This window comes from Gramella sp. AN32, from assembly GCF_023718305.1.
GTDB classification, from domain to species: domain Bacteria; phylum Bacteroidota; class Bacteroidia; order Flavobacteriales; family Flavobacteriaceae; genus Christiangramia; species Christiangramia antarctica.
Genome location: NZ_QEYO01000003.1, coordinates 173,015 through 230,685, shown reverse-complemented (window position 1 = coordinate 230,685; position 57,671 = coordinate 173,015). Strand labels below are relative to the sequence as shown.

Below are 57,671 nucleotides of genomic sequence, written 5' to 3'. Positions count from 1 at the left end.
TTTTTCTTTCATCAGCATTTTATTTTGATTAAAATGTGCTTATTTGAGTGCTTCCTTATTTTCTCAATTTTCGGCATCATTATTATTTTTGATGACAAAACGATGACGGTCTTAAGTCTTAGTATTACTGCTCTAAGAAGATTCTGTCATCATTCATCAAAAAATGAAGAAATAATTAGTCTTATTTTCTCAGCAGCACATCAAAAAAATGATGAAACGATGCCAATCCCCGAAACCTCCCGAGAACTCAGGGAATTCCATGTCATCACTTTGTCATCAATTCATCATTTTCACTTTTATTTCTCTGATTCAGGCTGAACTCTGATCTTCAAAATGATCCAGAAATAAAAGTTTTATTTATAGTGAAATAGCGTCCTTTGGTAGTGGGTAGGTTGGAGCTGCCGTTTTCCCACAACGTAAACTTTTCATAGCGGTTCGAGTTGGATGTATTTTCAAGTTTCCAATCCTGCTTTAGGATTTTTCTGATCTGGGTCAAATCAGTTCTTAGCCTGGTTTTACTAAGCGCATTTAACGCGTCCATGGGGCATAGATTTATTTCCTGAAGATCATGCTCTTCCATGACCATTAATAAAATACTGGCCAGCTCTTTCTCCACACGGTTTCGGTTATTCTGAACCAGTTTAAAGAGAGCTGGAGTTTCGATTTGTTTTTGGGGTAAACCACATTCGGGTTTGATGTGTGCTATGTAAAGATCGATGCTGAAGAAAATATAAAAATGCCGGGATCTCTTTTTCCAGTGATTCTAAAAAGCCGGTATTTTCCTTTTTTACCGAAGGAACTTTTAATACCCAGAATCGGGTTTCGTGATGATCTATTTTTATGAAATTTTCTTCATTATTACTACAAAGGATAAACTTCCCAAAAAATTCTACTTCCTGTTTGTCTTTTCCTTTCGCTTCTAACTTATTAAAATTGGTAGTGCTTAAATATTTGATGCGCTCGGTCAGTTCTTCTTTATTGAATAAAACTTCATCAATACAAATCAGGAGTTTATTGGCCCAGTCAGCATTAAACTGGCTGCTAAAACTATCATTGGTAAGATAGGTCAGGTTATTTTCAAATATCTGTTTGAGCCATTTTAGAAATGTGCTTTTTCCGGTAGACCGCTCCCTGGATACCAGGCACAAAATGGGTAGTATTTGTGTGGGTTTAGTGTATAATAATTGCAGGTAATTCAATCCCAACTCATAATGATCCCCGAAAATATGTTTTATAAAATCCAGAGATTTGGGACAGCTCCCTTCCATTATCTTATGGCTAAGCGGAGAATAAGTATTATAAAAATTATGATAGGTAGATTGAAAATTTAGATGACTTGGAATACAGGTAAAGCCATCAAATTTTGGAATGCTGGCCAGAAATGTTTTCCCATGATCCTGCCGAATGGTTTCAATATTCCAGGAAACAAGAATTTCATTTACATTCCCGTTTATCGTAGAGCCTCTACAAGTTTGTAATATTGAGTACTTATATATTCAATTTCAGTTTTCATCGTAATCTGGATGCAAAATCAGTTTAAATATATACTGACAAAACATCAATTAAATATACTGAAAATCAATTATTATTGCATAATATTCAATAATAATTTAATTTTATTGATAATAATGCACTTTCATATCTTAGATTTGTTTTAAGTGATTTTCACGTAGCAAATATTATTAAATGAATGCATTTGAGTTTTGAAGTTTTTTCAGAAAAATTGAAAAAATGGGAAAAAGAGCGAAAAATGAAACTTTAAAGGAAAAGTACCGAAATCATTTTTGGCTTTATGGTAATTAATAATAATCTATTGGTCTTGATCCAATTTCAGTTTTATATATTATTAAATCTAATTCTTATGATTTATGGATATATAATAGGTGATGTGCTAAAAAGATATCATTTAGTATCAAAAGAAATGAAATTATAAAAATGATAATTTGTTGTACCTATGTTGTACCAAAATAAAAAAGCCGACTCGTTAAAGTCGGCTTATCCCTTGGTGCGGGCGAGAGGACTCGAACCTCCACACATTGCTGCACTAGATCCTAAGTCTAGCGTGTCTACCAATTCCACCACGCCCGCTTTTGATTTATAGATTCTCATCTAGCGTGTTTACCTCCCGATAGCTATCGGGACCACCACGCCCGCATTCGGACAGCTTAGTTTCACTAAGCGGACGCAAATATAAACATTCCTTTTAAATTACAAATAACATCACAAAAAATTATCTTATTAACTTTACCAAAATGGAAATTTCAGATGGAGAATATTAAAGAATATATTGAAGCAAACAAGAAACGATTTTTAGATGAATTAGTAGAATTACTAAAAATTCCGTCGATTAGTGCTGATAAAGCTTATAAAAAGGATATGCTGAAAACTGCTGAAGCGATAAAAAAGCGTTTGCTGGAAGCGGGTTGTGAAAATGCCGAGATATGCGAAACACCAGGTTTTCCTGTGGTTTATGGAGAGAAATTAATCGATAAGAATCTCCCCACGGTGCTGGTTTATGGCCATTATGATGTGCAGCCACCAGATCCTCTCGATCTTTGGAATTCACCACCATTTGAGCCGGTTATTAAAGAAACGAAAATCCATCCGAAAGGAGCAATTTTTGCCCGTGGCGCCTGTGATGATAAAGGCCAGATGTATATGCATGTGAAGGCGATGGAATTTATGACTAAAAATGATGCTTTGCCCTGCAATGTGAAATTCATGATTGAAGGAGAAGAAGAAGTAGGAAGTGAAAACCTGGACTGGTTTATTAAAAATAATAAGGAGAAATTACAAAATGACGTAATTCTTATTTCAGATACAGGGATGATCGCCAAAGATGTTCCTTCAATTACCACGGGACTTCGCGGACTTTCCTATGTGGAAGTAGAAGTGACGGGCGCTAATCGCGACCTGCATTCAGGATTATATGGCGGTGCCGTGGCTAATCCGCTGAATGTGCTCAGTAAAATGATCGCCTCCTTAACTGATGAAAATAATCATATTACGATACCCGGTTTTTACGATAAAGTAGAAAATCTTTCCGCAGAAGAAAGAAATAAAATGGCTGAAGCACCTTTCAGTCTGGAAGAATATCGGGAGAAACTGGATATTGATGCCGTTTATGGCGAAAAAGATTATTCTACTTTAGAGAGAGCATCGATTCGGCCCACTTTGGATGTGAATGGAATGTGGGGCGGCTATATTGGTGAAGGTGCTAAAACTGTTTTACCTTCCAAAGCTTTTGCGAAAATTTCCATGCGCCTGGTTCCAGATCAGGACTGGTTGGAAATTACCGATCTATTCAAGAAGCATTTTGAAAGCATCGCTCCAGAAGGTGTTCGGGTTGAGGTGAAGCCGCATCATGGAGGATATCCTTACGTGACCCCAATCGATACGATCGCGTACCAGGCGGCAAGTAAAGCTTATGAAGCTACTTTCGGAAAAACTCCTATTCCGCAAAGGAGTGGTGGAAGTATTCCTATTGTTTCCCTTTTCGAAAAAGAGCTAAAAAGTAAGATTATTTTGATGGGATTTGGACTGGATACTGACGCGATCCATTCCCCAAATGAGCATTTTGGAGTCTGGAATTATCTCAAAGGAATAGAAACCATCCCCTATTTCTATAAATATTATACTGAAATGACTAAAAAATAGTTCGTTTATAATGAATTGAGAAAACGCTTACCTTTAATTTTTATAACTACACAAACATGAAACAACTTTTAAGTATCCTAATGCTGGCAACTACCCTTGCATTAATTTCCTGTAATGATCAGGATAAAAAAGAACCTTTGGAAGACGAAAATGAAATGGCTTCCAATGAAAATTTCGAAGTAAAGGTAGATGAGTTTGCCGATCTTAAAATACTTCGCTATCAAATCCCGGGTTGGGAAGATTTAAGTCTGAAAGAACAAAAACTGGTATATTATCTAACGCAGGCAGGCCTTGCCGGGCGTGATATCATGTGGGACCAGAATTATCGCCATAATCTTAAAATTCGCGAAGCTCTTGAAAATATCTATGTGAACTATGAAGGTGATAAAGCTTCAGAAGAATGGGAAAATTTTGAAACTTATTTAAAACGTATATGGTTTTCTAACGGGATCCACCATCATTACTCGAATGCTAAGATCAAACCAGATTTCAGCAAAGATTATTTCGACACCCTTTTAGCCAAAACCAATACTGAACTTAATGGGGAAGTTTATGAAGTAATCTTTAACGAAAAAGATGCTAAAAAAGTTAATTTGAATGAGGCTGATGGACTCATTGAAGGATCAGCAATTAATTTTTATGGTAAGGATGTAACTGCTGCTGAAGTAGACCAATTCTATGCCAATAAAAAATCTCCGGATGCTACGAGGCCTCTTTCTTTCGGGCTCAACTCGAAGCTGGTAAAGGAAAATGGAAAACTGGTAGAGAAAACTTATAAAAGCGGCGGATTGTATGGTGCGGCAATCGACGAGATCATCGACTGGTTGGAAAAAGCTCAAAGTGTTGCTGAAAATCAAAAGCAGGGAGATGCGCTGGGATTATTGATCGAATATTATAAAACAGGCGATCTTAAAACCTGGGATGATTATAACGTTGCCTGGGTGAAAGCCACGGAAGGGAATATTGATTATATCAATGGTTTTATTGAAGTCTATAACGATCCAAAAGGCTATCGCGGTTCCTATGAAAATATCGTGCAGATCAAGGATTTCGATATGTCCAAAAAAATGAGTGTCCTGGAGAATGAGGTGCAGTGGTTTGAAGACAATTCCCCCATTATGGACGAGCACAAAAAAGATTCTGTGGTTGGGGTAACTTATAAAACGGTAATTGTGGCAGGTGAAGCCGGGGATGCCTCACCAAGTACGCCCATTGGAGTAAACCTTCCAAATGCGAACTGGATCAGGAAACAACATGGAAGTAAGTCGGTTTCTTTAGGAAATATCATTGCGGCCTATGAAAGTGCCGGCGGCACAGAAAAATTGAAGGAATTCGCCTATAATGAGGAAGAAGTTGAACTGAGCGAAAAATATGGAAAAGAGGCAGATAAATTACATACAGCCTTACATGAAGTAGTGGGTCACGCTTCCGGGCAAATGAATCCCGGGGTAGGTGAAACCAAAGAAACTTTGAAAAATTATGCTTCTACTTTGGAAGAAGGCCGTGCCGATCTTGTTGGACTTTACTACCTGATGGATCCAAAATTGGAAGAACTTGGGCTTACCGATGATTCAGAAAAGTTGGGAAAAGCGGCTTATAATGACTACATCCGTAACGGAATGATGACACAACTAGTGAGGATCGAACCGGGAGAGGACATTGAAGAAGCGCACATGAGAAACCGACAGTGGGTGAGTGCCTGGGCTTTTGAAAAAGGAAAGGAGCAGGGTGCAATTGAAAAAGTTCAGAAAGACGGAAAAACCTATTTTCATATTACCGATTATGCGAAAATGAGAGAATTGTTTGGGGAATTACTCAAGGAGACCCAGAGAATTAAATCTGAAGGTGATTATCAGGCAGCTAAAGATCTTGTAGAAAATTACGGCGTAAAGGTAGATCAGGAGTTACATAAGCAGGTTTTAGCGAGAAATGAGAAATTCAAATCGGCTCCTTATAGCGGATTTGTAAACCCTGTATGGGTTCCTGAAATGGATGAAAATGGAGAGATCGTTTCCATCAAAGTCACCCAACCTGAATCTTTTGAAGATCAGATGATGGATTATGCCAAAAATTATAGTTTTTTGACGGGTACCGATACAATTAAAAAAAAGGATGAAACTGCGAAGGTAAAAAAGTAAAAATTTTCTTATGATAAATATAAAAGCACGGCGACTGCCGTGCTTTTATATTTATTGAGGGCCACTTAAGTCATTTCGACCGTAGGGAGAAATCTGTTTATAATTTGTCATTGTAAGACGCAGTCGAAGCAATCTAATGTCAAGAAGCTAAGACTGCTTCTGTCATTTCATTCCTTCGCAGTGACGATCTTATTCAAGTGTCATTGCGAGCACAGCGAAGCAACCCCATGATTGAGGCAAACGGTATTTAGAGACTGCCACGTTCATTTCATTCACTCGCAGTGACGAGAAACCAGTCATTGCGAGACGCAGTCGAAGCAATCTACAATGATGAGCTTTCTAGTCTAGATGGAGACTGCTTCAGTCATATCATTTCCTCACAATGACTTTTAAAAATCGGTATTTAGGTAAAGTTCCTCCACTTTTTCCCTTGCCCAGGGCGTCCTTCTTAAAAATTTGAGGCTGGATTTTATGGAAGGATCATTTTTAAAACAGTTGATATCTATTTCATTTGCCAAACCCTTCCATCCGTAATGTGCCACCAGTAGTTCAAGAATATTCGCCAGTTTTATTCCATGTAAAGGATTGTTGGGTTGTGAGTTATCTGGTTTGTCCATTTTTAAACTGATTTATTCTTCCTATTATTACGGGTGTCCATCCCGAACGCAGGGAAGGAATCTCATTCTGAGACTGCTTCTGTCATTTTATTCCCTCGCAGTGGCGTTATAATTGTCATTACGGGACGCAGTCGAAGTAAGCTATTTATCAATTCTTCTTATACTTTCTTTACAAACTTGGTAAGGATCACGATTTGTTGTCCTTCAATCTTGCCTTCTATTTGCCCGGCATTCTCATGATCCAGGGAAATTCTGCGTACAGCTGTGCCCCTTTTTGCCGTCAAACTGGAACCTTTAACATTAAGATCTTTGGTAAGTACTACCGTATCTCCAGCTTCCAGTATAGCTCCATTACTATCTTTATGAACCATAGTATCTTCTGAAAATTCCGTTTTTAGACCTGCTTTTGCCCAATCTTTCACACCCTCATCCATATACATCATGTCCAACAAATCCTGTGGCCAGCCTTCAGCTTTTAATCTATTTAGCATACGCCAGGACATAACCTGTATTGCCGGGATCTGGCTCCACATACTATCATTCAGGCATCTCCAGTGATTTGCCTCTGCTTTTTCAGGATCTTCAATTTGAGTATGACAGGTCTCACAGATCAGAATTTGCTTTTCTGAATCGTCGGGGGAATCTGGAATTTCATATACACTTAAATTTTCTAACGAACCGCAAAGCTCACAGGTAGCATTCGAACGTTGTTTTAATTTTTCTTCCGAAGTCATAGGGTAAATTTGGTTGCGAAGATAGTGATCACCCTATAAATTCAGGGTGACGATACTCATCTTTAGAATTGCCGTCATGCTAAACTCGTTCCAGCATCTCCTTTAATTATTCTTCGACAATTTTCATTTTCCGCAGTAGAAAGGAAGCATTCATATTTTGGCAAATCCCATTCTTTAAATGATAATCAAAATGAAGTTCATCATTTACAATTTCAGCATCAAAATAGAAGTTTTTTACCTCCTTCAATTCTTCGCTGATTTCGCAAAGACTAAGATCGTGGGTAGCAATAATCCCTGTGGAATGACTGGCAACGAGGCGTTGTACAAATTTTCGGGAACCAATCGCCTTGTCTGTACTGTTCGTGCCCTTTAAAATTTCATCCAGGATTATAAAATAATTTTCATCCTCTATTTTGTTTACAATAAACTTCAATCTTTTTAATTCTGAAAAGAAATAGGATTCGTCATCACCCAGTGAATCAGTAGTACGCATACTGGTGATCAATTTTATAGGGGAATAATTACCGGAATCGGCACAAACGGGCAAACCGGTATTAGACATTAAAATTTGCAGGGCGACGGTTCGTAAAAAAGTACTTTTTCCCGCCATATTCGCACCGGTAATGATAAAGAATTGTTCCGAATCTATTTGAAAATCATTATCGATCCGCTTGGAAGGATCAAGCAGTGGATGTCCTAAATTTTTGGCCTGAATTCCCTTGTTTTTTTCTAAGATCTGCGGAAAAATATAGGAATCATGATTAAAACTGAAATTCCCTAAACTATTGTAGGCGTCTATTTTTTCCACTGCGGTAAACCATTTTTCGACTGATTCCTGATACTGTTCGATCCATTTTTCAATGGCATAAGCATAGCGTATATCCCATAAAAAGAAACCATTTACGATAAACCCAAAAAGATAGTTATTCCTTTGATCCAGTGCATCCAGCGCTTTTGAGAATTTATGGAGAACTTCTGAAGCTTTTTCGGTATTGGTAATAATGGAATTTTTGATTTCAACAAGTATGGCTGATTCAAATTCTTCCTTTTCAATAAAACCAATTAACTGATAGTATTGCTGAAAAGTTTCCTGGACCTGCCCGGTTTTTTCTGAAAGATCATTGACTTTTTTTAAATAGAGCGTGGTGATTCCTATACCTACAAAAAGCCAGATTATGGTAAAGGAGCCAGGAACCAGCTCAAAGTAAGCGGCAATAATGATGGATATAGATACTACTGAAAATATATTGGGCAGCCACTTACCGAATTTTGGTACAAAGCTTTTATAATTTTTTATCCAGTCAATCACTATGGTCGATCGGATCCTGGTTTTAATGAGACTGGCCGTGGCGGTAAAATTTTGGCGCCAGTCGGCTTTTTCAGAAAGTTCTTTGACTGATTTTTGTTTTTCTATAATTGCTTCCACATCATTGGATAACAGCATGGACGCTAAGCGGGCACTTCCTCCTTTTAAAGCAGTTCGGTTTAAATATTGAAAGAATGATTTTTTGCCAAAAAGATCAATATCCTGACTAAACTCATGATGCGCCGGCTCAAATTCTTTTCCCTCGGGCAAATCGGAAAAGTCACGGGTGTTTAAAATTCTTAGTTCCTGTTCATTGATTTGCTGCAAGGCCAGGATACGTTCCCGTTCAGCTTTGATATTAGAATGACGGCTTACCAAAAAAAGAAATAAAACCAACATCACAACCACTACAAGAATTAGCAATTGAATATTTCCGAAGAAATAATAAATAGCTACGCCTATTAAAAGGAAATTAAGCAAGCGAAAAATGCTGGAAAAGGCCAGTCGGCTAGTAAGTTCGCTATATTTTTGGGAATATTGTTCCTTGCGGGAAATGTAAAAATCTTTTGCCTGCGTCATTATAAATTTTCGAGTTCTTCTTTAAGTTTTTTTGTGAGTCCGCTAACGACCAGATCATAAGAATGATCGATCAATTCAAGGATTAGTTTGGGATCCAGGCATCCATCCATCACCAGGGTATTCCAATGTTGTTTGTTCATGTGGTAACCGGGTAAAATATTTTCCTCATGCTCTTCTCTTAATTCGATCGCGCGCTCTGGATCACATTTTAGGTTTGCACGTAAGGGAACTTCATCGAGACTAACGATTGTAAACATTTTGCCCATCACTTTAAAAACGAGATTATCCGGGCCAAAGGGTAAGCCTTCGGTCACAGCTTTTTTGCTAAGACAATAGTTCCTGTAAGTATCTATGTTCATCCCCTCCCTGCCCTCCCCAGTGGGGAGGGATTTTTTTAGTCAAGTTTTTTGAATTCTGAATCTTCAATAGTGAGCGCGGTATAGTCCAGTTTCCAGCCGATGGTTTCCACGATTTTTTCCATCAGTAAAATGGTATCCAGCGCCTCTTTCCTCGCTTTATCCATCAAACCGCTTTGCGGAATTTTATCTACAATGCTTTTCTTCGCATCGCGATTAATATCGGTAAGATCTGAGGTGGTAAAGGGATTCGCCCAGCCTTCGCGTTTATCGTAATATTTAAAATCGGTTTCAATAGTGAGCAATTCCGGTTGCGGAAAATTGGTTAAAATGATCCTCTTGTTTTCGTTGTCATTATCCATTCTAACCTTGCTGAGATCAAAACCAATATGCGCTTTTGCGGTCACCAGAACGATCGCTTTCTTTTTTCCCAACACCAAACTTATATATTTCTCCTTCAGATTTTCATAATGATAGATTTCTGAAAAATCACCTTCTACCGTAATAAACTTGCAAACGCTTTTGATCTTATCCATCAATACGACCGATTGTTGCTCTGTATTGGTTTTAGAGCGTTCTTTATTAAAGGCACGAAAGATAAAATAAGCGATTATGGCACCAACGCCCAAGCCTATAAACAGTAATTCCATATTAATTTCCTATTTCCCCAAGATGGGTAAATTTAAATCCTTTTTCAAATTTTAATCCGTATCCCAGCATTCTGTCAAAAGCAATATGCGAAAAAAGTATGATTCCGGCCATCATCACAAACTCATTTTGAATAAAATAACCTATAAAAAATAAGATCACAGCAATGAAACGATGGTGAAAGATATTATATAAAATAGCACCATATTTTTTATTTAGTAGATATCCAAGCATTCCAATATCAGGGACCAGAAATAATCCAACATACCAACCCCAGCTTAGATCCAAATTACTAAAAGCCCAAATTCCGAATAAGAGTAAACCAAATTCTTCCAGTTTTAAGATTGTTTTCATGCTTGCTGAATTTTATAAAGTACCGGCTTACTTGGTGCCGCGTCATTTTCGAAGGAAGCGGGTTGCAGGTTTAAAAAATAATCACCGTCTTCAATTTTGTTGGGAACGTAAATAAGTTCTGTAATCGTAGCATCAAACCGTGTAGCTTTGGGATAATTCCAGAAAGCCTTATGCGCCAGCAATTTCCCTTCATCCTTTTCCTTATCTACGGAAGGCTGATCGATCAATAAATGTTTTATACCGGAATCACGCAGAAATTCAGCTGCCTCTTTTTCCAGATAAGGCCAGTTAGAATGTGAATAGTGCATCGAAATTTTTCCAATATAATTCGGGAGCGTTCGAATAATCACTGCTTCAGCATCAAGATTTTTAAGTTTTTTACTGATTTGTGCCCTTGTGATCACCAGATCTTGTTTTCTTTTTTCGGGTTCTACGGAAATCAATTGGGCCTTAAAAAAGAAAGTTTTCAGGCTTTGCTGAATCGTTTGCATTTCCGGGGTGATATGGCCCACACATTCAGTATGCGTAGCATGCGCGTGTGGATTAAACCAGATATTATTAAAATTAACCGAAGCACCCTGTTTCACCCTGCCCACAAAATTTGCCTCCCGCACCGGAGTGATTTCCGGGTGCTTTAAATACCAGGCCATGGGATTTTTCTCATCCCCACGCAGACTGATAGAAATATCCAGCGGTTTGGAAAAATCGATTTGATAAGATTGACCGCTTCGGCTAATAGTTGCAAGCATTTTCTAAGGTTGATCCTAACAAAGGTAATGTTGATAATTGGTAATTGATAATGGAGAATTAAAAATTGAAATTTTTATTGCTTTTCTATTGAGGCGAAATATAGAAGTTATGCAGTCGTTTTCGATACGGAACTTGCCTGCCGGACGAGGCAGGCGCAGCGGAGTGAGAAATCTCATGTTACTATGCTCAGGACTTTAATGAAATCCTGCTTTCCTAAATAGTTTCTCGTTACAAAAACTTCGCTATCGCAGGCATTTGCCCTTTACAAATGACTGTATGGTTCGTTTCCATTTCAATGCCCGTGGGATTTTTATCAATCTATATAAAACAAATCTGAAGCGATCCCGTCGCTTAAGAATTTTCCCTTTTTTGATATATGAAAGTGCTCGTCTTTTAGCTCCACCAAAGCTTTCGTCATAGGAATTTCAATTTCCTTATAGAAATGGATAAGATATTTATCCCCAAATTTCTTCTGAATATCAACCGGCGAAACTCCGAATTTGGTGCGCAGCCTGGTCATGATAAATTCATTATAACGATCTGTCATACTTAGTTTTTCCATTTGCTGCGGAATTTGATCCTGCTCCAGCGATTTGATGTACAAAGCATTATTGTTAATGTTCCACTTACGGTTTTCTCCATCGAAAGAGTGTGCCGATGGGCCTATTCCTAAATAAGCTTTGCCCAACCAGTAGGCCATGTTGTTCCGGGAATGAAATCCAGGTTTTCCGTAATTTGAAAATTCATAATGCTCAAATCCCGTGTTCGTAAGCGTTTCTACCAAAATATCGAATTGTTCTCGGTAAACTTCGTCCTCAACAGGATCAACTTCTCCGTTTTTTATAAATTTTTCCAAAGCGGTTTTGGGTTCCACGGTCAAAGCATAACTGGAAATATGCGGAATCTTATAATCTAAAGCGATCTGTAAGTTTTCCTTCCATTTTTCGTTGGAAGAACCCGGAATCCCGTAAATAAGATCGATGGATAAATTTTTAAAATACCGGGTTGCAAGCTCCAGGCTTTTCCTGGCTTCTTCCTGATTATGCGCCCGGTTCATCAACTTTAAATCGTCATCAAAAAACGACTGAATTCCAATGCTTAGCCTGTTTATGGGAGAATGGCTCAAATTTTTAATCACCTCTTCAGATAGATCATCCGGATTGGCTTCCAGGGTAATTTCAGCATTTTCAGCAAGTGAATAATTGTCGAAAATAGTTTCGAATATTTTTTCAAGTTCTTCCGAAGTCAATAGGGAAGGAGTGCCGCCCCCAAAATAAATGGTTTCAATATCCCCTTTTATTTCATCTTTCCGAAGCACCAGTTCACGACATAACATCTCCACTAATTGCGACTTCTTTTTAAATGAAGTTGAGAAATGAAAGTCACAGTAGTGACAGGCCTGTTTGCAAAAGGGAATGTGTATATAGATGCCGCTCATCAGTTAGCAATTAACAATGATCAATTTTCACTTTTCGGAGTTATACGGGTAGACTTGAGAATTGAAAACATAATTTTTGAGAGTTCGTCTGCATTTTCAAATAATTCAGCAAACTTCTTTTCCGGGAGATATTCTGAATCTTTCAATAATCGCAACCAGTATTTAGTTTCAAGACTTTCCTTATATGCGATAGAAATTTTAGCAGAAAAATCAGCGTTTGAAATTGCGCCGTTTGCTTCGGCTACATTGGCTCCAATTGAAGTCCCACTTTTTAAGAGCTGTCTTGATAGAATGTATTCTTTTTGAATAGTAAGATCCTTACATAATAGAACAATTTTCAAGGCAAATTGATAGGATTTATCATCCAGAACATTCTTTTTTTCAAATTCAGCCATAGCTCATTGTTTATTGCTAATTATTATTTGATCTTTTTTGGGTTTTGCTTTACAAAGGCTTCCCATCCAGTGTAACTTTTTCCAATTTCAGGTCTGCCGGAATTATAAAAATGGCAAACCGCGGCGGCGAGACCATCAGTTGAATCGAGGTTTTTAGGTAGGGTTTTCAGTTTTAAGAGGCTTTGTAGCATTTTTGCAACCTGTTCCTTGCTGGCATTTCCATTTCCCGTAATGGCCATTTTAATCTTCTTGGGAAGATATTCCGTAATAGGAATTTGGCGGGAAAGTCCGGCGGCCATGGCCACACCCTGCGCCCTTCCCAACTTCAGCATAGATTGTACATTTTTTCCGAAGAATGGAGCCTCGATAGCAATTTCATCGGGATGGTGCGTATCGATGAGTTCAATAGTTCGCTCAAAGATCAACTTTAATTTTATGTAATGATCGTCGTATTTTTTTAGCTGCAGTTCGTTCATCTGAATAAAACTCATCTGTTTATTTTCAATTTTGATAAGGCCGAAACCCATAATCGTGGTTCCGGGATCGATACCCAAAATGATCTTTTCTGAAGACGCGTTTTTTGACAAACCTTAAATAGCTAAATTGTACCGCAAAACTAATTAATAAATAGGCAACACTCCATGTGGTTTGGCGGAATCTTACTTTTAACCTTTTTGCTGTATGTCACGATCATGATCTATTTTTTAATTGGTTTTTACCGTTTAAAAGAAGTTTCATTCGAAAATCGAAATTCAAAATTTGGTTTTTCCATTGTTATTCCCTTCCGAAATGAAGGGAAAAATTTAAAAGATTTATTTGAATCCCTTAAATTTTTGAATTATCCCAAAGAGCTATTTGAGATCATCCTGATAAATGATTTTTCTGAAGATGATTCTTTAAAAATTACAGAAGGGTTTAAAAATGAGGAAACTGAAATAAGTATCAGAATTTTAGAAAATCTAAAACTTTCAAAATTCCCCAAAAAAGATGCGATTGCTCTAGGGATCAAAAGCGCCAGGTTTACTCATATTTGCACGACCGATGCCGATTGTATTTTACCTGAAAACTGGCTCCATGGATTTAATAAACTTTTAATTAAAGCAGATTTTGACCTTATTGCCGGCCCCGTTGGTTTTAAAAGGATTGAAAATTCAAAATGGTTCCAACAACTCGAGGAATTAGACTTTTTAAGCCTTCAGGCTGTAACTATAGGAGCTTTTGGGATTAACAGGCAATTTATGTGCAATGCAGCCAATTTATGTTTTAAAAAGAGCAGTTATCTAAGGGTGCAGGAGGAAATTCAGAAAGTTGATTCAGTAAGCGGGGATGATATCTTTTTACTTCAGGAATTTAAAAAGAGAGGATTTTTAACCGGATTTTCAAAAAACAAGGATCAAATTGTTAGAACCAATTATCAGCAAAGTTTTGCTGAACTCATTCAACAAAGGATCCGGTGGGGGAAAAAGGGAAAATTGTATCAGGGAGCTTTCAGCAAATTGGTTGGGGTTGTTGTGCTTAGCTTAAATATTGTTCTTATCCTGTTTTTGATTTTATCAATCTTTGGATTTTTCAACTGGAAATCTCTATGTTTTGTATTTTTTGGAAAATTCTTACTCGATTTTTTTATGATTCAGGGAGCGGCCAAATTCTTTATGCGTGAACGTATGATGAACTCATTTTTATGGGCAGCCTTTGTTCATCCGTTTTTTATCAGTTGGATTGTAATAGCCTCTCTATTTAGTAAAGTGAAGTGGAAGGGAAGAAGTTTTAAGCAGTGAACAATTAGCAATGAACAATTAGCAATTAACACTTATCAGTGAACAATTATCAGGTATTTAGTTTCCAGTCTCCAGTTTCCAGCCTCCAGCCTCCAACTTCCGGCATTACGATCACTCCGCCTTTACAACCACAGGCATTTTAAAAACTGTAGAAACCGGTATTCCTCTTTTGTTGGCGGGATATATTTTCGGTAAAGAATCAATACTCTGGCGCAGCCACTTACGGATATCCGGTAGCTGATTGGTAATAGTGGGATCTACCTCAATTTCGGTGATTTTAGGATTTCCCGAATGGTCAATTTCCAGATATAAATAAAGCGTATCGTCAATACTTTTGGTGACTACAGGTTGCTGTGCGACAAGTACTGAAATTATAGTTTGATTGATCTTTTTTTCGAAACAGGATCTGGCTTCGGTTAATTCAGAAAGGTTTTTGCATTCTTCAAAAGCGGGGTATTCATCTACTTCCTTCCAGTTTAAAGCCTTGGATTCCTGTTCTAAAACCTCTTCCGAAGAGATTTTTTTGGTCTCAAAATTACAGGACAGGCACAAAAAAAGTAAAGCCGGTAATATAGATTTTCGCATGGATGGTCTGCTTTCGGACTTCAAAAATAGTGAAATCTAAGCGCTTAAGAAATTTAGTTTTGAGCAATTATCCAAATAATATTGTCTCCCTGAAGCAAGTGATAAAAAGTTTTAACTAGCGCAGGAAAATGGACGTATTTTTTAGAGTATCTAATTAGATGCTGAAACAAGTTCAGCATGACGGCAATTCTAAAGATCAGTATCGTCACCCTGAACTGGTTTCAGGGTCTATACTACGCAAATAAATACGTCAATGGTAACTTGTCGAAGGGCATTTCGGATGTGCTTCGACACGCCTGCCGCCGGCAGGCAGGCTCAGCAGGACACTAATATACATTAGGAATGAATTACTCAGCTTGAAAAATTTCCTTTCTTAAATCCTGAATGCGATATTCGGCAATTTTCAACATTTTTGGATCCCCGTTGTCTTTAAAAGTTTCAAAATAGTGTACATAAAGGTCAAGGATACTTTGCTTGTCTTCGTAAAAGTTATCCGCAGCGATTGCTTTTTCCAGGTACGCGCGTTCGTTAAATTGATTTTCTTCAAGAGCCTTGTTAAAAAAAGTGTATGCTAATTGATGATTTTCGAGTTGTTTATGGACGAAACCGAGATTTAAATATTCTTTATCCAGTTTTTGATCCTTGATATTCAGGGCCATATGAAAATTTAATTTAGCTTTTTCAAAATCTTTCAACTTATAGTAAATAGAACCAATTTGAGAATAATAAGAGCTATTTCCCGGCTGCATTTTCAGCAGTTTTTGATATACTTCAATCGCATCTTCTTTCCTGCCGGTATTGTTATATGCCCAGGCCAGGTGTTGTAGAACAAATTCTGTTTCCTCACCCAATGCTACCAGTTTTTCATATACCGGGATGGCTTTTTTAAATTGTAGGGAAGCTGTATATGATTGCCCGAGAATTGATAATAATGAGGTGTTCTCCGGTTTGTATTTTAAACCGGTTTTTGCAAGACTCATAGCATTAAATTCATTATTATGTGTCAGTTGATATTTGGCCGTTTTATATAATGCGGCCTGATGTGTAGAATCCAGACCCACGGTTTTAAAGAAATAATCCATAGCAGTGCTGTCTTGCTGCTTTTCTTTTACCAGCCCCAGACGATATTGGAACGAGGCATTCTGCGGATAGGTAGAAGTTAAGTGACTGAAAAGGCTGTCAGCTTCTGCCAGTTTATTTGTTTTCAACAATAATTCTCCGTAATCCATCGCGGTTAAAATATGGCCTGGATTTTCTTTTAGAACTTTTTGATAATTCTGAAGTGCCTTTACTGTATTTCCTTCTTCCTGCTGAAGTTTGGCCAGTTTGAGATGGATTTTATCTGATATTGGATTAGTGTTTTCCATCAACTTGATCGCCTCCCCGTTCTTGCCCACCCTGGCCAGGCTATCTGCAATATTCAAAGCCGAAGATTGCGCCCCGGCCTGAATACTTATAAATATAAAAAGGAATAAAATTCTATGCACCTACTTTAAAAGTTATGGGCAAGGAATACATTACGCTTACTGCTTGTCCATTTTGTGTACCTGGTTCAAATGTTGGGAGTAATTCTAAAACTCGAATAGCTTCAGCTTTAAGTTCCTCACGAGAAGCCCTAGCGTTGATATCAGTAATTTCCCCATTGGTATCAATTTTAAATTGAACGATCACGCGATTTAAACCAGTAAGTCCAAGTTCTTTGCCTAATCCGGTATTGAAATTTTTCTGAACATGCAGGCTAATTTTATCCCGGGTGCATGCTTTTCTTTCTTCTGGAGACAAGCTTTCACAATCTTTAAAAAATGGAGTTTTTTCAACTACAGCAAAAGGAACAGCAGCATAATTTTCCTGATTTCTGTTTAATTCAGATTGGTCGTTAACAGTTTCATTAAGAGAACTATTTTGTGAAGATCTCTCTTCAACAATTTGCTCACTTTGCTTTAAAAGATCTAGAAATTTGGTTTCTTGGTCTGGCGTTAACTGGCCATCATCGTGCATTTTTTCAAGAAATTGAATTAATTCCCCTTCTATGGAAACTTTTTCGGTAAGTGTATTCTCTGCTATTTGCCCGTTATCATCGGTGCAGGCGACATAGGTCAACATAGCCAATAGTAATGGAATGATCATTAAAAATTTAAATTTTGAAACGGTTTTGGATTTGTTCTTTTGTAACATAATAATTCGTTTTTTGATTAATGAATGTTTAAAAAATTGATTGATAAATGAAATATTCTGGGTGCCAAAGGCGGTATTTAAAAGCTGCTCGTAATAGGATTTTTTATCAGATTTTTTCATGGCGTTTTCATCAGCGATAAATTCATGAAGGCTAGCCAGCCTTGCCTGATAAATATAAATGAGCGGATTGAACCAAAACAACATCTTTAGGGTTTCAAAATAAAACAAGTCGGCGCTATGGTTTTGATCTATATGAACCCTTTCGTGGTTCATGATTTGTGCTTTTTGCTCTTCAGTGAGTTGATCTCCTATAAAAATTTTCCTGAAAAATGTAAATGCGGAATCACTATTTTCAACTTCATAGATCTTTATATCCCGATCACTAATCAGTTTCGACTTTTTAGCTAAGCTCATCAGCTTAAAATATTTTATTCCGAAGAAAATAAGGCTGGCTAAAACCCCCACAGCATAGATCAACAAAAAAGGATTGTAAGTAGGCTCAATTTCTGCAACTATAGGTGTAGCCTTTTTGGTATTGATCATAACTTCCGGTAACCAGATTTCGCCTATAGATTGAAAATTTCTTAGCGTTTCGGTTTTTCCCAACTGTGGGATTTTTAAAAATGGCAAAAGCATCGAAACTATTGGCGTAAGCAACAGGTACCAACGATTGTAGTTAAAAAATGTTTCCTTCTTCAATAACAATTCAAAGACCAGGAGGAAACCCATTTGAAACAGGATTACCTGAATTATATAATTAGTCATCATTTTCCTCTTTATTAATTTCCTTTAGTATATTTTCCAAATCTTTGGAATTCAAATCATTTTTCTTCATAAAAAACGAGACCATGCTTTTGAAGGACCCATTAAAATAGTTGTTCATCAACTGATTGATACTTTGATTACTATAGGTTTCTTTTTTCAAAAGCGGGAAATAATTATAACCTTTTCCCTGTTGTTTGTGATCCACAAAACCTTTCGATTCCAAAATTCTCACAATCGTGGAAACAGTATTGTAGGCAGGTTTCGGTTCTGGCATTTTTTCAATGATCGCCGCGACATTTGCTTCCTTAAGTTCCCAAAGAATATGCATTACTTCCTCTTCGGCTTTAGTGAGTTGTTTCATTTTTAAATAATTTGATAATCAAATATAAACTAAATAATTAGTTTAAACTAACAAATTAGTTAAATGTTTTTAAAAATGTAATTATCTTCATTAAAAATATCCGCATGCTAACACTAAGTTTGATCATAATTTCTTTACTACTTATGATATTGGGTTTGCTGGGCAGCTTCCTGCCGGTACTACCTGGCGTTCCTCTAAGCTGGCTTGGGTTGCTTCTCTTTTTTTTCATCCCACTGGTGCCTTTTAATTACTGGCTACTGGGAATCACCTTGCTGGTGGCCATTTTAATTTTTATACTTGACTGGATAATTCCCGCTATGGGGACAAAAAAATTTGGGGGAAGTAAAAAAGGAATGATTGGAGCAACTCTAGGATTGATTGCTGGAATTTTTACGCCCATTCCATTCGCAGTATTAATTGGGCCTTTTATTGGCGCATTTATAGGAGAACTAATAAATAGAAGCGGTTCAAAAACAGCCGGGAAAGCTGCTTTAGGTTCTTTTCTTGGAATCATGGCTTCCAGTTTTATGGAATTTGTCGTTGCATTTTCCTTTTTTGTCCTCTATCTCTATCAGTTTTGGAGTTATAGAGGAATTATCTTTTGATACCGCGCTTTTAACTAATCCTTATCCTTATTTAGTTAAAATTATGCAGGATCGATATTTTTGAACTCTTGATTCGACTATTCTAATATAATAATCTTAAAAGATAATTTTTATTTTCATTATTTTAACAAATATTATGTAAATTCCTTATTCCGTGGAAATTAAGTTATCATTAATCTAGAACTTATGATGATATTTACCAGGAGTTCTTACATTTTTCTATTTTTTGTTGTGCTATTTAGCCATCAGATTTGTGCGCAATTTTACCAAACTACTTCTGTTAATATTCAATTTTTTTCTTCTGCGCCCATTGAAGATATCAGTGCAGTCTCCAGGGAAGGGATATCAGTGTTAAATCCAGATCATGCTGAAATTTCTATAAAAGTTAAAATTCGTTCTTTCCGCTTTAGAAAAGCCCTTATGCAGGAGCATTTTAATGAAAATTATATGGAGAGTGAACGTTATCCGGAAGCCACTTTTAGAGGCAGAAGTATTGAAAAACTCAAGCTTGTTCCCGGTTCATCACAAAAAATAATTTTTCAGGGTAGCTTAATGATTCATGGTGTGGCACAGGAACGGCAAATCCCGGCTATAATAAGCTTAGCTAATGATAAAAAAACAATCCGTCTAACTTCTGAATTCGAAATAAAATGTAAAGATCACGATATTAGAATACCCAGGCTGTTATGGGAAAATATCGCTGAAACCATTGCGGTAAATGTGAATGCCAATTTTCAAATGAGATCAAAATGAAAGAGCTTTGTTTAATTGTAATTTCAACTTTTTATTTAGGCGTCAAAGCGCAGGATATTGATAGCATCATGGCTACTATCCCAGCCGAAGATAACTATAAAACCGAGGCTACTTTTAAAAGCCCCAGGTTGGTGTTGCTACAAACCAATGAAACCCAAAAAGCTAAAAATCTCGCATTTTGGGTCGGCCATAGATTTGGTGATATTGGAGGTGAATTTGGAGGTTCCCACACACTCTATGGTCTTGATGTGGCAACAGATTTATACTTAGGCTTTGATTACGGCATTACAGACCAACTTACGGTTGGAATTGGCCGGAGCAAGTTTAATGAAACGTATAACGCTTTGGTTAAATATAGGGTGTTTTGGCAGGAAGATCAAGGCCTCCCGTTTTCTGCAACATTATTTGCACAATCTGGCTGGATCACAAGAAAGCCTTTTTTTAATGATGAATTTCCTGCAGAATCTGATCGTATATCCCATTTTTTCCAGTTAATAATAGCCAGGAAATTTGGTCCGGGCATATCTCTGATGGCTACTCCCGGTTATTTATTGAGGCCTGATGCCCAGGTACAGGACCTTGATGATCGCAGTAATCTTTTTGTTTTAGGATTTGGCGGACGTTTTAAAATAATGAAACGAATTTCTATCATTGCAGATTATACCATAGTAAATGGGTTGAGCAGGCCGGATAGTTTACAAACTGACTATTTTAATCCCCTGGGAATTGGTATTGAAATTGAGACCGGGGGGCATGTATTTAGTTTAAATTTTCAGAATTCACCATATATAATAGCAAATAATTTTATTCCGAATACCACAAAAAGCTGGTCTGATGGTGGGGTGCGTTTTGGGTTTGCAATTTCGAGGAACTTTAATTTGGCACCAAAACGAGATAGCATAGATAACTGATTTTTTTTCATTTAAATATAGCATTATGAAACGAGGAGAATTTATTAATTCAATGGGAAAGGGAGTCCTGCTAGTATGTTCGGGACCCTGTTTGATGACCTCTTGTAGTAGCGATGATGGTGGGACTGATACACCCCCACCCGGAGGAGGCCCTAGCACGGTAAGTGTGAACCTTTCCATTTTGAGCAATGTTGGAGACCAGACCTCAAAGAATGGGGTTTTGTTTTTCCGGATTGGAGCCGGTAATTCTGCCAGTAATTTTATCGCAACAGAGGCGCTTTGTCCGCACCAGGGAGGAACATTAATATGGAAACAGGATAATGGATTTATTGAGTGTAACCTTCATTTTTCCCGATATGAGACAGACGGGGATGTGATCCAGGGCCCCCAGGGAGCTTCTGGGAACACAAGGGATCTTAAAATTTATCCCGTAACGATTAGCGGCGATACTATTACTGCGACGAAAAGTTAGGTGAGTCTCTCCGGCATTAAGATACTCATTGCAGTCAGAAAAGTCTCTGCATTAAAGGAATTTAGTATTTACACGTTTTCGTTTTATCAGTTTGTATTCTTCTTTTACTTTTGCAAACATGATAATTACAGATACGCATACACATTTATATAGTGATGCATTTGACGCAGATAGAAAAGAGATCATTCAGAAAGCTATTCAACATGGTGTTAAACGATTTTTTATTCCTGCCATAGATTCTGAAACAACCCAAAACATGTATGATCTGGAGAGCACCTTTCCAGATCATATTTTTTTGATGATGGGTCTTCATCCAACGCATGTAAAAGAAAACTACCTGGAAGAATTGAAACTGGTGGAAGAAGAATTGTCAAAAAGGGAATTTTTTGCCATCGGTGAAATTGGGATCGATCTCTACTGGGATAAATCTACCCTGGAAATTCAGCAGGATGCTTTTAGAAAGCAGATACAACTGGCCAAAAAATATAAGCTGCCCATCGTTATTCATTGTCGAGAAGCATTTGATGAGATTTTTGAAATTCTTGAAGAAGAAAAGGATGAAAACTTGTTCGGGATCTTTCACTGCTTTACCGGGACAAAAGAGCAGGCTGAAAAAGCCATCGCTTATAATATGAAATTGGGTATTGGGGGAGTGGTTACTTTTAAAAATGGGGGATTGAATAAATTCATCCATGAAATTCCCTTGACCCATATTGTGCTTGAAACAGATGCGCCTTATCTTGCGCCAACACCTTACCGCGGAAAAAGAAATGAACCTATCTATCTTTTAAAAGTTGCTGAAAAATTAGCAGAATTATATCAAGTACCCCTGGAAAAAATAGCTGAAGTGACCACGAGCAATTCCAAGGAAGTTTTTGGAAAATAAAGCCATTAAAAAGAAATTTTGTTCATTTGTTAAAATAATACCGAATTAAGTGCAGGATTTTGAAGAAATAAGATTTTATCATGATAATGAGGTGAACGCCGCCTTGCAGGAATATGTAAAAAATCCAATGGTTAAATCCCTGCTGAAATTTACGTTTCCCGAAAAGAGCCGCAGAGAAATTGAAGAGATTGTTTTAAGCTGTCATTCCATTAGGGATTTTCAGAGTAAAGTAATTTATAATAGCGTGGGAAGGGTTCTTGAGAAATCCAGCGAGGGATTAACCGATAGTGGTTTTGATGATCTGGAGCCAGATGAATCGTATATGTTTATTTCCAATCATCGCGATATTATTTTGGACACCTGCCTTATTAATTATGCCTTATATAATCATAATCTGGTGATGACTGCTTCTGCGATTGGTGACAACCTTGTTCAAAAACCATTTTTACTGGCATTATCAAGGCTGAATAGAAATTTTCTGGTAAGAAGGAATCAGAGTCCCAGGGAAATGTTACAAAGTAGTAACACGCTTTCTGTTTATATCAAAGATCTACTTCTCAATAAAAAAAGATCGGTTTGGATGGCACAGAGGGAAGGGAGAACGAAAGATGGCAATGATGAAACGCAACAGGGAGTTTTAAAGATGCTGGGAATGGCGAAAGGTGATTTGGATATTTTAGAATATTTATCGAGTTTGAAAATTGTCCCCATTTCCATGTCTTATGAATTCGATCCTACAGATATGCTAAAGATGCCGGAGGTGCTGGCGAAAAGATTGAAAGAGGAATACAAGAAATCTGCAAATGAAGATTTCAATAGTATCATGCAGGGCGCGTTGGGACAAAAGGGTAGGATCCATATTTCCGCGGGAAAAATCTTAAACATGTCTGATTTTTCTGAAATTTCTAATAAGAACCTCTCGGTGAATGATCAATTAAAAGAAGTAGCGAATTTAATTGATGAACGTATTCATAAGAATTTCAAACTCTGGCCTGCCAATTATATTGCCTACGATTTAATAAAAAACCAGGAGGAGTTTAAAGAACATTATACAGAAAAGCAAAAACGGCATTTTGATAGACGGGTGAGCCGAAGGGTAGACGTTAAAAATGCACTTGCTTTAAACAGTTATCTCTTAATGTATGCGAATCCAGTAATCAACAAACTGAAATTGCATGAAGTCTAGATCTCGAATTTTACTGGTATATACCGGTGGAACAATCGGGATGATTAAAGATTACGATTCCGGGGCATTAAAGTCTTTTAATTTCAACGAATTGCTTCAGAATATTCCTGAATTAAAACTTCTCGAACACGATATAGAGACCATAAGTTTCGAAACTCCCATAGATTCTTCAAATATGGATCCTAAATATTGGATTCAGATCGCCAATATCATTTTTGAAAATTATGATGACTACGATGGTTTTGTGGTATTGCATGGGAGCGATACCATGTCTTATACCGCTTCAGCATTGAGCTTTATGTTTGAAAACCTTTCTAAGCCCATCATTTTTACAGGGTCGCAATTACCCATTGGGGACCTTCGAACAGATGCAAAAGAAAACCTTATCACGAGTATACAAATTGCCGGACTCCAAAAAAACGGGAGAGCAGTTATTTCCGAAGTGGGCCTTTATTTTGAATATAAATTATATCGTGCAAACAGGACAACAAAATTAAATGCGGAACATTTTCAGGCATTTTCTTCGATGAATTTTCCACCTTTGGCTGAATCTGGTGTCTATCTTTCAGTCAATGAAAGTAATTTATGGAAGACGAATCGCAAGCAAAAGATGAAACTTCATACAGATTTTGATACGGAAATTTTAATTTTAAAACTTTTTCCGGGAATAAATGCGAGTACGGTAGAACATATTTTATCCAAGGAAAATTTAAAGGGAGTTGTACTGGAAACCTATGGGAGTGGGAACACCTCAAGTGAGCCCTGGTTCTTAAATATTTTGAAAGAAAAAGTAAGTTCTGGCCTTAGTATAATCAACGTAACTCAGTGTGTAGCAGGCAGTGTGATGATGGGTCAATACGAAACTAGCATTGGTTTAAAAAAGATTGGGGTGGTCTCGGGAAAGGATATTACAACCGAGGCAGCCGTCTCTAAATTAATGTATTTACTGGGTAAAAATTTATCCCCAAAAATCTTTAAAACGATCTTTGAAACATCTTTACGTGGCGAAATGTCTTAAAATTAACGTGGCATTCTTGATAGCCAACAATATTTTTTGTTATTTGGCGCTCCGAAACAATTTAAAGAGAGGTGGCCGAGTGGTCGAAGGCGCACGCCTGGAAAGTGTGTATACGTCACAAGCGTATCGAGGGTTCGAATCCCTTCCTCTCTGCTAAGTGTTTTTATTAAAAATAATTTATATCTTTAAACCTTTAACTAATTAATTAAGACAAACAGTAATGAAAAGATTATTTTCTATTTTGGTAATCGCCGCGATTACGGTTCTTGGGGCCAACAATTTAAAAGCGGCTAATAACGCAAACGTGTTGCCATCTACGGTTATGACTTTTGTTCAGGATGACGAAGAAACTACGACCGTTGATGATGAAATTGAAGAAGAAACCCTGGGTTTCCATCAACAATTAAAAAAGCGATTTATTGAGGGTGGACCTGCGTTCATGGGGATTGTACTCCTATGTTTGATCCTGGGGCTTGCAATCGCAATTGAGAGAATTATCTTTTTAAACCTTGCCACAACCAACACTAAGAAATTAGCGCTGGATGTAGAAGATGCTTTGAATAGCGGTGGTATTGAAGCTGCTAAGGAAGTTTGTAGAAATACATCGGGTCCTGTTGCTTCTATCTATTATCAGGGACTGGACAGGGCAGATGAAAGTATTGAAGCAGCTGAAAAAGCTGTTGTTGCTTATGGTGGCGTTCAAATGGGACAACTTGAAAAGAATGTTTCCTGGGTATCTTTATTTATCGCACTTGCTCCTATGCTTGGGTTTATGGGTACGGTAATCGGGATGATCGATGCATTTGATAAAATTGAAGCTGCCGGGGATATGAACCCTTCTTTAGTTGCGGGTGGTATTAAAATCGCACTTTTAACTACAGTATTTGGTTTGATCGTGGCGATTATTCTTCAGATTTTTTATAACTACATTATCGCTAAGATTGATAGTATCGTAAATGATATGGAAGATGCTTCTATCACTTTAATCGATATGCTTGTAGCTTATAAGACTAAAAAAAGAATTTAAGACTAAATAAATTATGACTTTACATAAAGTATTAAAATATCTGGCACTTGTTATTGGAGTGATAGGAATGATCTTTCTGGGAAGGATTATTGCTACCGGTGACACCGCCATCAAAGCCTCCGCAGATTTGCAGGGTAGCCATCTTGATCCTTACATGTGGGTTGCTTATATAGTTTTACTAATCGTCATTGTATTGGTAGCTATTTATGTGATAATTGGCTTGTTTAGAGGAAATATTAAGAACACTTTGATTGCTATTGGCTCATTTCTTGCGGTTATTGGCATAGCGTATGTTCTTAGTGACGGGACGCAGCAAATCCTTAAAGATGGTACTACGCTTTCAGCGTCGGGAGATCATTGGGTTGGCGCAGGATTAATAACCTTTTACATCCTGGGTGGTATTGCTATCCTAGCAATGGTACTCTCAGGAGTGAAAAAATTAGCTAAATAATTATGGCAAGGAGATCAGCACCGGAAGTTAATGCAGGTTCCATGGCAGATATCGCCTTCTTGCTACTTATCTTTTTCCTGGTAACAACTACCATCGAAACTGATAGTGGTATTAGTAGGAGATTACCTGAATGGCAGGATGAGAAACAGGACCCACCGGATATCAAGCAAAGAAATATCTTTGAAGTCCTTGTTAACAGTAATAATCAATTACTGGTTGAAGATGAGGAAATGGCTTTGAAAGATTTGCGCAAGGCAGCAGTTGAATTTCTGGACAATGGAGGAGGAACAGGTGATGAAGCCTGTGATTTTTGTCAGGGTGCAGGAGCTGATAACTCTTCAGTAAATCCTAAAAAGGCAGTTATTTCCCTGGTGAATAACCGTGGAACTGAATATGGGACTTATATTGCTGTTCAAAATGAACTGGTTGCGGCATATAATGAACTTAGGGACCGCGAGGCTCTAAGAATGTTTGGAACTACATTTACTCAAATGGAAGCTAATTATAATGATCCTAAATACAATGGGGACAAAGACGCTTTAGAAGAAAAAATTTCAGTGATCAAAAATATGATCCCCCAAATTCTTTCTGAAGCTGAACCTATGACTTCAAGCTAGGAATGCTAACAAGAAAACAATTTAATTATGTCTAAATTTAAAAAGAAAAAATCTGGAGATTTGCCTGCGATCAACACGGCATCTTTACCTGATATTGTTTTCATGCTCCTGTTTTTCTTTATGGTTGCTACGGTAATGCGTGAAAATACGTTGATGATCGAAAATAGACTTCCTTTTGCAGATCAGGTTGAAAAACTTGATAAAAAGGATTTGATCATGTATATCTACGCAGGGAAACCAAGTAAAAGATATCAAAAAACATATGGCTCAGAAGCCCGTATCCAGTTGAATGATAAATTTGCCAGTGTTTCTGAAATACAGCAATTCATATATTCTGAAAGGGAATCTAAAAGGGAAGAACTTATTCCTTATTTAACCACCGCGTTAAAAGTGGATAGAGAAACCAATATGGGTCTTGTATCAGATATTAAACAGGAATTGAGAAAAGCTGAAGCTCTAAAAATTAACTATACAACTGTTAAGGGAGCTGCAAATCAGAATATAAAATAGAAATATTTTTGATCTTATAAAAAAACATCCTGCTCTGGGTTACACCAGACAGGATGTTTTTTTATATTTAAACTTTACTATCCTTTATGACCAGGAACCTAATTGCGCTGATTTTTATGTTAATGCCCATTTTATCCTTTTCTCAGGATGAGGAACGGCATTATGAAATATCAGATTCTATTCCTTTTACAATTGACAGTTTATACAGGGAAGATCAATTCTACATAGGCTTTAGTTTTAATCTGGTCACTAATTTACCTAAAGAGGTTTCCCAGGAAAGTTTCTCTGGAGGGATTCATGTTGGATTTATTAGGGATTTTCCACTCAATGAGAGAAGAAATATTGCTCTGGGAATAGGGGCCGGCTGGTCTATAAACAGCTATGGTCAGAACCTGGCGATCCAGAAAGGCGAAAATGGGGAAACAAGCTTTTCAAGTCTGGAAAACTTAAATTATACCACGAATAGATTTACTACTCAACTGTTAGAAATGCCCATTGAATTTAGATGGAGAACCTCTACCCCCGAAACTTATAAGTTTTGGAGGATTTACACTGGGTTTCGATTGGGATACATGTATAACTTCCGCAGTAATTATAAGAATGGCTCAACTCAGATAATTTTAAATGATATTCCCGAACTGAATAGATTTAGATTGGGTACAACGTTCACCTTTGGTTATAACACCTTTAATTTCCAGTTCTATTATGCATTAAATCCGTTCTTTAAGGATGCATTCTTAAATGAGAAACCTATTGATATGACTACGCTTCAAATAGGGTTAAACTTTTATATACTATAGCCAGAATTTGAGTACGATGATTTGAGGAGCTATTCCAATAACTAATCCCAGAAATAATTCCCATGGCGTATGGGCTTTATAATAAAGTCGTGAGGAAGCAGTAAGTCCGGTAGCGATTATTAAAAAGCAGATGGTGTAAATAAAATAAAGGTGGAAATAAATACAAAAGGCAACGAAGAACATTAGTAGTCCGCCGATTCCCATCATATGTAAACTTATTTTCAGTTTTAAAAAGGTAAGAATATAAGCGATAAGGGTAGAAGCTAATATTCCAACGAAGTAAAAATAGAGTGCTGGATAATTATAAACGTTTAGTATCTGGTAAAGCACCATAAAGCATAGCAGGCTAAAAAAGAACAGTGGCCATCTCCTCTCCGCAACGTTCCTTAAAAAAACATTGCTTGCTTTTCCTAAATTTTTTAGTAGGAAATAAAAAACAATAGGGATGAAAATGGTGATAATTGCAATTGCTAAAAGCTTGGCTTTAACAATATCTTCTGGAAAGTACCGGGGAATTAATAAGAAATAGAGCAAACTCCCCAAAAATGGCATCCAAACCGGGTGAAATAGATAAGAAGCGAGTTTTAAAACCTGTTTCATTAAATCTCTTTACGAAGTCTTGCCACAGGAATATCCAGTTGTTCGCGATACTTTGCAACCGTTCTTCTGGCAATGGGATAACCTTTTTCTAATAAAACCTTCGCCAGTTTTTCATCGGTTAAAGGTTTTCTTTTATTTTCCTCTTCTATAGACATTTCAAGGATCTTTTTAATCTCTCTGGTTGAAACTTCTTCTCCCTGGTCATTGGTCATCGATTCAGAAAAGAATTCCTTGATCAGTTTTGTGCCATACGGCGTATCCACATATTTTGAATTGGCCACCCTGGAAACTGTGGAAACATCCATTTCAATTTCATCAGCGATATCTTTAAGGATCATAGGGCGCAAATTTCGCTCGTCTCCGGTTAAGAAATATTCTTTTTGATAGTTCATAATAGAACTCATAGTCACCATCAATGTTTGCTGCCTTTGCTTGATCGCTTCTATAAACCACTTGGCAGCATCCAGTTTCTGCTTTATGAACATTACCGCATCCTTCTGTGCCTTGGTTTTTTCTTTGGCTTCCTTGTATCCTTTCATCATGTTGCTGTAATCCCTGGAAATATGCATTTCCGGAGCATTTCGCCCATTTAAGGTCAACTGCAGTTCACCATCTTCAATTTTAATGGCAAAATCTGGGATTACATGCTCGACCATGCGCAAATTTCCGGCGAAAGAACCACCCGGTTTAGGATTTAAGTGTTCAATCACTTCAATGGCGTCACGCAATTCATCCTCCGTTATATCATGACGGGAAAGTAATTTTTTATAATGCTTTTTACTGAACTGGTCAAAAGAGCGTTCCATAATATCCAAGGCAAGAGCGACAGATTTAGTAGATTCCTTTCTTCGCAATTGAATTAGTAAGCATTCTTGAAGACTTCTGGCTCCTACGCCAGCAGGATCCAGTTTTTGTACTTTATTGAGCACATTCTCAACAGTTTCTTCATCGGTATAAATATTCATGGTAAAGGCCAAATCATCCACAATATCCATGATATCACGGCGAATGTATCCGCTTTCATCAACACTTCCTACAAGAAATTCAGCGATTTCCTTCTCAATTTCACTAAAACGGAAGGTATTGAGCTGAGTTATTAAGTGTTGGGTAAAAGAAGTCCCTGCAGCATACGGAACGTGTTTGTCCTCATCATCTGCACTGTAATTATTGGACTGAAGGCGATAACTTGGAATTTCATCATCACTTAAATATTCATCTATATCAATTTCAGTTTCAATAGATTCATAATCTTCTTCATCAGAGTTTTCATTGCTCATTTCATCATACTCATCAACCCTTTCTTCTTTCCCGTCTTCCAATGCCGGATTCTCTTCCATTTCCTGTTTAATTCGTTGTTCAAAAGCCATCGTGGGCAATTGAATTAACTTCATCAACTGGATTTGTTGTGGAGATAATTTCTGGGATAATTTAAAATTTAATTGTTGTTTAAGCATAATAAAAACTATGTCCTTCATAACAAAAATAAGGAAAATACAAGCCAAAATGTGTTTGGCACGACAACTGTGGTGGTAAACTTTTGTTAATGTGAACCTTTGAGATTCTTAAGATTTCTGAATTTTTTGGGTAGGGGTAGGGAAAATTGAAGTTGTTCTGATGTAAGGGGGTGTTGAAATTTTAATTTCCGGGCAAAAAGAAAAAGACTTTTCCCTTTAAAAAATTCAGAATGTATATTCGAATAAATCTTGTCCCCCACAAGTGGATAACCAGAGTCTGATAAATGAATTCTTATTTGATGGGTTCTGCCAGTTTCCGGTTTAGCTCTTATTAAGGTATAATTCATACCGTCAATTTTATAGGATGCTAAAACTGTTACTATGGTTTTGGATTTTTTCCCCTGAATTGGAATTTCAATATTTTTAGTTCCATCCAGTTTTCCATAGACGAGCGCCACATATTCTTTTTCGATACATTTATTCTGAAAGTCCTGCTGGAGTTTACGTAAAGAGGTTTGGGTTTTAGCACATACAACTAAACCGGAGGTGGAACTATCTAAACGGTGCGCAGGAAGTGGATTATTTAATGCATCAGTTTCTCCCGAGAATTTAAGATTATAAGGCAAACAATTTTCCAGTGTTTTAAAGAAATTACCGCTTGTGGGCAAACCAGGAGGTTTATTTACAACAGCCACAAATTCATCTTCGAAAAGCACTGGAATTTGAAGTTCAAAAATCTTGTTTACTTGGTTGTCTTGTAATAAATCTATTTGCATTCCTTTTTCAACCCACAAAGAAGTTGTGGCAGGAATCCCATCAACTAAGATTTGTTTTTTCTTTATTGCTTTTTTGAGGGAACTTTTTGTAGGGCAGTTTATAAAAATGGAAACCGCATATTCCTGCAATCTAATTTTTTGGGAGACTGCAGGAACAATATGCGTTTCGAGTATTTTCAAAATTTAGAATTCTGCGTTCTGTGGAGTTCTGGGGAAAGGAATTACGTCCCTGATATTAGACATTCCGGTGGCAAATTGTACCAGTCTTTCAAAACCGAGGCCAAATCCACTATGCACACAGGTACCAAATTTTCGCGTATCTAGGTACCACCAAAGTTCTTCCTCAGGAATATTTAATTCCTGCATTTTTTCTTTCAAAACATCCAGTCTTTCTTCCCGCTGGCTTCCACCAACGATCTCACCAATCCCGGGGAAAAGAATATCCATCGCCCGTACGGTTTTTCCATCTTCATTTAATCTCATATAGAAAGCCTTGATCTTCGCAGGATAATCAAAAAGTATGACCGGAGATTTAAAATGCTTTTCTACCAGAAAGCGCTCATGTTCACTTTGAAGATCGGCGCCCCATTCTTCAATAATATAGTTGAATTTCTTCTTTTTATTTGGCTTGGAATTCTTCAGTATTTCGATCGCCTCCGTATAACTAACTCTTTTAAAGTTATTATCCAGAACGAAATTCAATTTCTCCAGAAGGTCCATTTCACTGCGTTCCAGTTTAGGCTTGGCATTATTTTCAGTGACAAAACGCTTATTTAAAAATTCCAGGTCTTCCTGGCAATTTTCAAGTACATATTTAATCACATATTTAATGAAATCTTCCGCAAGGTCCATATTTCCGTCCAGGTCACAAAAGGCAACTTCGGGTTCAATCATCCAAAATTCAGCTAAATGCCGGGAAGTATTTGAATTCTCTGCCCTAAACGTTGGGCCAAACGTATAAACCTGCCCTAAGGCCAAAGCAAAAGTTTCTGCTTCTAACTGTCCGGAAACTGTAAGATTGGTTTCCTTTCCGAAGAAATCATCTTTATAATTGATAGAGCCATCTTCATTTTTTGAAGGATTTTTTAAATCCATCGCAGTCACTTTAAACATTTCCCCGGCACCTTCAGCATCACTACCCGTGATAATTGGAGTATTTACATAATAAAAATTCTTTTCCTGAAAATATTTATGCACGGCAAAAGAAAGTTTGCTCCGTAGCCTCATCACTGCTCCGAAAGTATTTGTTCTTACGCGTAAATGAGCCTGTTCCCGAAGTTTTTCAAGACTATGCTTTTTTGGGGATAAGATGGTTAATTTCACCTCGTCGGGATTGGCATCGCCCAGAATTTTTAATTCCTGCACTTCAACTTCAACCCGTTGCTGACTTCCCTGACTCTCCTGTAACGTTCCTTTTACTGAAATTGCTGCTCCCACATTAATCCTTTTCAGCGTTTCTTCGGAAGTGTTTTCAAAATCTATGACACACTGAAGGTTATTTATGGTAGATCCATCATTTAAAGCAATGAACCGGTTGCTGCGAAAAGAACGCACCCAACCCCTAATATGAAATTCCTGTAAAAACTGATCGCTTTCTAATATTTCAGCGATTTTGGCTTGAATCATTTCTTCAAAAATTTTAAGGGACAAAGATAGTTTTTCGCATGAAGCTTAACAAGTATGCGGCTTCCTAAAGTCCGGGATATTTAAATTAATTCTTCCGGCTCATCTTCGGTTTCGATGATCTTCATGGCCGGTTCTTTTAAGACCTCTTTATTAGCGATACTGCGTTCCAACGAAAGCAGCATACTTGGTAGTAACAAAAGATTTGAAAGCATGGCAAAAAGCAGGGTGGCCGATACAAGGCCACCCAAAGCAACGGTTCCCCCAAAACTACTGATCATAAATACGGAAAATCCAAAGAATAAAACAATGGATGTATAAAACATGCTTACGCCGGTTTCACGTAAAGCCGCATACACCGAACGTTTAATTTTCCAGTCATTAACTTTAAGTTCCTGCCTGTATTTTGCCAGAAAGTGAATCGTGTCATCTACTGATATCCCAAAAGCAATACTAAAAACCAAAATTGTAGAAGGTTTAATGGGTACTCCCAAAAAGCCCATCATCCCTGCGGTTATTAATAAAGGTAAAAGGTTGGGCACAAGCGAAATCAAGATCATTCTAAAACTTCTAAACATCCAGGCCATAAGGATTGCAATTAAAAAAATTGCCAAACCAAGTGAGATGATAAGGTTCTTAACCAAATACGTTGTTCCTTTTTGAAATAATAAAGCTTTTCCGGTTAAATTCACGTCATATCTTTCCGGTGGAAAAATTTTCTCGATCTGCGGAATTAGATCTTCTTCAATTTCCTCCATTTTTTCAGTTCCCACATCTTTCATAAAAGTGGTGATGCGGGCGTACTGTCCGGTTGAATCTACATAAGATTGCAACAAACTCTCTTCTGAAGCGATTCCTTTGGCATAGGGGAGAATAAAATTCTGCTCCTGTGAAGTTGGTAACTGATAATATTTTGGATTTCCATTATAATAAGCCTGTTTAGAATACTTCGCGAGCCTGGTGACTGAAAGTGGGTTAGATAATTCAGGAATATCTTTAATGATATCTTCAAGTTTATCCATTCGCTTAAGGGTGGAAAGTTTCAGGACACTTTTTGGTTTTTTTGCATCGATAAAAATTTCCAATGGCATCACCCCATCAAATTCTTGTTCAAAGAACTTTACGTCTTCAAAGAATTGGGTATTATGTGGCATGTCTTCCAGTAAACTTCCGGAGATCTTAATATTATAAATTCCAATAATGCTTAAAACCAGAAGTGCTATTGAAGAAATATAAATAGTGATCCTCTTTTTTCTTACCATTTTCTCCATCCAGTGTACAAACCCGCCAATCCATCGCTTGTTCAAATGCCTTAAATGCCTGTCTTTGGGAGTTTGTAGATAGCTGTAAATAATTGGAATGATCAGCAAGCTTAAAACAAAGATCGCCAGGATATTGATGGAAGCGACAACTCCAAATTCCCTGAGCAATTTACTATCTGTCAAAATAAAAGTAGCAAAACCGGAAGCCGTGGTTAAGTTGGTCATCAAAGTTGCATTCCCTATTTTGGTAATTACCCGTTGTAAGGATTTCGCCTGGTTCCCGTGATTTTGAATCTCCTGCTGATATTTATTAATTAGAAAAATACAGTTTGGAATTCCAATTACAATAATAAGCGGAGGAATAAGCGCCGTTAAAATGGTGATCTCGTAATTGAGCAGGCCAATAAAACCAAAAGCCCACATTACCCCGATACAAACGGTAAACATGGAAATAAGCGTGGCGCGTATCGACCTAAAGAAGAAAAAGAATATTAAAGAAGTTACCACTAAGGCTGCCAGGATAAAAAGGCCAATTTCGTCGATGATGTTTTGAGAATTCAGCGTACGTATATAGGGCATGCCTGAAATTCGCACATCGATACCATAGTCTGCTTCGAATTTCTCGATGAGCGGATTTAATTCTTCCAGCACAAAAATCTTTCTGGCTTTTGTATTTACCAGTTCCTGGTTAAGATAAAGGGCAGATTGTATCGTATTGGAATGGGAACTGTAAACCAGATTTTCGTAAAAGGGAAGTTCGGTAAAAAGTTTATTTTCAAAATCCTTCAGCTGAATACTATCCGGGCTGTTGGTTTTCAGAATCGGAACCATTTCAAACCGCTTGGGATTTTCACGCTTTTTCAGCTCCTTTAAACTTGCAGGCGAAATGATATAATCAACTTCAGGATATTTGGTAAGCCTATCGGTTAAAGCATTCCAGGCTTTAAATTTCTCAGTATTAAAAAGTGCAGAATCTTTTACCCCCAAAAGGATAAGGTTTCCCTCTTCGCCAAACCTGTTCAAAAAATCCTGATATACCACATTTACCGGATGCTCATCTGGCATGAGGTTAGCTTCCGTAAAAGAGAAACGCATGTTTTTCCATTGAGTACTAAGCAGAATCGTAATTATGGCAATTATTACCATGATCACTATGCGATTTCTTAAAATTAAGCGAGCGATGGAATTCCAAAATCCAAAGCTAAAAATCTTATGCATGTTAGTTTTTTAGCGGCGCAAAGGTAAAAAATAGGTACGAAACCATTTGGCTTTAAGATATTAATCTTTTAGCACCTATAACTCAAGAATGAGCGTGAATTTAAATGAAAAATTCTCCTTAAAAGTTGGCAGGTGATAAGCACCATATCTATAAGCAGTGCTTAGCCCAAAACCGGCAAATATTTTATTAAGTTCCATCCCAACTTCAGAGAAACCTTTATCTAAAGTATCAAATTCAATATTGATATGATCCTGTGGGTTTTGAAAATCCCCGATCGCAAACCTGGAAATAAAAACAAGTTCAGGTTTTAGTTGCTCGGTGATATTAAATGGTCTCAATTGATGTCTCACATGGAACATGGCCTGTCTATCACTAAAGAATTCATTAAAATACATGGTTTCAAAACTATTTCGACCCGCAACGGAAAATCTTTGAAAAATTTCCAGCTCATTGGGATTGTTGGGAAAGGAATGAAAGGCATGGGTTAAAGGGAAATCTCCAAAAACATAGTTTCCTTCCAGAATAAATTCGGTCCGTGATTTGTCCAGTCTTTTAATTTCATGATCTGCCCTAACCCCCAATCTGGTAAAAGTAAAATCACCATCTGCTAAATTCCTGAAAGACTGTTCGATTTGACCGGTAAACTGCGGAAAGTTTTTTTCAGTCATTACAGTTCTATCCGGAGTGCTGAGATATTTAGAAAATGGTCGCCACAAAAATGAAAATATCGCGGTAGATAAATTATAATCGCTAAACAACTGGTCATTGTATAAATACTGGTAATCCTGAATTTGTGTGATCTCATCCCTTTTCAACCTTAATTCGCCATTAAAATTTGAAGTGATTTGATGCTCAATTCCCGTCCAGTAAGTTTGATAAGTATAGAAAAAATCAGCATTTACAGACCGCGGCTCTATAAGCGAAAAAGGATTGTCCCCTTTCAAAAATTTGACTGATCCTGTTTCATCAATGTCTTTAGAAACATAAAATTTGAGCGTGGTAGACGTTCGGGGATTGAGATAAAAATTTGCGCCGGCTCCATATTTTAAGGCCTCATCACCAAAACCATAGGTGGTATAGCCTTCCAGGCTAAAATTTTCAAATAATTTCTCATTTGTTCTAAGGCCTAAACCTAAACGAAGCCCTTCATAAACATTCGTTTTGAAAATTTTGCTGATATCCAGGTCAACAATCCCAATAGGATAATAACCTCTGGAAATAGCATCTTTCACCTGTAATTTTCGTTTTACATTCCCGCTTTGGATGAGGGAGTCTACTTTTGCTTTCGCCGCCATATCTCGATTTGTAAACGGAATTAGCCTTTCAGTTTCCCAAAAATCAGGTTTTCTCTCCGTAGCTTCCAGATTTACCATAATTTTAGCAATCCTTCTTTTTTCGTAAGGTTCTCCGGGAATTAAAATTTCCTCATTTTTTGAGCTGACCGTAAGATACAGGTCATTGGGTAGAATTGGTGATTTAAGAAGTCTTTGGAAAAACCCTCTTTTTTGTTGAATAGCCCCTACACTTATTGACCCCCCAAAAATGGCAATTTCCTTACCTCCTTTTCCCGGTCTAATTGTTGTTTCCTGTGTAGATGGAAACCAGATATTTTCCTCTTTTAGATAGGTATAACTATGGTCTACCTGCAGTTTGATCGCTCCCAGCAATTGCGCGGTAGCTTTTTGAATCGCATAGGTTTCTGTGTCCAGATATAGAATTCCTTCCAGGCCCGCAACGATCCTATCCCTTTTCGGTTTAAAATAGATCATATAAGCAGGACGATTGCCCTGGATGGTATCCAGAATTTTAAAAGAGTAATTTTCCAGTGCTTCGCGTCCCAATGGAGAAGCATATTCTGTTTTAAAAAGGGAATAGTTGTTTTTATAGAGCGAAAAAGGATTTACCTCAAGCGCCAGCACCTCATAAACAGGATTTTCAAAACCGGCCGTTTCTACACCTTCAACAACTTCAATAGTTCCTTTTCCTTTTTCAAAATAATGGGTTGATGCTTTTTCAGATAAATAAGCCCGGCCGTCATTTAAAATTGTTTCAATTTCTGCGGAAGTAGAATCAGCTGAAAGATTTAAATCTCCGGTCTCATTATCGACAATAAATTTTGTGTAGCTCTTATAACTGAAGTTTTCCAGGTACTTTTCAGGATCGTTTCGATTTTTGTTGTCTAAAGCTTTCTGAATAATAGTATTGGCAGGATTTGGTCCAGCAGAAATAACCACCTCATTCAAATTTTGCATGGAAGGCTTTAAACTAATCTCAATAAAAATTGTAGCTGTGTAAAGTGTGGTTTTCCTACTCTGAAAACCTATATAGGAAATAGAAATCTCTACGGAATCTTTCTCTACAGGAAGTTGAAAACTACCGTCGATATTAGTGAGAATTGTGGTTCCTTCTGAAGTTTCAATGTGTGCGTAGGGAAGTGGTTCCCTGTTTTCCTGGTTTAAAATTCTTCCTTTAATAATTCCTTGGGCACATAGCGAAAAGTTGCAGATAAGAAAAAGGACCAGGAGAATTGACCGCATTGATATAATTTGGGATTAAATTACGTTTTTAATAAAAAATGCCGGAGAAAAACTAAGATATTTTAGTTTGCCCCGGCATGATGCTTTTAAGAGTGTATCTTTTATACAGTCATGATCTCTTTTTCTTTCACATTAAAGATTTCATCGATCTTGCTAATGTGACTATCCGTTAACTCCTGAATCTCTGCTTCAGCATTTTTTAAGAGATCTTCAGAAATATCCAACTTCTTCAATTCGTTATTTGCGTTTTTACGATCATTTCTTACCCCAACTTTTGCATCTTCCGCTTCAGCTTTTGCCTGTTTTGAAAGTTGTATCCTTCTTTCCTCAGTTAAGGGTGGTACGTTAATGATTACGCTTTCCCCATTATTCATAGGATTAAATCCAAGGTTTGCGTGCATAATCCCTCTTTGAATTTCACCAATCATACTTTTTTCAAAAGGTTGGATGCTAAGCGTCCTGGCATCTGGAGTATTCACATTCGCCACTTGTTGTAATGGTGTTTGAGATCCATAATATTCTACCATTACACTCCCCAGCATACTCGGGCTGGCTTTCCCGGCGCGAATATTTGTAAGTTGTTTTCTTAGGTGAGAGATAGCTTTTTCCATCCCTTCTTTGGTTTCCTCCAGAATAAATTCAACTTCGTCCATGCTAATATATTTTTTCTGTTTTTTATAAATTTACTTTAGTCCCAATATTTTCACCGGTCACTACTCTTAAAAGATTTCCCGGAGTATTCATGTCGAACACTACAATGGGAAGTTCATTTTCCTGACTTAGCGTAAAAGCGGTGGTATCCATCACTTTTAAACCTTTCTTGATCACATCTTCAAAGCTAATAAAATCAAATTTAGTGGCTTTTTTATCTTTTTCAGGATCTGCATTGTAAATCCCATCAACCCGTGTACCTTTCAGGATAACGTCTGCATTAATTTCAATAGCCCTTAAAACTGCTGCAGAATCTGTGGTAAAATAGGGATTACCGGTTCCACCTCCAAATATTACAACTCTGCCTTTTTCTAAATGCCGGATAGCTTTTCTTCGGATAAAAGGTTCAGCCACCTCATTGATCTTAATGGCAGATTGCAGCCTGGTTTGTATCTCTGCATCCTCCAGTGCGCTTTGTAAAGCGAGCCCGTTTATAACGGTGGCAAGCATTCCCATGTGATCACCCTGGACGCGATCCATGCCGCGGCTGGCTCCGGAAACACCTCGAAAAATATTTCCGCCACCTATCACGATGGCGAGTTCAATTCCATGGTCTACTACACTTTTAATTTCCTCGGCATATTCTGCCAAACGCTTTGGATCTATGCCATATTGACGTTCGCCCATTAGCGCTTCTCCGGAAAGTTTCAAAAGTATTCGTTTATAATGCATAGCAGATTTTTAATTAATCGTTGCAAATATAGCTAATATCTGAATTTGTAAAATATTCTGAAGTTAATTTGGAAAGCTTTAGCAACTTCGTTCCGTTTTAAATGCCTGACAGTTTTATCTAGCTGTATTTAAAAAAATTAGAAGTGGCTGGATTTTTGCTACTTTTGAGAAAGGAACATTTAAAAAAAAATTCAATGGGAATCTATGGATATTACATCATCGCCGGGATTATTTTTCTGGTTAGCATGTATGTGAGCAACAAACTAAAAAGCAAATTTAAGAAGTATTCTAAAGTCCATCTTCAAAATGGATTAAGCGGTAGGGAGATCGCCGAAAAAATGCTTCATGATAATGGAATTAATGATGTAAAGGTGATTTCCACACCTGGAATGCTTTCAGATCATTACAATCCTGCCAAGAAAACGGTTAACCTTAGTGAAGGCGTTTTTTCGCAACGTAATGCTGCGGCTGCTGCGGTTGCTGCCCACGAATGTGGACATGCCGTACAACATGCCAAAGCTTATAGCTGGTTACAAATGAGGAGTAAATTGGTGCCAGTGGTAAGTATTGCCTCTAAATTTTCGCAATGGGCTATTTTTGGTGGATTGATACTGATGACTATGGTTGGAGCAGGAGTAGGAAAAACCGTGTTGTTAATTGGAATTATTATGTATGGTTTAGGAACACTCTTTAGTTTTATAACACTTCCTGTGGAATATGATGCTAGTAAGCGTGCACTGGTTTGGTTGGAAACAGAAAATATGTTAACCAGAGCGGAGCATGATGCTGCAGAAGATTCGCTGAAATGGGCAGCAAGGACTTATGTAGTAGCAGCTGTTGGTTCACTGGCCACTTTATTATATTTTGTAAGCTTATATATGGGCAGGGATTAGTAAATTCTTCACTCGAGTATATGAAGAGGATTATTTGACTATATTTTTTTTATTAAAAAACTACTTTTAATAGACATTAAATTTTGATCTGCCTGTTAATTTGCTGGTTTAAGGAAATGAAAGTTTCGGTTCTGGACACACCTTCGATCGCCTGAATGTCTTTGTTTAAAACATTCATCAAATGTTCATTATCCCTACAAAGGATTTTTAGGAAAATAGACCAGTTACCCGTAGTGTAATGACTTTCGATAACTTCAGGTATTTGCTTTAGCTTTTGAACTGCCTGGGGATTGCTTACTGCTTTATCCAGATAGACTCCTACAAAAGCCATAGTCTTATACCCCAACATTTTGGCGTTCAGCATCATCTTTGAACCCTCAATAAGTCCGGAATTTTCCAGTTTTCGAAGCCTTTGGTGCACCGCGGCCCCGGTTATCCCTATTCCTTTGGCAATTTCTAAGATGGGGCGTTTGGCATCTTCCATTAAAGCAGTAAGAATTGTTTTATCGATTCCGTCCAGCTTTACATTCTCTTTAATCATTTTCATTTGGGGAAATTTTTTGATTGTAAAGCTAATTTACAAAAAATGCTTTCAAATATTAATTACCCACCGCACCAAATGGATTATATCCTAGATAATCTACCTCTTTTTCTTTAAAAATAATACCATGAGTTTCTAATTTTTTGAGTATGGGTTCGTAAACCTCTTTTTTAATAGGAAGTTGTACTCCCGGAGTTTCAATTTCACCATTTAAGATCATAATCGTAGCGATAGCAACGGGTAAACCCACCGTTTTAGCCATAGCAGTGTAGGTTTGATTTTCGCCAACACTTACCATGGTGGAATCTATCTGGTGCATTTTTCCATTTAACTCATAACCGAATTTGTGGTACATCACGATCATATCTTTATCATCTTCAGATAAAGTCCATTTATCCATTAATATCTTCTGAAGCGCCATTGCGGGTGTAGCGTCTTTAATCCCGATTTTTTTACTAGGATTAAAGAGGTCGAGTTCAATCAATTTTTCCCACATGATATCATCCTGATCGATCTTTAAATTATGCCGCACTTTTAGTTCTACAGAATCACTTGGAGAATAAGGAAGAAAAGAATTTATAAAATCACGATAGCTCATTTCTTCAGAATTGTTCATGGCGAAACTATCATCAGTCATTCCTAATTGAACGAACATATTCCAGGCACGACTAAAACCTACTTTCCTAATAGTCCCGCGGTATAAAGTAAGTATCTCATCCAGCCCATAAATACTTTGATATTTTAAGGAATTTCGGTTTGCGTAACCTTCAAATTTTCCATAGCCTTCAATTTCCAGAAATTCTGTCCTTCGGAAAAGTCGGTGATAGGGGATGTATTTATATTTTCCTTCCTGGATAAATTCAGCAACACCTCCCTGGCCGGCCACCACCACATTTCGTGGGTTCCAGGTAAACTTATAGTTCCAGAGATTGTTATCGCTTTCCGGAGCCACCAGGCCGCCGGTAAAAGATTCAAAAAGAACCATTTTTCCGCCTTTTTCCCGAATCCGGTTCAAGGCCTGCATCGCGCTCATATGATCAATTCCCGGGTCTACCCCAATCTCATTCATAAAAACAAGTCCTTTCTTCCTGGCTTCTTCATCCAAAGCCTGCATCTCTTCGCTTATATAGGAAGCAGTAACCATACTTTTTCCAAACCTGAGACAATCCCGAGCCACCTCAATATGAAATCTGGCGGGCAACATGGAAATGACAATATTGGCTCTTTTTACAGCAATTTCCCGACTTTCAGAATTAAAAATATCCAGTTCAAAAGCTTCGCAGCGACGATGGTCTTTACAAGCTTTTTTGGCATTTTCAAGTTGAAGATCCCCAATTCTCAAGTGCAGATTTTCAGTTTTTGCCTGATCGAGTAAGTAACTTATGAGGGCAGAGGTAGATTTTCCCGCGCCCACAATTAATATTTCTCGCATAAAATAAATTAGTTTTGTGTAGTGCAAACGAATGTACTAATCTTTAGGAGGAAATAAAATTTGAATATGCAGCGAAAATTTTTAATTACTGGGGCGATATTGGGTTTAATTGCGGTACTATTTGGAGCTTTTGCTGCGCATGGTCTAAAAGATCTCCTTTCTGTAGAAAGTATTGCAACTTTTGAAACGGGAGTGAAATTTCAAATGTACCATGCACTTCTCTTTTTAATTTTAGGCAGCCTGGAATCTCAGCTTAAAAAATTGAATAATTTAATTTTTTTTATGTTTTTAAGTGGGATTATCCTCTTTTCAGGTTCCATTTACCTGCTTGCTACGAATAGTCTATATGCGTTCGATGCTGCAAAAATAGCTATGCTCACACCGCTTGGAGGAACAATTTTAATCACGGGCTGGGGGATGTTGATATGGAGGTTTATAAAGTTAAAATCGAAATAAATTAAAACAGATTAGCACTTTATCTACTTAAGATTTTTACTTTTGTACCACTATACACACAACAGAATTGATTTTTTATGGTTGAAAACACCCAAATTACGAAAACGATTTCGTTAGAGGATTACGGGATCAACAATGCTAAAGTTCATTATCAACTATCTCCAAAAAAACTTCACGACAAAACGATTGAAATGGGACAGGGGCAGGATACTGCTTTCGGTGCCCTAGCGGTGAATACCGGTGAGTTTACCGGGAGGTCTCCAAAGGATCGCTTTATAGTTGAAGATGCGATCACCAAAGACAAAGTTTGGTGGGGAAATATTAATATTCCGTTTGATGCAAAAAAATTCGACCTCCTTTATAATAAGGTGGTAGCTTATTTAGGCGGAAAAGAAATCTTTGCCCGTGATGCTTATGCCTGTGCCGATGAGGAATATAGATTGAATATTCGGATCATTAACGAATATCCATGGTCTAACATGTTTTCCTATAATATGTTCCTGAGACCAAATGAGTTTGAGCTTGAAAATTTTAAAGAAGACTGGCTGGTGGTAAACGCACCTGGATTTAAAGCTAATCCTAAAGTTGATGGAACCCGTCAGGAGAACTTCGCGATCTTAAATTTTAGTAAAAAAATTGTTTTAATAGGAGGAACCGGGTATACCGGGGAGATCAAAAAAGGAATTTTTTCAGCCTTGAATTTTATTCTTCCGGTAGATAAAAATACACTTCCCATGCATTGCTCTGCAAACGTTGGGGAAGAAGGGGATACCGCGATTTTCTTCGGGCTTTCAGGTACGGGTAAGACAACGCTTTCAGCAGATCCTGATAGAAGACTTATTGGGGACGATGAACATGGCTGGACTCCTGAAAATACTATTTTCAATTTTGAAGGTGGTTGCTATGCAAAAGTGATCAATCTTTCCGAAGAAAATGAACCGGATATCTATAATGCGATTAAACCCGGGGCAATTCTGGAAAATGTGGTGATGGATAAAGCCGGAAATGTAGATTTCGCCGATACTTCCATAACCCAAAATACCCGGGTGAGTTACCCGATAGATCATATTCATAATATTCAGGAACCCTCAGTGGGTACTAATCCTAAGAATATATTTTTTTTAACCGCAGATGCCTTTGGTGTTTTGCCTCCCATTTCAAAATTAACCCCGGGACAGGCTGCTTATCATTTCATAAGTGGTTACACAGCTAAAGTTGCAGGAACTGAGGAAGGTGTGGAAGAACCACTACCTAGTTTTTCCGCTTGTTTTGGTGCACCCTTCATGCCTTTGCACCCTACTAATTATGCTGAAATGCTCAGCAAAAAAATGAAAGAGGCGCATGTAAATGTTTGGCTGGTAAATACCGGCTGGACCGGTGGGCCTTACGGAATTGGAAATAGAATGAAACTGAAATATACCCGTGCGATGATTAGTGCGGCTTTACAGGGAAAACTTGAGAAGGTGAATTTTGATACTCATAAAATTTTTGGTTTACAAATGCCAACCGAATGCAATAATGTGCCTTCTGAAATACTAAATCCTAAAAATACCTGGAAAGATCAGGCTGCCTACGATCTAAAAGCGGGTCAGTTGTCCAGTTTTTTTACTGAAAACTTTAAAAAATTTGAGGCTTATGCCAATAAGGAGATTATGAACGGAGCACCCAAATAATAGTTTTAGTTGTTAGTTGAAAAGAAAAATCCGGTTGAAAGACCGGATTTTTTTATTTTATACTGAAGTAATAGTTTGTTACGCGTGCTTTTTATTTACGTCGTTTATATACTTCGTAATCGCCATCGTCATACTTGGAGTTTCCGGAGTTGGCGCTTTAATGTTCACGGTTAATCCGTGTTCTTTTGCAGCTTTGATGGTTGTGTTGCCAAAAACCGCGATTCGTGTATTATTTTGTTTAAAATCAGGGAAATTTTCGAAAAGTGATTTGATACCGCTTGGGCTAAAAAATACCAGGACATCATAGGTCACATCTTTTAAATGTGAAAGATCACTAACCACAGTTTTATAAAACACTGCTTTTTTCCACTCTATACCTAATTTATTCAAGGTTCTGGGAACATCAGGTTTCAGCATATCTGAAGAAGGTAATAAAAACTTCTCATTTTTATATTTCTTGATAAGCGGAGCCAGTTCAGCGAAAGTTCTTTTCCCAACATAGATTTTACGCTTTCGGTAAACCACATATTTTTGCAAATAATAAGCAACTGCCTCGCTTAAGCAAAAATATTTAAGGGTATCGGGCACTTTGTAACGCATTTCTTCAGAAATTCTAAAAAAATGGTCTACTGCATTCCTACTGGTAAGTATGATCGCTGTAAATTTAGTAAGATCAACTTTTTGTTGCCTTACTTCCTTCGATGGAACACCTTCAACATGAATAAAAGGAATGAAATCAATTTTAACTTTTTGTTTTTCCTCAAGTTCAAAATAAGGTGAATTTTCTACCTTGGGTTCTGGCTGAGAAATCAAAATTGTTTTCACTTTCATATACGATTCTTCTTTTAATCTTATTATTTTGTAATGACCTTAAACAAAATATAATAAGGGGCGATTTCAAGTGCGCAAAGGTACAAAATAAAATAGAACCAATTTTGTATAAGTTGTCCTTGATATCTTTTATAGATAAGAAAAATGGCAATAGCGTTTCCAAGTATAATAATGATACCGATTACGGCAAGAATTAAGGTGTTTGGCTGTACCGCATAAATTAGTATTAATGAGCTTAAAAACAATAAAATGGAAAGAAAAGAGCGGTAAGAGAATTTCTGAAAGAGGTAATAATCGATTTTTTCATCTAATTCAAAAATATTTGCCACGATTTTTTCAACTCCTGTTTTAATTAAAACAAAACAAATAAAGGCAGTTATTATGCGAATAAATATAACCAATGGAGAATATTCCGTCTCAAAAAAATAGCGATAGATTATATATATGAAGATGGAGGTGACAATGCTTTGAAATAATAGCATTAATATGTTAAAAGGATGAAAAGCCCTGTTTTCCTTTCCCTTAAAGGATATAAATTTACCCGAGCTGAGCAAAGAGATGAATTCCTGGAACCTTTGTGAGTAGAGGGATTTCGCAATAACAAGGAGAAGAAAGCAAATAATAAAGAGAAGCGTGATCCAATCTCGATATTCATAAGCTCTTTCTACTGCTTCCATAAAAATATTTTTACAAATGTAAAATTATTGTGTATCAAACCTCGTTTAATGAACAGGATTTGATCATTAAATTTGGCTACATTTGTGCAAAAATTCAGGAAATGGTAAATGGGATAATTATTATACCCACTTATAATGAAATTGAAAACGTTGAGCGCATTATACGCAATGTGTTTTCGCAAAGAAGAAAGTTTCATATTCTGGTGGTCGATGATAATTCCCCTGATGGTACTGCAGAGAGAGTCCGGCAATTGCAGGCTGAGTTTGAGGATCGTTTGTTTATTGAAGAAAGAATGGGAAAGCAAGGCCTGGGAACAGCCTATATCCACGGTTTTAAATGGGCACTCAAAAAAAATTATGATTATATTTTTGAAATGGATGCCGACTTTTCCCATAATCCTAACGACCTTGCCAGATTATACAATGCGTGTAAAAGAGGGGAAGCTGATGTTGCCATTGGTTCCCGATATATTACAGGGGTAAATGTGATAAACTGGCCTATGAACAGGGTTTTAATGTCCTGGCTGGCCTCAAGATATGTTCGTTTAGTTACCGGAATGAATATTCAGGATACAACGGCTGGTTTTGTTTGTTATAAAAGAGAAGTGCTGGAAAATATAAATTTGGCCCAGATTCAATTTGTTGGATATGCATTCCAGATCGAAATGAAGTTTAAAGCACATTTGCTTAATTTTAAAATAGTTGAAGTTCCTGTGATTTTTACAGATAGGACCAGAGGAACTTCAAAAATGAGCGGCTCCATAATTTCAGAAGCCGTTTTTGGCGTAGTAAAAATGAAGGTGAAAAGTCTGTTTAACCGTATAAAAGTTTGATGAAAAAGGTTTTAATTAAAAACGCAAAGATCGTTAACGAAGGAAAAATTTTTGAAGGTGATGTTTTTGTAGAAGATGGTATAATAGCTGAAATTTCAGACAGTATTAGCGCAAAATCTCCAGATGTTCATATTTTTGATGCTGAAGGCACCTATTTGCTTCCAGGTTTAATTGACGATCAGGTACACTTTAGGGAACCCGGTTTAACTCACAAAGAATCTATTGAAACAGGGAGTAAAGCTGCCGTAGCTGGAGGGATTACCTCTTTCATAGAAATGCCCAATACCCTTCCGCAAACAACTACCATAGATTTACTGGAAGAGAAATTTCAAATTGCCGGGGAAACTTCGTATGCCAATTTCTCTTTTATGTTTGGCGGCACCAACGATAATTTGGAGGAGATTGAAAAAATCGACCCTAAGAAAGTTGCCGCTTTAAAATTGTTCTTGGGTTCTTCTACAGGGAATATGCTAGTTGATGATGAAAAGGTTTTGGAGAAAATATTCAAAAAATCCCCCGTTCTCATCGCTGCTCATTGTGAGGATGAAGAAACGATCAGGAAAAATCTTCAGGAATGTGTAGAGCGGTATGGAGAAGATATTCCCATGGAACTTCATCCTAAAATACGCAGTGCAGATGCCTGCTATAAATCTTCATCAAAAGCGGTGAGCCTGGCGAAGAAGACAGGAGCCAGATTGCACGTTTTTCATATTTCTACGGCGAAGGAACTTAGTCTTTTTAGCTCTAAAAAAGCTTTGAAGGATAAAAAAATTACTGCGGAAGTATGTATCCACCATCTTTGGTTCAATGAAAAGGATTATGCTTCGAAAGGAACCATGATTAAATGGAACCCTGCCGTAAAAACTGAAAAAGATCAGAAAGCTTTGTTAGAAGCTTTGTTAGACAATAGAATTGATGTGATCGCTACAGATCATGCCCCACATACCAAAGCTGAAAAGAAAAATGTGTATACCAAAGCCCCAAGTGGTGGGCCATTGGTTCAGCACGCGCTCCCGGCATTGTTGCAAATGCACCATCAGGGGAAAATAAGTTTGGAGAAAATCGTGGAAAAGGCATGTCATAATCCGGCGATCCTTTTTCAAATTGAAAAAAGGGGATTTATACGTGAAGGCTATAAGGCAGATTTGGTCCTGGTAGACCTTAATGCTCCATGGGCCGTACAGCCGGATAATATTTTTTCAAAATGTGGCTGGTCCCCTTTTGAAGGTGTTACGTTTAAATCCCGGATCACCCATACTTTTGTAAACGGAAAACTGGTGTATAAAAACTTTAAACACCAGCCTTTCCTAAAGAATGCTGAAAGATTAAGTTTTGAGAGATAGGTTTGGATATATAGCGATTTTCTTCAGTTTTCTTTTGCTGAATTCCTGTCAGGATCTGGATAAAACAGAAAAGCCGCCAAATCTTATTTCTGAAGCCAAAATGGTTGATATTTTAACTGAACTGGCCTTAATACAGTCCGCTAGGAATTATAACAAATTCAAATTAGAGCAAACCGGCATTCATACGGAAACATATCTCTACGAAAAATTCAATATTGATAGTTTACAGCTAAAGGAAAATATCCAGTACTATTCTTCCCAATATTTGACTTATGACCGCATTTATGATAGCGTTCACAACCGCATTCAGCGTATAAAAGATAAAGCTGATGCCCGCCAGCTCATAGAGCGAAAAATGCAGGACAGTCTGGATAGCATCAAAAGTGATTCTTTGAAAATTGACCGCGATTCTTTACAAAGTAAAAGGGATTCCATTTCGGGAATAAAGACTAAGGATAGTTTGACCTTACCACCAACCTTGCGAAAACTGGATAGTATGGATCGTGGAAATTAGTGATCTGCTTTATAAAATTCTGTAGTTTCTTCAATCACCTCTTTTACAGGCTGAAATTTAAAATTTAACTGATCTTCAATTTTTACGGAAGAATACCTTTCCTCTTTGAATAAGCCATATATCGATTCCCTGGTGATTTGCCTCTTTCCTCCAAACCAACTGCCAATTTTCTGAAAAATCCAGCCCATTGAAATCATCCATTTTTGAAGTTCCTGTTTTGGTTTCTTTTTTTGCAGGCTTTCCGCGGTGAGATCGAAAATTGTTTTAAAGCTCAAATTTTCAGAAATCAGGACAAAATTTTCATTTTTTATTTCTGAATTCATTAAAGAGATCATACCCGCTACCACATCATTAACTCCTACAAATCCAGTAATTTTTGGAAAATGATATTTTAATCCTTGATCAATTCGTCTAAAAATTGTGCCGCTGCCATCATCCCAAAAGCCCGGGCCAATGATGACCCCTGGATTCACAATAATTGCCTGTAAACCTTCTTGTGTTGCTCTCCAAACTTCAATTTCAGCACCATATTTCGAAATGGCGTAATCATTATGATGGCCTTCGGGGTTCCATTTGGCATTTTCATCGATGACCAGATTTCCTGGGTTTTCTCCAAGTGCGGCAATACTACTTACATGGCAAATCTTTTTGATGTTTTTCTGAATGCAGAAATTCACAATATTGGCAGTGCCTTCAATATTAACTTTTCTCAGCTTTTTTTCATCTGAAGGATCAAAACTGATATGGGCCGCGCAATGGTACACTTTAGTAATCCCTATAAATGCTAAGGTAAGTTGTGGAATATTTAAAATATCAGCTTCAAACCATTCAATTTTTTTGAACAATTCTTCAGCCTGCCCATCCGTGAGGTAATACTTAAAAACCTGTTTGACCTTACTTAAATCGCTGGAAGCTCTTTTTAAGGCCCTCACGTTTTCTTCCTGCTGAATCAATTTCAGCAAAAGATGTGAACCCACTAAACCTGTTCCCCCGGTGACAAGAATCATAAGGTAAATATACTTAAAGCACTTAGGAAAAATAAAGACTTATCCTATCTTTACCCACTAAAGTGGGATTTAATATCGCGCTTAAGGCTTATTTTGTATATTTTTCTACTTTGTGGACTTTCCGCAGGGCAGTTTAGTAAAAGGATTGCGATTTATGGAAAAAAATTTGATTAAAGAATTAAAATGGCGTGGGATGTTACACGATACCATGCCCGGGGTTGAAGAACACTTGAATGAAAAAATGCGTTCTGCCTATGTTGGTTTTGATCCAACTGCCGATTCCCTTCATATAGGAAATCTTGTGCCTATCATGCTTTTGGCACATTTGCAACGGGCAGGGCACAAACCTTTTGCACTCGTTGGAGGCGCAACCGGAATGATTGGGGATCCCAGCGGAAAATCCAGTGAAAGAAATTTACTGGATGAGAAAACGTTGCGGCATAACCAGGAATGTGTGAAAAACCAGCTTTCCCAGTTTTTAAACTTCAAGAGTGGAAATGAAAATGATGCCGTTTTAGTGAATAATTATGACTGGATGAAGGATATCAGTTTTCTGGAATTTATCCGCGATGTGGGGAAACATATCACGGTGAATTATATGATGGCCAAAGATTCTGTAAAAAATAGAATTTCCGGGGAAGGGACTGAAGGGATGTCTTTCACTGAATTTACCTATCAACTGGTTCAGGGATATGATTTTTTTCATTTATACGATGCACATAAGGTAAGCATCCAAATGGGGGGAAGTGACCAGTGGGGAAATATCACCACCGGGACTGAACTTGTGCGACGAAAAGCCGGGGGTAAAGCCTATGCGATCACCTGTCCTTTAATTACAAAAAGTGACGGTAGTAAATTCGGAAAAAGTGAAGGTGGAAATATCTGGCTGGATGCGACTAGGACATCTCCTTATAAATTTTATCAATATTGGTTGAATACCAGTGATGAAGATGCCGAGAAATATATTAAAATCTTCACCTTTCTTGAAGAAGAAGAGATCAAGAAGATCATAAAGGAACATAAAGAAGCACCACATCAAAGATTACTTCAAAAAACGCTGGCAAAAGAAGTTACGATTACCGTGCATAATGAGAATGAATATGAAAATGCGGTAAAAGCTTCAGAAGTATTATTCGGAAAAAGCACCGCGGAAGACCTTAAAGGTTTAACTGAAAAAACCTTCCTGGATATTTTCGAAGGCGTGCCCCAGGCTGAAGTTTCCAGAAATGATATTGCGGAAGGATTGGATATGATCGCAGCGCTTTCCGCAAAAACAGGGTTTTTAAGTTCCAATGGGGAGGCCAGGAGAGCTTTAAAAGAAAATTCGGTTTCCGTAAATAAAGAAAAAGTAAAAGAAGATTTTATAATTTCTGAAAAAGATCTTCTGAATAACAAATATGTGATCCTGAATAAAGGAAAGAAAAACACCTACATCATTCGAGTAGTGGATTAAAAGTATAAACCCCTTCAAAATCTAAAATAGCGAAGGGGTTTACAACTAACTAACCAACTAAATATGAAAAAACTAACCTAACCAGCAACCAGTTTCATATTAATAACTGCCTGCAGATAGTGGGTCGAAATAAGCTGGATTAGTTTACAAAAATTAGAAGAAATTTAAGTCTTTTTTTGATCGTACCCTAAAGATCTGAAAATGTAAATGCAGATAAATTTTCCCTCTTGGTCGTAGTTGGGACTCTTTTTGTCTATCCTTCGACTGCGCTGCCATTGATGTATTTTTATTTAGGTATTAGAGACCCTGAAACCAGTTCAGGGTGATGATGCGGGTTTTTAGAAGTGCCGTCATGCTGAACTTGTTTCAGCATCTTATTAGAGATGCTAAAAAATATGTCAATTCCCAATGCTAGATAAATTTTTTCAGGGGTCTCAGGATGACAAAAAATTACATTAGAAAATTAATCGGATATACATTTCTTTTTAGAGTGCCATAAGATTACAACCGCGAATATCGCTATTATCAAATCTTCCCAGAATTTCTATTTTTTCATCTTTAATTTTTCCAAGATCCTGAGTGGCTATAAAAGAACAGGAATATAAATTAGCAAGATCGATCACATTAATGCCGCCTGTTTTACTTTCGGGAAGGAAAGTTAAAGCATCTTCAGGATCACGAATGAAGATTTTCATCCAGGGTGGACATTCAAAAATTCCATTTCCGTGGGAATATGCCTGTGATAATAATTCCGTCATCCCATATTCACTATGAATTTCAGCAACACCGAAACCTGCTTTCAAAATTTCATGGAGTTCTTCGCGAATCATCTCTCTGCGCCGTCCTTTCATGCCGCCGGTTTCCATGATTATCGTATTTTTTAAGTTGAATTTCTGGGAATCCACAAGATCTAACAGGGCAAAGGAAACGCCTATTAAAAGTATCTTTTGGCCCGAAGTATCTAATTTCGATAGTTTTCTGGAAAGTGAATTCAGATCATTTAAATAAAATCCGCTGTCTGGATTGCCGGATTGCCGGATCAATGCATCAACCATATAAATCAATGATGAGCCTTCCCGTTCCAGGTAGGATGGGAGTAAAGCTAAAATCGCATAATCTTTAGGATTGCCATAAAATTCTTTAAAAGCAAGATTGAAGCTTTTTTCATATAGGGAAATATCAGCAACGTAGTGTTTGCTGGTTAGTGGCCCGGTTGTACCACTACTGGTAAACATACGCTGAGATTCTTTTTTTGTACTAATAACTTCTTTTGTCTTGAAAAATTCAATGGGTAAAAAAGGAATTTCGGGTGTAGTCTTTACATTATCTGGATCCTTCCTGAGCAGATTCGAAAATTGCTGATAAACTTCATTATTCTCATACTGAAATTTATAAACTTCCAGGCAAATCCGATCAAATTCAGAAGGATTGGAAATATGGAAAATTTCTTTCTCGAGCATTAACTTCAGAAGATTTCAGCAAAATTAAGGAATAAAAAAAGCCTCTGAAACAGAAGCTGGAAAAATAAAAGAGGTGCTAATTTATTTTACGATCAGTTTTTTAGTTGCCCTGGAACTACCTTCTTCAATCTTTAAAATATAAATTCCCGGTGTAAGTGTGGAAACATCTAATTCCCTCCCCCTTAACTGAGTTTTTTGAACCGGTTTGCCCAAAATATTAAAGATCTCGATCTTTTTTTCTTTGTTGAGAGTAGTAGAAATATAAACTTTCCCACCAGTTACCGGATTGGGATAAATAGAAAGCCCGTCAATTGGACGCTCTGTTCTTAGAGCAGAAGGATTTGATTCCTGTGCAATGGCCGGAGAGGCAAAAGCAAGGAAACCAAACAATAAGAAGACCAAAAAGTATCTTTTCTTCATTCTCTAAATTACAGATTAGCACAAACTTACAAATAAAATTTCAAAAATCCTGCCATTAAATTTGAGTTGTAGGAAAATATTAAAATAAAAAAGCGGACTACAAAAAATGCGTCCGCTTTTTAAGGCTAAAAATTATATTCAAAACAAGGTTAATTCACCCAATTGAAAATATTGACATCTACGGTGGCTTCAGTATTATAAGTGGCATCCAGAGTAGCTCCAATTCCCTCAATTTGAATTCCGCTAAGGTCAGTTCTAGTTTCTTCTGTAATATCTAATACAGTGTCATACCCGCTTAAAGAAATACCGGTAATGGTCGCTCCAGATTGTTTTTTGAATTGTAAAGCGGTGCCTCCTGTAGTGGATACAGCGGTAAAATTAACAATTCGTGGATTTCTGTTTTCACCATCTGCTTCAACCGCCGTTGAAAAATTAGGGATCGTATGTTTTACATAAGTATTAGTAATAGTGCCATTCCAACCTTCAGTCCAGTCTACTGCATCGTCTTCATTGTTCTCCAGATAGAAGTTAGTCACAGAAACAGATCCGCCGAAGAATTCCACACCATCATCAGCTCCATTAAGAATAGCTACGTTTTCAATAGTAGTACCAGATCCTACTGCATATAAGGATAATCCATTGTATTGAGATTCCGCATTTATTTGCGCTCCTGCATCCTTAATGATGAGGTAAGAGATAGCACCTGAATTGTCTTCACTGTCATTTCCACCATAAATAATACCCCCAACTTCGGCAGTTGCATTCGCCCCGGCAGTAGTTTCAGCATTCCCGGCAATGACCAAACCGCCCCAGCTTCCAGGAGTCCCGGAAGTAGATTCCATAATTACGGGATTATTTTCAGTTCCCTTAATATTGATCATACCACCCTTTTGAACTACAATATAAATACTGGTAGATTCATTTTCAGCATCACTGCGTGCGGTGATGGTTGTTCCGGCAGGAATAGTTAAGCTTGCTCCATCGTTTACAGATACAACTCCTGAAATCACATACTCGGTACCTGCATCCAGAGTTAGGTTGCTTTCAATTATATTTGGAAGAATGGCAACCTGGCCTCTGTTGCTAATCCAATTAAATAAAGAGACATCTACAGAAGCAGCACCAGAATAGGATTTAGAAAGATCTGCATTGGCTCCTTCTACTTCGATATTGGAAACATCAGTTCTGGTTTCTTCAGTCAATTCAATTGAAGTGTCATAACCTGATAAAGAAAGACCGGTAATAATTGCTCCAGATTGTTTCTTGAATTGTAAAGCTGTACCACCGGTAGTAGACACAGCGGTTAAATTATTGAATTTTGGACTGTTGTCTTCCCCATCTCCTTCCAGAGCAGTTGAGAAGTTGCCAATCGTATGAAGAATGTAAGCATTGTTTACAGTTCCGCTCCAACCTTCAGTCCAGTCAATTGCATCATCTTCGTTATTTTCAAGATACATATTGGAAGCTGAAACAGATCCACCGAAAAATTCCACCCCGTCATCAGCTCCATTAATTAAAGCAACATTCTTGATAGAAGTTCCTGAACCTACGGCATAAAGTGAAAGTCCGTTAAATTGAGATTCCGCATTGATTTGGGCACCGGCATCAGACAAAATCAGGTAATTGATGGATCCTGAATTATCAGTATCGTCACTCCCACCATAGATAATTCCACCAACTTCAGCAGTTGCACCAGAACCGGCAGTAGTATTAGCATTCCCTGCGATGATCAAACCACCCCAACTTCCGGAGTTCCCATTGGCAGATCTCATAATTACCGGTGCGGAAGAGGTTCCCTGAATCTTAATTTTGGCTCCTTGTTGAATCACGATATAAACGTTGGTCGCATCACTTTGATCCAGATCAGCATCAGCAACTATTTCAGTTCCGGCAGGAATAGTTAGCGTAGCTCCAGATTCGATGGAATATACCCCTGTTAGGCTATACGATTGGGAAGACTCTAAAGTCACGTCTTCTGTCACACTACCATTTAGTTCGGTCCCCGTGGGATTGCCCCCGGAATTCGTGGGATCTATTGGTTCGATCACCAATTCGTCATTGCTACAGGAAGTTGCAAAAATCGCAACAGCAGCAAGAGTCAGCATACTTTTAAATCTTGTTTTCATGGTTTAGATTTTAATTTTTCTCTAATCGATTAATAATAATTTCAGTTTTAGAAAGAATAGCTCACCCCAAGACTTAAGACAGCGCCCCTGGTGTAACTTCTAACTGTTTGGTTGGTTTCTCCTGCATTTCCGGAGGTAGGTCTAATCGCCTGATATCTTTCGATTTCAGGATTAAGCAAATTCTGCCCGCGGAATTCAAGAACCCAGTTTTCACTAAGTTCCTTGGCCATAATTAAATCCAGCGTGACAAATCCTTTTTCTACGATTTCGTCATTATAGAAAACGTTGGTTTGGTTTTGAGTTTCAGGTGCTCCCAAAGCATAAATTTTGTCTGAAGCATAAGCTCCAACTAAGGTTGCTCTAAAGGGATTATCGGTTTCCGTAGAAATATTGGCAGATGCATTAAAAATCCAGTCGGAAGCCCCCTGTAATCCAATCTCTTTTTTGTTATTATATCTAAAGGTTCTTACGAAGTTGCCATTGGCATCATTTACATTTTTAAGATCCTGTTTGTGCCACATTCTGGAAACGTTTCCAGAAACAGCCACATCAAATCCTTCCGGCGCTTCATTTTCATAAACGTCCATTCTGGCTTCTAATTCAAGGCCATAAATATTTGCTTCTTCTCCGGCGTTGAAATAAGAAAACACACCGGCAGCACCCCTTTCCTGTACTTTATTGATAGGGTCTTTAATATTCTTATAGAAACCTGTTAATGAAATTAGCTCTCCTGAACTTGGGAAAATTTCATATTTAAGGTCAAAATTTAAGTTGTTGGAAGCTTCCAGATTTGGGTTGCCACGCGTCACTTGTCCTGTTTGGGAAACATACTCAAATGGAGCTACTTCTTTAAACTCTGGCAGGGTGATCGTTTTACTGGCAGCTAACCTAATATTTGAATTTTTTGTTGGGGAAAATTTCAAGTTAGCCGCGGGATAAATATTCTCGTAATTCTTATAAACGAAATTCGGAAGGTTTACGGGGTAGTTATTTACATCAAAAACTACATGCAGATCATCGTTTTGATATCTGCCTCCAATATTGATATTAAATTTTTCAGTTCCGTAGTTGAAGAATGCATAACCGCTATACGATTTTAAAGTTCCAATATAAAGATCTGGGCTAAGTTGGTTAAAGCTTAATCTCCTGGAATTAAAGTTAGCAGTGGTGAAAACACTGGAAAGATCATCAATAGAAGTGGGATTCACTGTGTTGAATTGATTTTCATCAGCTCCGAAGAATTGAGATATAAAATCCCTGTCTTTTTTTCGATAATTACCTCCAACTTCAACAAAAACTTTCTTCTCAGAATCCTCCTCGTCAGTTAAGAAATTATAGCGGTTGTTAAGCAAGGCATTTAACTCGGTATCATCAATTTTTTGTGTTGATTTTCTTTGTTGATATCCACCCGTTCTACCCAGTTGAATTGGTAACGTAGGACTTATATTCACCTCATTTCGAATTCGGTTTGGCTCATCGGCATTTACCAAATTGTATCCAACTCCCCAATCCAGCTCATTTTTTCCATCAAAAAAAGAGTGGTCACCATGTAACTGATTTACCCAAAGACGGGTTTGCTTGATGTTCTGATCACGCACGAACTGATTAAAATCTTCCGCGGTATTGGTTTCTTCAAAAACAACGCCTTCGCCATTTCTACCGGCTTCAAAAACCTCATCAGTTAATTTGTTGATGAAAAGACTCGTTGCTTTTAAACGATTATTGTTATCGATCTCAAATCCAAGATCTATAAGGGCCGTGGTATTATCAGTTTTGGAAAAATTGGTAGCATCGGTAAATTCATCTTCCAGGTCATTACTTTTGTAATTTCTGAAAACTCCCTGATTATATTCAAATTTTACCGATTGTGAGGCGGTAAGTAAAGTTCGAAGCTTTCCAAATTCTTTTCCGGCAGTTAAAGAATAGGTGCGGTTGATGGGAAAAGGATCTTTTTTGGTATTCCAGGTTTGATTATTTAAGGAATATTCAGTTGGAACTTTTTGATCATAAAAACCAAAATAGACATCATCCTGGTTAGGAGAAACTTTAAAATTGCTGAATTCCCCAGCGGCATTGGTATTTACACCAATTCTTAACCCAAGATCCAATTCATCTTTACCTCTTAATTCCCTGGAAATAATATCGATATTCCCTGAAGCCTGATCGGCAGATGTTTCTGGGGAAAAGGTTTTATTAATACTCACATTCTGAATAACGCGGGTTGGAAAAAGTCCCAGATCAATATTTTTTCTTTCCACATCGTCTGAAGGGATAGGAAGACCATTCATGGTACTGTACAAATAGCGGTCTCCCAGCCCACGCACAAAAATATCCCCCGATGCTTCACTACTGGTTACTCCTGAAATCTTAGTGGTCGCCGTACCAACATCAGAAACTCCTAATTTTGCCAGTTCCTGGGCTCCAATACTTTCCTTAATTTCAATTGAATTTTTTTGTTCTATTAATAAAGCAACCTGTGAATCTTTTCTGGAAACCGTAGTAATCACAATTTCTTCAAGAGCGGCAGCACTGGAGCCTAATTCCGTATTAATTTCTGTGACTTTTCCCGCTTCAACATTTACTTCAGGAATTTCTAAAGTCTCATATCCTACGAAGCTATATACTATGGTATAAGTTCCGGGCTCCAGATTATTTAGAGAATACAATCCGTCAAAATCTGATGTAGTTCCTTTAGAGGTGCCTTTAATCACCACATTCGCAAAAGGAAGAGGTTCACCGTTCATTTCCTTGTCGGTAAGCTTTCCTGCGATAGATCCGGTGGTAGTTTCCTGAGCCTGGGATATGGTTGTAAAAAATATAAGAATTGCAATAAAATATTTCATGTTTGTTATTTGCTATAAAATCTTGATGCAAATTAACGGCGGGTAGGTAAAGCCTGTGTTAGGTGAGGATTAATCCTTTGTCATTATAGTGTTAGCTTAATGTTACTAATTCCAAACCCGTGAAGTATATTGAAATTAATGGTTAATTTTAGAGCAACTAAATCATACATTTAAGTCATGAAGAAAAAGGACATTCTTATTTTATTGGTAGATGACGAACCGGATATTCTCGAAATTGTTGGATATAATCTCTCTTCGGAAGGTTACCAGGTAATCACGGCAAGTAATGGTGCAGATGCAGTTAAACTTGCCAAAAAGAGGGAGCCACATTTGATTATCTTAGATGTGATGATGCCTGAAATGGATGGAATTGAAGCCTGTGAACAAATAAGAAAAATGCCTGATCTGGAAAATACGATCATTACATTTCTGACCGCTCGTGG

Annotated in this window: 57 protein-coding genes and 2 tRNA genes (2 of these 59 running past the window's edge); 24 read left to right on the top strand and 35 right to left on the bottom strand. The window is 37.5% G+C overall.

What is annotated here, in order from left to right:
* From DHD80_RS05460 to DHD80_RS05450, 4 genes are all read right to left on the bottom strand, one after another.
* On the bottom strand, positions 1–12 hold the beginning of the coding sequence (locus tag DHD80_RS05460; protein WP_251740134.1) for a hypothetical protein. The gene continues 414 nt to the left of window position 1, outside the view; the window shows 12 of its 426 coding nt (coding positions 1–12); the start codon lies at positions 10–12; its stop codon lies beyond the left edge, outside the window.
* Between the two features lie 316 nt (positions 13–328).
* Positions 329–616, bottom strand: a complete 288-nt coding sequence (locus DHD80_RS19990) for a hypothetical protein (RefSeq protein WP_347709957.1) — start codon at positions 614–616, stop codon at positions 329–331.
* A gap of 25 nt (positions 617–641) precedes the next feature.
* Positions 642–1,268, bottom strand: coding sequence for a primase-helicase family protein (locus tag DHD80_RS19985; protein WP_347709956.1), 627 nt, complete (start codon positions 1,266–1,268; stop codon positions 642–644).
* A gap of 735 nt (positions 1,269–2,003) precedes the next feature.
* Positions 2,004–2,088, bottom strand: a tRNA-Leu gene (locus DHD80_RS05450).
* Positions 2,089–2,265: 177 nt separating this feature from the next.
* Between DHD80_RS05450 and DHD80_RS05445 the strand changes: the two genes are divergently transcribed.
* Both DHD80_RS05445 and DHD80_RS05440 read left to right on the top strand, forming a co-directional pair.
* Positions 2,266–3,657 carry a dipeptidase gene (locus tag DHD80_RS05445; RefSeq protein ID WP_251740133.1) on the top strand — a complete coding sequence of 464 codons (1,392 nt, stop codon included), beginning with the start codon at positions 2,266–2,268 and terminating at the stop codon, positions 3,655–3,657.
* A 56-nt stretch (positions 3,658–3,713) separates the two neighbouring features.
* The gene (locus DHD80_RS05440) at positions 3,714–5,795 is read left to right on the top strand and encodes a dipeptidyl peptidase 3 (protein ID WP_251740132.1); all 2,082 of its coding nucleotides are present in this window, start codon (positions 3,714–3,716) and stop codon (positions 5,793–5,795) included.
* A gap of 389 nt (positions 5,796–6,184) precedes the next feature.
* On the opposite strand, the gene DHD80_RS05435 is transcribed toward DHD80_RS05440, so the two are convergent.
* From DHD80_RS05435 to ruvC, 10 genes are all read right to left on the bottom strand, one after another.
* On the bottom strand, positions 6,185–6,412 hold the full coding sequence (locus tag DHD80_RS05435) for a VF530 family protein (RefSeq protein WP_251740131.1): 228 nt from the start codon (positions 6,410–6,412) through the stop codon (positions 6,185–6,187).
* A 158-nt stretch (positions 6,413–6,570) separates the two neighbouring features.
* Positions 6,571–7,146: an alkylphosphonate utilization protein gene (locus DHD80_RS05430; protein WP_251740130.1), complete on the bottom strand. Its 576-nt coding sequence runs from the start codon at positions 7,144–7,146 to the stop codon at positions 6,571–6,573.
* A gap of 106 nt (positions 7,147–7,252) precedes the next feature.
* Positions 7,253–9,031 carry a DNA mismatch repair protein MutS gene (locus DHD80_RS05425; RefSeq protein WP_251740129.1) on the bottom strand — a complete coding sequence of 593 codons (1,779 nt, stop codon included), beginning with the start codon at positions 9,029–9,031 and terminating at the stop codon, positions 7,253–7,255.
* Positions 9,031–9,390 carry an MmcQ/YjbR family DNA-binding protein gene (locus DHD80_RS05420; RefSeq protein WP_251740128.1) on the bottom strand — a complete coding sequence of 120 codons (360 nt, stop codon included), beginning with the start codon at positions 9,388–9,390 and terminating at the stop codon, positions 9,031–9,033. The genes DHD80_RS05425 and DHD80_RS05420 overlap by 1 nt, the downstream gene beginning before the upstream one ends.
* A 35-nt stretch (positions 9,391–9,425) precedes the next feature.
* A complete protein-coding gene (locus DHD80_RS05415; protein ID WP_251740127.1) occupies positions 9,426–10,037 on the bottom strand; it encodes a DUF4230 domain-containing protein in 612 nt (203 codons plus the stop codon).
* Between the two features lies 1 nt (position 10,038).
* Complete coding sequence (locus tag DHD80_RS05410) at positions 10,039–10,389, bottom strand: DUF4260 domain-containing protein (protein ID WP_251740126.1); 351 nt, start codon at positions 10,387–10,389, stop codon at positions 10,039–10,041.
* Positions 10,386–11,138 carry a cyclase family protein gene (locus DHD80_RS05405; RefSeq protein WP_251740125.1) on the bottom strand — a complete coding sequence of 251 codons (753 nt, stop codon included), beginning with the start codon at positions 11,136–11,138 and terminating at the stop codon, positions 10,386–10,388. Before DHD80_RS05405 ends, DHD80_RS05410 begins: the two co-directional genes overlap by 4 nt.
* 314 nt (positions 11,139–11,452) lie before the next feature.
* A complete protein-coding gene (gene hemW / locus DHD80_RS05400) occupies positions 11,453–12,577 on the bottom strand; it encodes a radical SAM family heme chaperone HemW (RefSeq protein ID WP_251740124.1) in 1,125 nt (374 codons plus the stop codon).
* A gap of 20 nt (positions 12,578–12,597) precedes the next feature.
* Entirely contained in the window at positions 12,598–12,972 is a 375-nt protein-coding gene (locus DHD80_RS05395) for a four helix bundle protein (protein WP_251740123.1), read from the bottom strand.
* Positions 12,973–12,995: 23 nt separating this feature from the next.
* Positions 12,996–13,559 (bottom strand): crossover junction endodeoxyribonuclease RuvC, encoded by a 564-nt coding sequence (gene ruvC, locus DHD80_RS05390; protein ID WP_279346997.1) that lies wholly within the window; start codon positions 13,557–13,559, stop codon positions 12,996–12,998.
* 105 nt (positions 13,560–13,664) lie between these two features.
* Here ruvC and DHD80_RS05385 point away from each other — a divergent pair, with 105 nt between their 5' ends.
* Positions 13,665–14,750, top strand: coding sequence for a glycosyltransferase (locus DHD80_RS05385; RefSeq protein ID WP_251740122.1), 1,086 nt, complete (start codon positions 13,665–13,667; stop codon positions 14,748–14,750).
* A gap of 111 nt (positions 14,751–14,861) precedes the next feature.
* Here DHD80_RS05385 and DHD80_RS05380 read toward each other — a convergent pair whose 3' ends face one another.
* The 4 genes from DHD80_RS05380 to DHD80_RS05365 form a co-directional block, all read right to left on the bottom strand.
* Positions 14,862–15,335, bottom strand: coding sequence for a hypothetical protein (locus DHD80_RS05380; protein WP_251740121.1), 474 nt, complete (start codon positions 15,333–15,335; stop codon positions 14,862–14,864).
* Positions 15,336–15,682: 347 nt separating this feature from the next.
* Positions 15,683–16,822 (bottom strand): tetratricopeptide repeat protein, encoded by a 1,140-nt coding sequence (locus DHD80_RS05375; protein WP_251740120.1) that lies wholly within the window; start codon positions 16,820–16,822, stop codon positions 15,683–15,685.
* A complete protein-coding gene (locus DHD80_RS05370) occupies positions 16,815–18,278 on the bottom strand; it encodes a M56 family metallopeptidase (RefSeq protein ID WP_251740119.1) in 1,464 nt (487 codons plus the stop codon). The genes DHD80_RS05375 and DHD80_RS05370 overlap by 8 nt, the downstream gene beginning before the upstream one ends.
* On the bottom strand, positions 18,268–18,636 hold the full coding sequence (locus DHD80_RS05365) for a BlaI/MecI/CopY family transcriptional regulator (RefSeq protein WP_251740118.1): 369 nt from the start codon (positions 18,634–18,636) through the stop codon (positions 18,268–18,270). Before DHD80_RS05365 ends, DHD80_RS05370 begins: the two co-directional genes overlap by 11 nt.
* Before the next feature lie 104 nt (positions 18,637–18,740).
* On the opposite strand from DHD80_RS05365, the gene DHD80_RS05360 reads away from it, so the two are divergent.
* The 13 genes from DHD80_RS05360 to DHD80_RS05300 all read left to right on the top strand — a co-directional run bounded on the left by DHD80_RS05360 (position 18,741) and on the right by DHD80_RS05300 (position 27,872).
* Positions 18,741–19,241 carry a DUF456 domain-containing protein gene (locus DHD80_RS05360; RefSeq protein WP_251740117.1) on the top strand — a complete coding sequence of 167 codons (501 nt, stop codon included), beginning with the start codon at positions 18,741–18,743 and terminating at the stop codon, positions 19,239–19,241.
* Positions 19,242–19,427: 186 nt separating this feature from the next.
* Positions 19,428–19,994 (top strand): YceI family protein, encoded by a 567-nt coding sequence (locus DHD80_RS05355; RefSeq protein WP_251740116.1) that lies wholly within the window; start codon positions 19,428–19,430, stop codon positions 19,992–19,994.
* The gene (locus DHD80_RS05350) at positions 19,991–20,905 is read left to right on the top strand and encodes a DUF5777 family beta-barrel protein (RefSeq protein ID WP_251740115.1); all 915 of its coding nucleotides are present in this window, start codon (positions 19,991–19,993) and stop codon (positions 20,903–20,905) included. Before DHD80_RS05355 ends, DHD80_RS05350 begins: the two co-directional genes overlap by 4 nt.
* Before the next feature lie 25 nt (positions 20,906–20,930).
* Positions 20,931–21,377 (top strand): Rieske (2Fe-2S) protein, encoded by a 447-nt coding sequence (locus DHD80_RS05345; RefSeq protein WP_251740114.1) that lies wholly within the window; start codon positions 20,931–20,933, stop codon positions 21,375–21,377.
* 118 nt (positions 21,378–21,495) lie between these two features.
* The gene (locus tag DHD80_RS05340) at positions 21,496–22,263 is read left to right on the top strand and encodes a TatD family hydrolase (RefSeq protein WP_251740113.1); all 768 of its coding nucleotides are present in this window, start codon (positions 21,496–21,498) and stop codon (positions 22,261–22,263) included.
* 49 nt (positions 22,264–22,312) lie between these two features.
* Positions 22,313–23,449: a 1-acyl-sn-glycerol-3-phosphate acyltransferase gene (locus tag DHD80_RS05335; protein WP_251740112.1), complete on the top strand. Its 1,137-nt coding sequence runs from the start codon at positions 22,313–22,315 to the stop codon at positions 23,447–23,449.
* Entirely contained in the window at positions 23,439–24,467 is a 1,029-nt protein-coding gene (locus DHD80_RS05330) for an asparaginase (RefSeq protein ID WP_251740111.1), read from the top strand. The genes DHD80_RS05335 and DHD80_RS05330 overlap by 11 nt, the downstream gene beginning before the upstream one ends.
* Before the next feature lie 65 nt (positions 24,468–24,532).
* Positions 24,533–24,620: transfer RNA gene (locus DHD80_RS05325), tRNA-Ser, on the top strand.
* Positions 24,621–24,687: 67 nt separating this feature from the next.
* On the top strand, positions 24,688–25,494 hold the full coding sequence (locus DHD80_RS05320) for a MotA/TolQ/ExbB proton channel family protein (RefSeq protein ID WP_251740110.1): 807 nt from the start codon (positions 24,688–24,690) through the stop codon (positions 25,492–25,494).
* 13 nt (positions 25,495–25,507) lie between these two features.
* The gene (locus DHD80_RS05315; protein WP_251740109.1) at positions 25,508–25,945 is read left to right on the top strand and encodes a hypothetical protein; all 438 of its coding nucleotides are present in this window, start codon (positions 25,508–25,510) and stop codon (positions 25,943–25,945) included.
* A 2-nt stretch (positions 25,946–25,947) separates the two neighbouring features.
* Entirely contained in the window at positions 25,948–26,562 is a 615-nt protein-coding gene (locus tag DHD80_RS05310; protein WP_251740108.1) for a biopolymer transporter ExbD, read from the top strand.
* Between the two features lie 27 nt (positions 26,563–26,589).
* Positions 26,590–27,072, top strand: coding sequence for a biopolymer transporter ExbD (locus DHD80_RS05305; RefSeq protein WP_251740107.1), 483 nt, complete (start codon positions 26,590–26,592; stop codon positions 27,070–27,072).
* 86 nt (positions 27,073–27,158) lie between these two features.
* Positions 27,159–27,872 carry a porin family protein gene (locus tag DHD80_RS05300; RefSeq protein ID WP_251740106.1) on the top strand — a complete coding sequence of 238 codons (714 nt, stop codon included), beginning with the start codon at positions 27,159–27,161 and terminating at the stop codon, positions 27,870–27,872.
* Here DHD80_RS05300 and DHD80_RS05295 read toward each other — a convergent pair.
* The 8 genes from DHD80_RS05295 to pyrH all read right to left on the bottom strand — a co-directional run bounded on the left by DHD80_RS05295 (position 27,867) and on the right by pyrH (position 38,726).
* A complete protein-coding gene (locus DHD80_RS05295; protein ID WP_251740105.1) occupies positions 27,867–28,472 on the bottom strand; it encodes a hypothetical protein in 606 nt (201 codons plus the stop codon). The two genes, DHD80_RS05300 and DHD80_RS05295, sit on opposite strands and share 6 nt — an antisense overlap.
* Positions 28,472–29,926 carry an RNA polymerase factor sigma-54 gene (gene rpoN / locus DHD80_RS05290; RefSeq protein ID WP_251740104.1) on the bottom strand — a complete coding sequence of 485 codons (1,455 nt, stop codon included), beginning with the start codon at positions 29,924–29,926 and terminating at the stop codon, positions 28,472–28,474. Before rpoN ends, DHD80_RS05295 begins: the two co-directional genes overlap by 1 nt.
* A gap of 86 nt (positions 29,927–30,012) precedes the next feature.
* Positions 30,013–30,882 (bottom strand): RluA family pseudouridine synthase, encoded by an 870-nt coding sequence (locus tag DHD80_RS05285; protein ID WP_251740103.1) that lies wholly within the window; start codon positions 30,880–30,882, stop codon positions 30,013–30,015.
* A gap of 3 nt (positions 30,883–30,885) precedes the next feature.
* On the bottom strand, positions 30,886–32,328 hold the full coding sequence (gene asnS / locus DHD80_RS05280) for an asparagine--tRNA ligase (RefSeq protein WP_251740102.1): 1,443 nt from the start codon (positions 32,326–32,328) through the stop codon (positions 30,886–30,888).
* A gap of 80 nt (positions 32,329–32,408) precedes the next feature.
* The gene (locus DHD80_RS05275) at positions 32,409–34,805 is read right to left on the bottom strand and encodes an efflux RND transporter permease subunit (RefSeq protein WP_251740101.1); all 2,397 of its coding nucleotides are present in this window, start codon (positions 34,803–34,805) and stop codon (positions 32,409–32,411) included.
* A 75-nt stretch (positions 34,806–34,880) separates the two neighbouring features.
* Entirely contained in the window at positions 34,881–37,343 is a 2,463-nt protein-coding gene (locus DHD80_RS05270) for a DUF5686 and carboxypeptidase-like regulatory domain-containing protein (protein ID WP_251740100.1), read from the bottom strand.
* A gap of 101 nt (positions 37,344–37,444) precedes the next feature.
* Positions 37,445–37,996, bottom strand: coding sequence for a ribosome recycling factor (gene frr, locus DHD80_RS05265; protein ID WP_251740099.1), 552 nt, complete (start codon positions 37,994–37,996; stop codon positions 37,445–37,447).
* A gap of 22 nt (positions 37,997–38,018) precedes the next feature.
* Positions 38,019–38,726, bottom strand: a complete 708-nt coding sequence (gene pyrH / locus DHD80_RS05260; RefSeq protein WP_251740098.1) for a UMP kinase — start codon at positions 38,724–38,726, stop codon at positions 38,019–38,021.
* A 200-nt stretch (positions 38,727–38,926) separates the two neighbouring features.
* Here pyrH and DHD80_RS05255 point away from each other — a divergent pair, with 200 nt between their 5' ends.
* The gene (locus DHD80_RS05255) at positions 38,927–39,619 is read left to right on the top strand and encodes a zinc metallopeptidase (RefSeq protein ID WP_251740259.1); all 693 of its coding nucleotides are present in this window, start codon (positions 38,927–38,929) and stop codon (positions 39,617–39,619) included.
* Positions 39,620–39,695: 76 nt separating this feature from the next.
* Here the strand turns inward: DHD80_RS05255 and DHD80_RS05250 are convergent, their stop codons facing one another.
* Together DHD80_RS05250 and DHD80_RS05245 are read right to left on the bottom strand one after the other, a co-directional pair.
* Positions 39,696–40,166, bottom strand: coding sequence for an Lrp/AsnC ligand binding domain-containing protein (locus tag DHD80_RS05250; RefSeq protein ID WP_251740097.1), 471 nt, complete (start codon positions 40,164–40,166; stop codon positions 39,696–39,698).
* 52 nt (positions 40,167–40,218) lie between these two features.
* On the bottom strand, positions 40,219–41,592 hold the full coding sequence (locus DHD80_RS05245) for a saccharopine dehydrogenase family protein (protein ID WP_251740096.1): 1,374 nt from the start codon (positions 41,590–41,592) through the stop codon (positions 40,219–40,221).
* A gap of 66 nt (positions 41,593–41,658) precedes the next feature.
* Between DHD80_RS05245 and DHD80_RS05240 the strand changes: the two genes are divergently transcribed.
* Positions 41,659–42,048 carry a DUF423 domain-containing protein gene (locus DHD80_RS05240; RefSeq protein WP_251740095.1) on the top strand — a complete coding sequence of 130 codons (390 nt, stop codon included), beginning with the start codon at positions 41,659–41,661 and terminating at the stop codon, positions 42,046–42,048.
* 77 nt (positions 42,049–42,125) lie between these two features.
* Positions 42,126–43,721 carry a phosphoenolpyruvate carboxykinase (ATP) gene (gene pckA / locus DHD80_RS05235; protein WP_251740094.1) on the top strand — a complete coding sequence of 532 codons (1,596 nt, stop codon included), beginning with the start codon at positions 42,126–42,128 and terminating at the stop codon, positions 43,719–43,721.
* 78 nt (positions 43,722–43,799) lie between these two features.
* On the opposite strand, the gene DHD80_RS05230 is transcribed toward pckA, so the two are convergent.
* Positions 43,800–44,552, bottom strand: coding sequence for a uroporphyrinogen-III synthase (locus tag DHD80_RS05230; protein WP_251740093.1), 753 nt, complete (start codon positions 44,550–44,552; stop codon positions 43,800–43,802).
* A 23-nt stretch (positions 44,553–44,575) separates the two neighbouring features.
* Positions 44,576–45,229: a DUF4271 domain-containing protein gene (locus DHD80_RS05225; RefSeq protein ID WP_251740092.1), complete on the bottom strand. Its 654-nt coding sequence runs from the start codon at positions 45,227–45,229 to the stop codon at positions 44,576–44,578.
* A gap of 101 nt (positions 45,230–45,330) precedes the next feature.
* On the opposite strand from DHD80_RS05225, the gene DHD80_RS05220 reads away from it, so the two are divergent.
* From DHD80_RS05220 to DHD80_RS05210, 3 genes are read left to right on the top strand one after another with little or no spacing between them, the layout of a single operon-like run.
* On the top strand, positions 45,331–46,062 hold the full coding sequence (locus DHD80_RS05220; protein WP_251740258.1) for a polyprenol monophosphomannose synthase: 732 nt from the start codon (positions 45,331–45,333) through the stop codon (positions 46,060–46,062).
* Positions 46,062–47,405, top strand: coding sequence for a dihydroorotase (locus DHD80_RS05215; RefSeq protein ID WP_251740091.1), 1,344 nt, complete (start codon positions 46,062–46,064; stop codon positions 47,403–47,405). Before DHD80_RS05220 ends, DHD80_RS05215 begins: the two co-directional genes overlap by 1 nt.
* Positions 47,395–47,919, top strand: a complete 525-nt coding sequence (locus DHD80_RS05210; RefSeq protein WP_251740090.1) for a DUF4296 domain-containing protein — start codon at positions 47,395–47,397, stop codon at positions 47,917–47,919. Before DHD80_RS05215 ends, DHD80_RS05210 begins: the two co-directional genes overlap by 11 nt.
* Here the strand turns inward: DHD80_RS05210 and DHD80_RS05205 are convergent.
* Positions 47,916–48,926, bottom strand: coding sequence for an NAD-dependent epimerase/dehydratase family protein (locus tag DHD80_RS05205; RefSeq protein ID WP_251740089.1), 1,011 nt, complete (start codon positions 48,924–48,926; stop codon positions 47,916–47,918). The two genes, DHD80_RS05210 and DHD80_RS05205, sit on opposite strands and share 4 nt — an antisense overlap.
* Before the next feature lie 154 nt (positions 48,927–49,080).
* Here DHD80_RS05205 and tyrS point away from each other — a divergent pair, with 154 nt between their 5' ends.
* Entirely contained in the window at positions 49,081–50,379 is a 1,299-nt protein-coding gene (gene tyrS, locus DHD80_RS05200) for a tyrosine--tRNA ligase (RefSeq protein WP_251740088.1), read from the top strand.
* Between the two features lie 485 nt (positions 50,380–50,864).
* Here tyrS and DHD80_RS05195 read toward each other — a convergent pair whose 3' ends face one another.
* From DHD80_RS05195 to DHD80_RS05180, 4 genes are all read right to left on the bottom strand, one after another.
* A complete protein-coding gene (locus DHD80_RS05195; protein WP_251740087.1) occupies positions 50,865–51,839 on the bottom strand; it encodes an acyl transferase in 975 nt (324 codons plus the stop codon).
* Between the two features lie 81 nt (positions 51,840–51,920).
* On the bottom strand, positions 51,921–52,259 hold the full coding sequence (locus tag DHD80_RS05190; RefSeq protein ID WP_251740086.1) for a T9SS type A sorting domain-containing protein: 339 nt from the start codon (positions 52,257–52,259) through the stop codon (positions 51,921–51,923).
* Positions 52,260–52,408: 149 nt separating this feature from the next.
* Positions 52,409–54,385, bottom strand: coding sequence for a hypothetical protein (locus DHD80_RS05185; protein WP_251740085.1), 1,977 nt, complete (start codon positions 54,383–54,385; stop codon positions 52,409–52,411).
* Positions 54,386–54,432: 47 nt separating this feature from the next.
* Positions 54,433–57,228, bottom strand: coding sequence for a TonB-dependent receptor (locus DHD80_RS05180; RefSeq protein ID WP_251740084.1), 2,796 nt, complete (start codon positions 57,226–57,228; stop codon positions 54,433–54,435).
* 177 nt (positions 57,229–57,405) lie between these two features.
* Here DHD80_RS05180 and DHD80_RS05175 point away from each other — a divergent pair, with 177 nt between their 5' ends.
* On the top strand, positions 57,406–57,671 hold the 5' portion of the coding sequence (locus DHD80_RS05175; RefSeq protein ID WP_251740083.1) for a response regulator transcription factor. 418 nt of this gene lie beyond the right edge of the window; 266 of the gene's 684 nt are visible here — the first part of the coding sequence; its start codon is at positions 57,406–57,408; the stop codon falls past the right edge of the window.

Bases quoted from the DNA above. Each gene is read 5' to 3' on its own strand.
- DHD80_RS05420 (WP_251740128.1), bottom strand. From the start codon at position 9,390: ATGAACATAGATACTTACAGGAACTATTGTCTTAGCAAAAAAGCTGTG.
- DHD80_RS05370 (WP_251740119.1), bottom strand. From the start codon at position 18,278: ATGATGACTAATTATATAATTCAGGTAATCCTGTTTCAAATGGGTTTC.
- DHD80_RS05230 (WP_251740093.1), bottom strand. From the start codon at position 44,552: ATGAAAGTGAAAACAATTTTGATTTCTCAGCCAGAACCCAAGGTAGAA.
- DHD80_RS05340 (WP_251740113.1), top strand. From the start codon at position 21,496: ATGATAATTACAGATACGCATACACATTTATATAGTGATGCATTTGAC.
- DHD80_RS05310 (WP_251740108.1), top strand. From the start codon at position 25,948: ATGGCAAGGAGATCAGCACCGGAAGTTAATGCAGGTTCCATGGCAGAT.
- DHD80_RS05220 (WP_251740258.1), top strand. From the start codon at position 45,331: ATGGTAAATGGGATAATTATTATACCCACTTATAATGAAATTGAAAAC.
- DHD80_RS05320 (WP_251740110.1), top strand. From the start codon at position 24,688: ATGAAAAGATTATTTTCTATTTTGGTAATCGCCGCGATTACGGTTCTT.
- DHD80_RS05270 (WP_251740100.1), bottom strand. From the start codon at position 37,343: ATGCGGTCAATTCTCCTGGTCCTTTTTCTTATCTGCAACTTTTCGCTA.
- DHD80_RS05440 (WP_251740132.1), top strand. From the start codon at position 3,714: ATGAAACAACTTTTAAGTATCCTAATGCTGGCAACTACCCTTGCATTA.
- pckA (WP_251740094.1), top strand. From the start codon at position 42,126: ATGGTTGAAAACACCCAAATTACGAAAACGATTTCGTTAGAGGATTAC.
- DHD80_RS05195 (WP_251740087.1), bottom strand. From the start codon at position 51,839: ATGCTCGAGAAAGAAATTTTCCATATTTCCAATCCTTCTGAATTTGAT.
- DHD80_RS05435 (WP_251740131.1), bottom strand. From the start codon at position 6,412: ATGGACAAACCAGATAACTCACAACCCAACAATCCTTTACATGGAATA.
- DHD80_RS05240 (WP_251740095.1), top strand. From the start codon at position 41,659: ATGCAGCGAAAATTTTTAATTACTGGGGCGATATTGGGTTTAATTGCG.
- asnS (WP_251740102.1), bottom strand. From the start codon at position 32,328: ATGATTCAAGCCAAAATCGCTGAAATATTAGAAAGCGATCAGTTTTTA.
- DHD80_RS05180 (WP_251740084.1), bottom strand. From the start codon at position 57,228: ATGAAATATTTTATTGCAATTCTTATATTTTTTACAACCATATCCCAG.
- DHD80_RS05395 (WP_251740123.1), bottom strand. From the start codon at position 12,972: ATGGCTGAATTTGAAAAAAAGAATGTTCTGGATGATAAATCCTATCAA.
- DHD80_RS05410 (WP_251740126.1), bottom strand. From the start codon at position 10,389: ATGAAAACAATCTTAAAACTGGAAGAATTTGGTTTACTCTTATTCGGA.
- DHD80_RS05315 (WP_251740109.1), top strand. From the start codon at position 25,508: ATGACTTTACATAAAGTATTAAAATATCTGGCACTTGTTATTGGAGTG.
- DHD80_RS19985 (WP_347709956.1), bottom strand. From the start codon at position 1,268: ATGGAAGGGAGCTGTCCCAAATCTCTGGATTTTATAAAACATATTTTC.
- hemW (WP_251740124.1), bottom strand. From the start codon at position 12,577: ATGAGCGGCATCTATATACACATTCCCTTTTGCAAACAGGCCTGTCAC.
- DHD80_RS05405 (WP_251740125.1), bottom strand. From the start codon at position 11,138: ATGCTTGCAACTATTAGCCGAAGCGGTCAATCTTATCAAATCGATTTT.
- DHD80_RS05300 (WP_251740106.1), top strand. From the start codon at position 27,159: ATGACCAGGAACCTAATTGCGCTGATTTTTATGTTAATGCCCATTTTA.
- DHD80_RS05250 (WP_251740097.1), bottom strand. From the start codon at position 40,166: ATGAAAATGATTAAAGAGAATGTAAAGCTGGACGGAATCGATAAAACA.
- tyrS (WP_251740088.1), top strand. From the start codon at position 49,081: ATGGAAAAAAATTTGATTAAAGAATTAAAATGGCGTGGGATGTTACAC.
- DHD80_RS05305 (WP_251740107.1), top strand. From the start codon at position 26,590: ATGTCTAAATTTAAAAAGAAAAAATCTGGAGATTTGCCTGCGATCAAC.
- DHD80_RS05350 (WP_251740115.1), top strand. From the start codon at position 19,991: ATGAAAGAGCTTTGTTTAATTGTAATTTCAACTTTTTATTTAGGCGTC.
- DHD80_RS05445 (WP_251740133.1), top strand. From the start codon at position 2,266: ATGGAGAATATTAAAGAATATATTGAAGCAAACAAGAAACGATTTTTA.
- pyrH (WP_251740098.1), bottom strand. From the start codon at position 38,726: ATGCATTATAAACGAATACTTTTGAAACTTTCCGGAGAAGCGCTAATG.
- DHD80_RS05355 (WP_251740116.1), top strand. From the start codon at position 19,428: ATGATGATATTTACCAGGAGTTCTTACATTTTTCTATTTTTTGTTGTG.
- DHD80_RS05275 (WP_251740101.1), bottom strand. From the start codon at position 34,805: ATGCATAAGATTTTTAGCTTTGGATTTTGGAATTCCATCGCTCGCTTA.
- DHD80_RS05215 (WP_251740091.1), top strand. From the start codon at position 46,062: ATGAAAAAGGTTTTAATTAAAAACGCAAAGATCGTTAACGAAGGAAAA.
- DHD80_RS05345 (WP_251740114.1), top strand. From the start codon at position 20,931: ATGAAACGAGGAGAATTTATTAATTCAATGGGAAAGGGAGTCCTGCTA.
- DHD80_RS05190 (WP_251740086.1), bottom strand. From the start codon at position 52,259: ATGAAGAAAAGATACTTTTTGGTCTTCTTATTGTTTGGTTTCCTTGCT.
- DHD80_RS05225 (WP_251740092.1), bottom strand. From the start codon at position 45,229: ATGGAAGCAGTAGAAAGAGCTTATGAATATCGAGATTGGATCACGCTT.
- DHD80_RS05430 (WP_251740130.1), bottom strand. From the start codon at position 7,146: ATGACTTCGGAAGAAAAATTAAAACAACGTTCGAATGCTACCTGTGAG.
- DHD80_RS05295 (WP_251740105.1), bottom strand. From the start codon at position 28,472: ATGAAACAGGTTTTAAAACTCGCTTCTTATCTATTTCACCCGGTTTGG.
- DHD80_RS05415 (WP_251740127.1), bottom strand. From the start codon at position 10,037: ATGGAATTACTGTTTATAGGCTTGGGCGTTGGTGCCATAATCGCTTAT.
- DHD80_RS05185 (WP_251740085.1), bottom strand. From the start codon at position 54,385: ATGAAAACAAGATTTAAAAGTATGCTGACTCTTGCTGCTGTTGCGATT.
- DHD80_RS05245 (WP_251740096.1), bottom strand. From the start codon at position 41,592: ATGCGAGAAATATTAATTGTGGGCGCGGGAAAATCTACCTCTGCCCTC.
- rpoN (WP_251740104.1), bottom strand. From the start codon at position 29,926: ATGCTTAAACAACAATTAAATTTTAAATTATCCCAGAAATTATCTCCA.
- DHD80_RS05205 (WP_251740089.1), bottom strand. From the start codon at position 48,926: ATGATTCTTGTCACCGGGGGAACAGGTTTAGTGGGTTCACATCTTTTG.
- DHD80_RS05385 (WP_251740122.1), top strand. From the start codon at position 13,665: ATGATCTATTTTTTAATTGGTTTTTACCGTTTAAAAGAAGTTTCATTC.
- DHD80_RS05360 (WP_251740117.1), top strand. From the start codon at position 18,741: ATGCTAACACTAAGTTTGATCATAATTTCTTTACTACTTATGATATTG.
- DHD80_RS05380 (WP_251740121.1), bottom strand. From the start codon at position 15,335: ATGCGAAAATCTATATTACCGGCTTTACTTTTTTTGTGCCTGTCCTGT.
- DHD80_RS05330 (WP_251740111.1), top strand. From the start codon at position 23,439: ATGAAGTCTAGATCTCGAATTTTACTGGTATATACCGGTGGAACAATC.
- DHD80_RS05425 (WP_251740129.1), bottom strand. From the start codon at position 9,031: ATGACGCAGGCAAAAGATTTTTACATTTCCCGCAAGGAACAATATTCC.
- frr (WP_251740099.1), bottom strand. From the start codon at position 37,996: ATGGACGAAGTTGAATTTATTCTGGAGGAAACCAAAGAAGGGATGGAA.
- DHD80_RS05365 (WP_251740118.1), bottom strand. From the start codon at position 18,636: ATGAAACAACTCACTAAAGCCGAAGAGGAAGTAATGCATATTCTTTGG.